Source organism: Thioalkalivibrio sp. ALE22, from assembly GCF_000381445.1.
In the GTDB taxonomy this organism is placed as follows: Bacteria; Pseudomonadota; Gammaproteobacteria; order Ectothiorhodospirales; family Ectothiorhodospiraceae; genus Thioalkalivibrio.
In genome coordinates this window covers 110,126-165,704 of record NZ_KB906502.1, presented here as the reverse complement: position 1 = coordinate 165,704, position 55,579 = coordinate 110,126, and the positions used below count along the sequence as shown (strand labels likewise).

The following is a 55,579-nucleotide window of genomic DNA, read 5'->3' as shown; positions in this document are numbered from 1 at the left end:
GGCATGCTCCAGCACGCGCCGGATCAGGGAGTAGCCATTGGAATGGGGGCCGCTGGCCTCCAGGCCGAGGACGACATCCCCGGCGGCGACCCGGCTGCCGTCGATCAGGGCGTCCTTCTCGGCGATGCCGACTGCGAAGCCGGCCACGTCGTAGTCCTCGCCCTGGTACATCCCGGGCATCTCGGCAGTCTCGCCACCGATCAGGGCGCAGCCCGCCTGTTCGCAGCCCTCGGCGATGCCGGTCACCACGTCCGCCGCGATGTCCACATCCAGGTGGCCGGTGGCGTAGTAATCAAGGAAGAACAGCGGTTCGGCCCCCTGGACGACGATGTCGTTGACGCACATCGCGACCAGGTCGATGCCGATGCGGTCATGCCGGCCGGTCTCCTGCGCCAGGCGCAGCTTGGTACCGACGCCGTCCGTGCCGGATACCAGGACCGGCTGCCGGTAGCGATCCATAGGCAGTTCGAACAGGGCCCCGAAGCCACCCAGGCCGGCCATCACGCCGGGGCGTCGGGTGCGCGCCGCATGCGGCTTGATACGTTCGACCAGCTCGGCGCCGGCCTCGATGTCGACACCGGCCTCTCGGTAGGTCAGGCCTGAACGGGATTCGGACATGGGTTCCCCGATGTTGAATGAGCGCGGGTGGAGGCCGCGCGCTGCGGCGGTCTCGCAGAACCCGGCATGGTAGCGAGCCGGGTGCGGGGGTGCAAAGCCGGGAAGCGTTTCGCGGCGAAGAAGGCGGGTGCGAACGGGCGGCGCTGGCGAGCCTTCTCCGGCGATGCCGGGGCGCATGCCTGTGGTATTTTGTGGCGCCTGTCGAACAACCGATCATGACCATGCCCCTGCATCCTCGAGCGCATTCCCGCCTGGCCTTCCTGCTGGGCCTCCTTTTCCTGGTGCTGACCCCGGCCGGGGCCGCCGATGACGCGCTGGTGGTGACGGTCACCGCCGAGGACGAGGCCCGGGCCCTGGAGCAGGGGCTGGAACAGGCGCTGGTAAGGCTGGCGGGGCTGCGTTCGGGCCCGGTGCTGGATCTGGCGGGTGAACTGCTCGAAGGCCGCGACGACGAGGGCTGGATCGCGGCGCTGGAGCGGCGGCAACAGCTCGAAGAGGACCGCTACCGCCTGGAGTTCGACCCGTTTCGTCTGCGCACCGCGTTGCGAGACGCGGGTGTGCCGGCCTTGCTGGGCGAGCGTCCGGCGCTGCTGGTATGGGCCGTACATGATGCCGGCGGGCAGCGTGACCTGCTCGGGGATGCGGTGGACGGCCCGGGGATCCTCGCGGCGCTGGACGAGCTGGCCGAGGCCCGGGACATGCCGTTGCTGTTCCCGCTCGGCGATCTGGAGGATCGCCGGTCCGCCCAGCCCTCCGATATCGTGGGCGGTGTGAGCGAGCCGCTGGTTGCGGCCGCGCGCCGATACGAGGCCGACGGGGTTCTGCTGCTGCACGTGCGCGAGACCGCGAGCGGGGCCGAGGCGCGGGTGGTCGCGGTGCACGACACCCGTGAATACCGCAGTTCCGCCAGTGGGGACAGCCCCGCAGTGGCGGCCCGCGAGGCGGTGGCGCGGGCGCTGGACCGGGTGGCCGAGCCCCTGGCACGGGTCGCGGCCGAGCCGGAATGGCTGCGCCTGGGGTTTGCCGGGATCCAGGGCTTTGCGGCCTTCGAGCGCCTGCGCGCGGAATTGGCGCGGCTGCAGGCGGTGGAGGCGGCGCGTCTGGATGCGCTGGCCGGCGACAGCGTGGTGCTGCAGGTGCGCACCGGCCTTGATCGCGATGACCTGGTCGACCTGCTGCGCGGCTCCGGCTTTGCCCGGGCCGAGGCGCCGGATGCGGCACCCGAGGCCGATGCCTGGCTTGATCGGCGCTGATTGCTGTCACGGCGAACCGGATGCTGCCCCGCCACCAGATCCCCAATGCCGTCACGATCGGCCGGATCCTGCTGATCCCGCCGATTGTCGTGCTGCTGGCGCTGGAGCACTACCTGGTGGCGGTGGTGCTGCTGGCAATCGCCGGACTGAGTGACGCCCTGGACGGCTGGCTGGTCCGGCGTTACGGCTGGCATACGCCGCTGGGTGCCTGGCTGGATCCGGCGGCGGACAAGCTGCTGATGCTGGGGATCTATGTGGCCGTGACCCTGTCCGGACTGCTGCCCCTCTGGCTGCTGTTGCTGGTGGTGGGGCGGGATGTCTGGCTGACCCTTGGCTCCGCGTTGTACCGGGTGTTTGTCGGGCCCCTGGCCATTCGGCCGTTGCTGATCAGCAAGGTGAACACCTTCCTGCAGATCGCGCTGGTGCTGGTGGCCATCGTGAAGGTCGGTCTGCTGGCACTGGACCCGATCTGGGTGCAGCTGCTGATTATTGTCGTGGCCTTCACGACCCTGGCCAGCGGTCTGGCCTATACCGTGCAGTGGGGCCTGTATGCGTGGCGTTACCTGCGCGGCCAGGGCGGGTCGGACGCGGCGAACGGGAGGGCGTCATGAGCACGGGGATCGAGTTGCGCGAGCGCGTCGGCCCGGTCTCGGCCGCGACCCTGGCCGCCCTGGTCGGATTGCTGGTACTGGGCGGGGCGCTGTACCTGCTCGCGCCAATCCTTACCCCCTTCGTCGTGGCGCTGCTGATCGGTTATCTGTTCAATCCGCTGGTGACACGTCTGGCGGTGCGCACCGGGCGTTCGCGCACCCTGGCCACGGTGGTCATCTTCCTGCTGGTGATGCTCGGGCTGGCCGCGCTGATCCTGATCCTGATCCCGCTGGCGATCGCCCAGTTCGAACGACTCACGCTGGCGCTGCCGCAGATCCTCGGCTGGTTCGATGCGCAGGTGCGGCCGTGGCTGGAGGAACTGGCCGGGGACGGCCTGCCGCCGCTGGACGCCGGTGCGCTGCAGGGGCTGGTCACCGAGCACTGGCGCGAGGCCGGCGGGCTGGCCGGGGGTGTACTGCAGTGGATCGGCAGCTCCACCGGCGCGCTGGTGCTGGGGGTATTGAACCTGGTGCTCATCCCGGTGGTGAGTTTCTATCTGCTGCGCGACTGGCCGCGCCTGCTGGACGGATTGCGCGACCTGCTGCCGCGGGCCTGGCGTTCGGCGGTGATGACCTTCGCCGCGGAGTCGGACGAAACGCTGGGGGCCTTTCTGCGCGGACAGATGCTGGTGATGCTGGCGCTGGGCCTGTTCTATGCGGTCACCCTGACCGTGGCCGGGGTCGAGATGGGGCTGGCGATTGGCCTGATCGCCGGGCTGGTCAGCTTTATCCCCTATGTTGGCGTGATCGTCGGGGTGCTGCTCGCCAGCGCCGCCGCGCTGGTGCAGGGCGACGGCTGGACCCTGCTGCTGATCGTGCTGGTGATCTTCGCCGTGGCCCAGGTGCTGGAGTCCATGGTGCTGACGCCCTGGCTGGTGGGCGACCGCACCGGGCTGCATCCGGTCGCGGTGATCTTTGCCGTGCTGGCCGGCGGACAGCTGTTCGGCTTTTTCGGCGTGCTGCTGGCGCTGCCGGTGGCGGCGGTGCTGGCTGTCGGCGTGCGCCACCTGCTGGTGCACTACCGGCGCCTGAATGCCGGGGAAGCGCCCTCGGAGCCGGGAGGTCCCGGGGAATGAGTGCCGGCCAGGGTCGCGAGGCTGCCCCGCAGCGCCAGCTGCCGCTGGACCTGCGCCTGCGGGATACGTCGCGCTTTGCCGGCTTCTATCCCGGCGGCAATCCGCTCGCCCGGGATGCCGTCGAGGCGCTGGCCGTCGGGGTCGGCATGAGCGAGCCACAGATCCTGCTGCACGGGCCGTCCGGCGTCGGCAAGACCCACCTGCTGCAGGCGGCCTGTCATCAGGGCCATGAACGTGGCGAGCCGGTGGCCTACCTGCCGCTGGGCGAGGTCGCATCCGCCCCGCCGCTGGCGGTGCTGGACGGCCTGGAGCGCGCCCGCCTGGTGGCGCTGGACGATCTCGACGAGGTGGTCGGGCAGGGCGACTGGGACGAAGCCCTGTTCGGGCTGCTCAACCGCCTGCGCGACAGTGGCTGCCGGGTGCTGCTGGCGGCGACCCATGCGCCGGACGGGCTGGGCAGCCGCCTGCCGGACCTGACCTCGCGCCTGGCGTGGGGGCCGGTGTTCCGGATGCAGGCACCGGAGGAAGACGACCTCAAGCGCATCCTCGCCCAGCGCGCCGCACTGCGCGGGCTGGAGCTGCCGGAGGCGGTGGCCGACTACCTGCTGCGCCACTACCGCCGTGATCTGGTGGCCCTGCTGGCCCTGCTGGACCGCCTGGACCTGGCCGCCCTGGCCGAACAGCGGCGTCTGACCATCCCCTTCGTCCGCGACCAGCTCGCGCGTTCCTGATCTTCACCACGAAGCACACGAAGGCACGAAGAAGGGCCAGGTCAAGGGCGTTTAACAGGAAGACGGGAAGGACGGAAGATTCTGGATGGGGCGTACCGGGAGGCGGTCCTCGGCCCGGGGATGCTGGCTGGGCGCCTCGCTCCGGCCGAAGCGTGGGTACATTGCGCACCGGAAAGGACTTTCCCGCAACCTCCTGTAAACAAAATGCCCTCTTCCAGCCTTCCCGTCTTCCTGTGAACGGGTTTTGACCTTCTTCGTGTCTTCGTGCGCTTCGTGGTGAATATCAGGAAGTAAGCTTGCGAGCGCGGCGGGCGTCGAGTTTGACGTAGAGCAGGCAGCCGGCGAACCAGGCGAGGCTGGCGGCGGTCATCAGCAGCCCGTACAGGCGCGCATCGGCCGCCGCGGCCAGCGTGATCCCCAAGGTCACGTAGGCCAGCGCCAGCAGGCTGGACCAGGCGTGGGTGTAGCGGCGCCCGTGCAGCATCCCGCGCAGCGGGAACAGCAGCGGCAGGACCAGGATCACCAGCGCCAAAGAGACCGGCACGATCTCCGGCCGGTCGATCCAGGTGGTCCAGACCAGGATCAGGCCGATCAGGGCCAGATAGGCGACCAGCGCCAGCGCGCGCGCCGCGAGGATCATGCCGATTCCCCGTTTTGCAGGCGGCGCGTGATCCGCCCGACCCGCTCGCCCAGGGCCGTGGCGATGCGCTGCTCCTCGCGGGTCACCGGGTGCTCGCCCTGGCCACCGGCGACATGGCTGGCGCCGTAGGGCGAGCCCCCGGAGGTCGTGGTGCTCAGTTCCGGCACGGTGTAGGGCACGCCGACCCAGAGCATCCCCTGGTGGATCAGGGGCAGGGCCATGGTCAGCAGGGTGGTTTCCTGCCCGCCGTGCTGGGTGGCGGTGCTGGTGAACAGCCCGAACGGGCGATCGACCAGGCCGCCGCTGGCCCACAGGCCGCTGGTGCCGTCGAGGAAGTGCTTCAGCGGCGCGGCCATGTTGCCGAAGCGCGTGGGCGAGCCCATGACCAGCCCGGCGCATTCCTCCAGGTCGCGGGTCTCCGCGTAGGGCGGGCCGTCGGCGGGAACCGCCGGCGCCTCGCCGGTGATGTTGGTGCTCACCGGCGGCACGGTGCGCACGCGGGCGACGGCGCCGGCCCGCTCCACGCCGCTGGCGACGTGACGGGCCAGCTCGGCGGTCGCGCCGTAGCGGCTGTAGTACAGCACCAGGACCTCGGGGGCCGCGCTCATGACAGGATCTCCAGCACCTGCTCGGGCGGACGCCCGATGCGGGCGCGGTCACCCATGACCAGGATCGGGCGTTCGATCAGTTTCGGGTGCTGCACCATGGTCTGGATCAGCGCCTCGTCGTCCAGCTCGGCATCCTTCAGGCCCAGTTCGCGGTACTCCGCCTCGCCGGTGCGCAGGAGATCGCGCGGGGCGATGCCCAGCCGGTCGACGATGGCGCGCAGGGTGGCGGCATCCGGCGGCGTCTTCAGATATTCGACAATCTGCGGCTCCACGCCCTGCTCGCGCAGCAGTGCCAGGGTCGCGCGCGACTTGCTGCAGCGCGGGTTGTGGTACAGCGTAGGGGCATCGGACATGAATCCACTCCGGAGGACGAAAAATGACGGAGGCCAATGATAACCATGCCCGCCGCTGGCGTGTCAGCGGTCAGGTGCAGGGGGTGTTCTTCCGCGCCTCTACCCGCGACGAGGCTCGGCGGCTCGGGTTGACCGGTTATGCCCGTAATGAGCCGGACGGCAGCGTCGAGGTGCTGGCCGTGGGCCCGCGCAGGGCGCTGGACACGCTGGAGGAGTGGCTGGCCGACGGGCCGCGCATGGCGCGGGTGGATGCGGTGGAGGCCGAGGAGCTGGAACCCCCGGAGCCGGCGCCGCGCGAGTTCTCCACGGGCTGACTCGGCGGTGCCTCAGTAGCGCCGCAGCGGGCGACCCGGTGGCGGAATGATCTGGACGAAGGCACGCACGTCGCGCAGCCGGTGCGGACCTTCCGACCGGATGCGGGTCTCGGCCCCCTGCATCCAGGCGCCGTCCCAGGCGAGGCGGGCCGCCCCGGTGCGCGAATGGCGCGGCAGGTCGATCAGCAAGAGGCCATCTTCATAGGCGACCTCGAGCTCACTGCGGTAGCGCTCGGCGTGTACCTCGATGCTGCGGCTCTCGCCACTGGCGAGGGTAAAGGCCGTTGGCTCCAGCGCGCGTTCGCGACCGCCGATCCGCAGCGTGCCGCCGCTGAGACTGACGCGGATCAGGTCTCCGGGCAGGCCGGCCTGGCCACTGCGGATGGCCGCGACCCGCTCGGCGCGTTCGGCTGCCCGTGCCGCCTCCTGCTCGGCTTCGGCCTGCAGCCGGGCCTCGCGGGCCTTCTGCACCGATTCCCAGGCGCGGATGGCCTCGACCCGTTCGGCCTCGCCCATGGCGTCCCATTGTTCCTCGCTTACCCCGTAGATCCGCGGGCTGCAGGCGGCCAGCAGCAGCGCCAGGGCTGCCAGGACCGGGTACAGACGAAGCGTTGCGGGCATGCGCGATTTCCGTGTGGGTTTGTAGCCGAGTCTGTCCGAGTAGCCTGTACCGGCCCTGAACGGGGCTCAGTGTTTCCCTCAGAAGAGCAGGTTGATGACGAGCAGCGAGACGACCATGAACAGCAGTGTCACACCGGCGCCGGCGCGCAGGTAGTCGGCCACGCGGTACCCGCCGGGATCCATGATCAGGGCATTGACCTGGTGGGTGGGCAGGATGAAGGAGTTGGATGCGGCGATCGCGACGATCAGCGCGAACACCCGCGGGTCGGCGTCGATCCCCATGCCCTGGGCGACGCTCGCGAAGCTGACCGCCAGCGGGACCAGCAGAACCGTTGCCCCGACGTTGGACATCACCAGCGTGAAGAAGGTGGTCAGCAGGAACACCGCGACCTGCAGCACCCAGACCGGCATCCCTTCCAGTTGCTGCATGCCGTTGGTCGCGATCCACTCACCGGCGCCGGAGTTCTCCACCGCCAGCCCCAGCGGGATCAGCGAGGCGAGCAGGAAGACGGTCTTCCAGCTGATGCCGCGATAGGCCTCGTCCATCGTGATCACGCCGGTGAAGATCATCCCCAGGGCCCCGCCCAGCAGGGCCAGTGCCAGCGGCAGGTCAGTGAACAGCACCAGTCCCAGCCCCAGCGCCAGGGAGCCGAGCGCGGCCAGTGGCCGGTGGGTCTTTGAGGCCTCCTGCTTGCGTCGTGGATAGCGGCTGGTGACCACGACGAAGTCGCGGTCGTCCTCCAGCGCCTGCAGGTTCTCCCAGGGCGTGTGCACGACCAGGGTGTCGCCGGCCTTCAGCGGGGTATCCGGGACCTCGTCGACGATCAGGTCATCGCCGCGCTGGATGCGCAGCACCGAGATGCCGTAGCTGCGGCGCATGCCCTTGTCGCGCACGGTCTGTCCGATCAGCTCGGAGCCGGGCGGGATGATCACCTCCGCGATCCCTCCGTGGCGGGCGGACATGGCGCGGGCGAACACGTCCAGTTCGTCCTTCAGCACGGTGCCGGTGTGGTCGCAGGTCGTCTCGATGGTGGTGACCGGTCCGAGGATGGCGAGGTGTGCTCCGCGCTCCAGCTCCACGTCCCGGTTGGGTTCGATGCGGGTCTCGTCGCCCGTGGTGACGCCCACGACGTGTACCCCGAAGGCCGCCTCGAAGTCGCCCACGCGCATTCCGGCCAGGGAGCTGTCCTCGTCCAGGCGTGCCTCGCGCACCCCGAAATCCATGCCGTAGACATCGCGGAACCAGGCCGAGGTCGTCTGCACCCGGCTCTCGTCCGGGTCCTCGGTCTGGGGATCGCGGGCCGGCAGGACCCAGCGTCCGAACAGCGCGAAGTAGAGGATGAGCGTACCCAGCAGGGCGAGTCCGATCGGGGTCACGTCGAACAGCCCGAAGCCCTCGACCTCGCCGGGCAACAGGTCGTTGAGCAGGATCAGCGGGCTGGAGGCCACCAGCGTCAGGGTGCCGCCGACGATCGCGGCAAAGCCCATCGGCATCAGCAGGCGCGAGCGGGGGATACGTGCGGCCGCGCCGATGCGGTTGATCACCGGCATGAACAACGCGGCGGCCCCGATGTTCTGCATGAAGCTGGTGATGATGCCCACGGCCCCCGAGGTGGTGGCCATCACGCGGCGCTCGGTCTGCCCGCCAAAGCGCAGGATCAGGTCCGCGAGGCGGTTCATGACCCCGGAGCGGTCCAGCCCCTTGCCGATGATCATCACCGCGATGATCGCGATCACCGCGTTCGAGGCAAAGCCGGAAAACAGTGCCTCGCCCTCGACGATCGGCGCCACCCCCGGCACCAGCGCGACCATGCCGAGCAGGAACAGCACGCTCAGCGCCGCCAGGTCGATCCGGATCACCTCCGTCACGAACAGCAGGATCGTCAGCCCTAGTAGGCCGAACACGATCCCCATCTCCAGGGTAAAGGCGACCGACCCCATCAGAAGCGGCCCTGTTTGCGGGGATCGGTTGCGGCGGGGCAGTCGATGAGGGGGCCGCGTGAATCAGGCAACGCGCGGATGTACTTCTTGTTCAAGCCGAGGCCCCAGGGACTGGCGGGCCTGCTCGAGCTCGAAGTGATCCTGGAGGTTCATCCAGAACTCGGGCGAGGTGCGGAAATAACGGCCCAGGCGAAGCGCCGTATCCGCCGTGATCGCGCGCTTGCCCTGCACGATCTCGTTGATTCGGCGGGGGGGCACGCTGATGTCGTGCGCCAGGCGGTACTGGCTGATGCCTGCCTCCTCGATGAATTCGGCCAGGTGCTGGCCCGGATGGATCGGGGCCTCGATATCCTGTGCTGTCATCGTTGCCTCCCTGGTGGTCGTCGGATCAGTGGTAATCCACGATCTCGACGTTGTAGGCGTGACCGTCTCGCCATTCGAAACAGATGCGCCACTGGTCGTTGATCCTGATGCTGTATTGACCCGCGCGGTCGCCTTTCAGTGCCTCCAGTCGATGCGAGGGAGGCTGGCGCAGATCCTCGAGGCGGGTGGCAGCGTGGATGCGCGCCAGACGCATTCGTGCCCGGCGCGTTACCTCGTCGGGCAGGCGGCGTGCCCTCTCGCCCCGGGCCAGCCGCGCGGCTTCCTTGCCGCGGTAGCTCTGGATCATGGATAAATGTTAACGCGCTGCGTTATTAGCGCGCAAACGGTTGTCGAACCGGACTCTCCCGGGAAATACCGGTCCCGAATACGCCCGTCACTTCGGCGCTGTTTTCTGCGGGCGAGGCACGGTGACCGCCGAGCCCTTATTGCAGGCGTTGGCGCAGGGCGTCGAGCAGGCCATCCATCGGGAGGTGTTCGGCCTCGGTGGCCGTGCGTGCCTGGTATTCGAGTTCGCCGGCGTCGAGGCCGCGCTCGCCGATGACCAGGCGGTGCGGGATTCCGATCAGCTCCATGTCGGCGAACATCACGCCGGGGCGCTGTTCGCGGTCATCCAGCAGGACCTGGAAGCCGGCGGCCTCCAGCTCGTCGTGCAGCTTCTCGGCCGCCTCGCGCACGCGCTGGGACTTCTTGGCGCCGATCGGGCACAGGGCGATGTCGAAGGGGGCGATGGCGGTGGGCCAGCAGATGCCGCGCTCGTCGGAGTTCTGCTCGATCGCGGCGGCGACCACGCGCGAGACGCCGATGCCGTAGCAGCCCATGGTCACCACCTGTTCGCGGCCGTCCTCGTCCAGTACGCGGGCGCCCAGGGCCTGGCTGTACTTGTCTCCCAGCTGGAAGATATGGCCGACCTCGATGCCGCGGCGGATCTCGATCGCCCCGGAACCGTCCGGGGCCGGCTCGCCCTCGAGGATGTTGCGCAGGTCGGCGGTCTCCGGCTGCGGCAGGTCGCGGCCCCAGTTCACGCCGGTCAGGTGGTAGCCGTCCTCGTTGGCGCCGACCACGAAGTCCGCCATGCCCAGCATGGCCTGATCGGCGAGAACCGGAATCGGGCTGTCCACCGGCCCCAGCGAGCCGGGGTCGGCGCCGAATGCGGCCCGGATCTCGGCGGCTTCGGCCATGCGCAGCGGCTCGGCGACCCAGGGGTGCTTCTCGGCCTTCACCGCGTTCAGTTCGTGGTCGCCGCGCAGCACGATGGCGACCAGGTCGGCGTCGATCGCGTCGGAGGCGGCCACCACCAGGGTCTTCACCGTCCGCTCGGTCGGGATGTCCAGGAATTTCGCGAGATCGTCGATGGTGTGCACGTCGGGCGTGGCGATCTTCTCCAGCGCCGCGCCGGGGGCCGGGGCCGGCGCGGGCACCGGGCAGGGGGCCAGTTCGACGTTGGCGGCGAACCCGGCCGGGGAGAACGCGATGGCGTCCTCGCCGGAGCTGGCCAGCACGTGGAACTCGTGCGAGGTGTTGCCGCCGATGGCGCCGGTGTCGGCCTCCACCGCGCGGAAGTCCAGACCGCAGCGTTCGAAGATGCGGGTGTAGGCCGCGTGCATCTGCTGGTAGGTGTCGCCCAGGGAGTCGGCGTCGATATGGAAGGAGTAGGCGTCCTTCATCAGGAATTCGCGGGCGCGCATCACGCCGAAGCGCGGGCGGCGCTCGTCGCGGAATTTGGTCTGGATCTGGTAGTAGTTGACCGGCAGCTGGCGGTAGCTGCGGACTTCGCGGCGTACCAGGTCGGTGATCACCTCCTCGTGCGTCGGGCCGAAGCAGAAGTCGCGGTCATGGCGATCCTTGATGCGCAGCAGTTCGGCGCCGTAGAAGTCCCAGCGCCCGGACTCCTGCCACAGCTCGGCCGGCTGCACCGCCGGCATCAGCACCTCCAGGGCGCCGGCGCGGTTCATCTCCTCGCGTACGATGTTTTCCACCCGGCGCAGCACCCGCAGGCCCAGTGGCAGCCAGGTGTACAGCCCGGAGGCCAGCCGGCGGATGTAGCCGGCGCGTAGCATCAGCTGGTGGGAGATGATCTCGGCGTCGGCCGGGGTTTCCTTCAGGGTGTTCAGCGGGAATTGCGAGACGCGCATCGGGGGCAGTCCGTGGTTGATGGCTGGAAAGGGTTCAGAACGTGGTGCCGTTGGTGCCCCAGAAGTGGCGCGGGGCGTCGGCGAATTCGATGTAGACGCGGGCCGGCTCGATGCCCAGTTCCGCCTGCAGGCTGTCGCACAGCTTGCGCGACAGCTCGCGGGTCAGGCCCTCGGGCAGGCCGATGCTCTTCAGCTCGCAGTACGCGAGCGGATCGGTGCGCCCGCCAAAGCACATGGCCGGGTTGTGGCGGCAGGCGACCATCACGTAGCCCTCGGGCTTGCCCAGCCAGTCGGCGACCGCGGCGGACAGGCGCTGGCACAACGTGGCGGTGTCGTCGGGCAGGGCGGCATTGGTCTCGACTTGCAGCAGCGGCATGGCATCCTCCGGGGCGTTGCGGCGAAAGGTCGCCATGATACGGGGAGCGCGGGGTCGGTGCAGCGCTCGCGTCTCCCTAGCGGGTGAAACCCTTGTCAGGGTGGCTATACTCGCTGCGAGGGAGACGAACGCGGCGGGGCCGGACGGCCGGATTGCGTTCAACATCAGGAAATAATAAATTAGAAAAATCTAATATATGGTTCCGGGCCCGGTGCGCGCCTGCGCACCCCCGACGACCTCTTCGAGCAAGGACAGACGCCTCATGACACGAAACCGGATGCGCCACACCCTGTGGGCCCTGCTGCTGTTGCCGTTTGCGGCCCAGGCGGAGTTGCCGTTCGAGACGGCCACCGCCGAACGCCAGACGATCACCCAGGAACGGATCCTGGATGGCCGCGTCGAGGCAGTGCAGCGGTCCACGATCTCGGCGCAGACCTCCGGGCGGATCCGCGAGATCTACGTGGATGTCGACGACTTCGTCGAGGCCGATGAATTGCTGGTCCGGGTCAGCGACACCGAGCAGCAGGCCCGTGTAAGCCAGGCCGAGGGCGATCTGGCCGAGGCCCGCGCCCGCTTCAACGAGGCCCGTTCGGAGTTCGAGCGCATTCGCGATGTGTTCGATCGCGGGGTGGTGTCGCGCTCCGAGTTCGATCGCGCCGAGGCCGCGCTGGAGTCGGCGCGTGCCCGCCTGCGCTCGGCCGAGGGTCGGGTCGAGGAGGCCCGTGAACAACTGGGCTACACCGAGGTGTACGCGCCCTATTCGGGGATCGTGACCGAGCGCCATGTAGAGGTCGGCGAGTCGGTCAGCCCGGGGTCGCCGCTGCTGTCCGGGATCAGCCTGGACCAGTTGCGGGTGGCGGTGGATGTGCCGCAGCGTCTGATTCACAGCGTGCGTGAGCGGCGCAGTGCCGAGGTCCTGCTGAACGGAGACCGGGTGGCGGCCGAAAGCCTGACCATCTTCCCCTACGCCGATCCCGCCAGCTCGACCTTCCGCATCCGCGTGAACCTGCCGGAGCAGCAGGATCTGGGCTTGTTCCCCGGCATGTTCGTGAAGACCGCCTTCGTCGTGGACGCGGTGGAGCGCCTGGTGGTGCCGACCGAGGCCGTGGTCTATCGCAGCGAGGTCATCGCCGTCTATGTGGTGGATGCGGACGACCGGGTGGCGTTCCGCCAGGTACGGGTCGGGCGTCAGCATGACGGCCTGATCGAGATCCACGGCGGTCTGGAGGCCGGCGAGCGCGTGGCGCTGGATCCGGTCCACGCGCAGATCTGGCTGAAGGAACATCAGCAGGTGAACCCATGAGCGATGCCACCACGGAGGGGGCGTCCGAGCGGATGGGGATCTCCGGGCGCATCGCGCAGGCCTTCCTGACCACCCAGATCACCCCGTTGCTGGCCCTGCTGGGGCTGCTGCTGGGGCTGTTCGCGATTCTGGTGACCCCGCGCGAGGAAGAGCCGCAGATCAACGTGACCATGGCCGACGTGTTCATCCCGTTCCCCGGGGCGAGCGCGCAGGAGGTGGCGCAACTGGTCACCACGCCGGCCGAGCAGGTGCTCTCGGAGATCGAGGGCATCGATGACATCTATTCCGTCTCGCGCCCGAACATGGCGCAGATCACCATTCAGTTCGAGGTCGGCGAGGACCGCACCGCGGCGCTGGTGCGCCTGTACAACCAGGTGTTCTCCAACCAGGACTGGCTGCCGCCGGGGCTGGGGGTCGGCGAGCCGATCATCAAGCCGATGGGCATCGACGACGTGCCGATCGTCAACGTGACCCTGTGGACCGAGGACCCCGAGCGCGGCGGGCACGATCTGCTGCGCGTGGCGCACGGGATCGAGGCCGAGCTCAAGCGGGTCCCGGGTACCCGTGATATCTACACGGTCGGCGGCCCGGACCACGTGGTGCACGTGCGCTTCAAGCCGGAGACGCTCGCTGCCTACAACCTGTCGGTGGATGACCTGCGCACCAGCCTGCAGGCCTCCAACTTCTCGCGCGACGCCGGTCAGCTCTATCAGGACGATGAAGAGATCCTCGTCCAGGCTGGCGACTTCATTACCGAACCCGAGGCTTTCGCCAGTCTGGTGGTCGGCATGCACGACGGCCGTCCGATCTACCTCGAGGACGTTGCCGAGGTGGTGCAGGGCCCGGCCTATGCCACCGAGCACGTGCGCTTTGCCCATGGCGCGGCCGCCGGCGATCGAGCGCGCGCGGGCGAGAGCCACCCGGCGGTCACCGTGGCGATTGCCAAGCAACCGGGGACCAACGCCCCGGATATCGCCGACGCCCTGGTCGAGCGCCTGGAACAGCTGCGCGGGACCTATATCCCTGACGGTATCGAGACGACTATCACCCGGAATTACGGCGAGACTGCGGACGACAAGGCCAATACCCTGATCCAGAAGCTGATCCTGGCAACCGCGTCGGTGGTGATCCTGGTCTGGATCGCACTGGGCTGGCGCGAGGCCTTCATCGTCGGTGTGGCCGTGGTGATCACGCTCGCGATCACCCTGTTCGCCTCCTGGGCCTATGGCTTCACCCTCAACCGCGTGTCGCTGTTCGCGCTGATCTTCTCCATCGGGATCCTGGTGGATGATGCCATCGTGGTGGTGGAGAACATCCACCGGCACATGGCCAAGGGCGGCAGGAAATTCCTCGAGGCTATCCCGCTCGCGGTGGACGAGGTCGGCGGACCGACCATCCTCGCGACCTTCACCGTGATCGCGGCCCTGCTGCCGATGGCCTTCGTGACCGGGCTGATGGGGCCCTACATGAGCCCGATCCCGATCAACGCCTCGATGGGGATGATCATCTCGCTGGCGGTGGCCTACGTGGTCACGCCCTGGCTGACGTACAAGGTGCTGCGACGCCAGGCCGAGCAGCACGCGCATGCCGCACCGGCCGGCGGCGGGCACGGCGCGGAAGGCGAGAGCGCCTCCGCTGGGCTGATGAAGATCTTCAACCGCCTGCTGCTGCCGTTTCTCGGGACCTCCGGGCGCAAGAAGACCAACCGCCTGGTGCTGTGGGTCGGGACCCTGGTGCTGATCCTCGGCTCGGTGTCGCTGGCCTACTTCCAGCTGGTGGTCATGAAGATGCTGCCGTTCGACGACAAGTCGGAGTTCCAGGTGGTGCTGGATATGCCGGAGGGCACCAGCCTGGAGCGTACCTCCCGCGTGCTGGCGGAGATGGGCGACTATCTGAAGACCGTGCCCGAGGTGCACAACGTGCAGACCTACGCGGGTACCGCGGCGCCGATCAACTTTAACGGCCTGGTGCGGCAGTACTACCTGCGTGAGGGCTCGCACGTCGGCGACATCCAGGTGAATCTGGTGGATGCCTCCGAGCGCTCGCGCCAGAGCCATGCGGTGGCGCTCGGTGTGCGCGAGGCAATCAACGAGATCGCCGATCGTCACGGTGCCGCGGTGAAGGTGGTCGAGGTGCCGCCGGGGCCGCCGGTGATGTCGCCGATCGTGGCCGAGATCTACGGGCCGGACTACGACGGTCAGATCGAGATCGCCCGCCAGGTGCGCGAGCGCTTCGAGAACACCGACGGCATTACCGATATCGACGACTCGGTGGAATACCCGGGGCAGAAGAAGATCCTGCAGGTCGACCGCGAGCGGGCCGCGCGCCTGGGCGTGTCGCAGCAGGCGGTGGTGCAGGCGATCGAGACCGCGCTGTCCGGCGAGGACGTGACCTACCTCTACGGCTCCAACGTGAAGTACGCGGTGCCCGTGCGGCTCGAGTTCGAACAGGCCGAGAAGGGCAGCCTGGACCCGGTGCTGGGGCTCAAGGTGCGCTCGCGCGACGGCACGCTGGTGCCGCTGTCCGAGGTGGTCAATGTGGTGGACTCGACCCTGGAGCATTCGATCCATCACAAGAACCTGCTGCCGGTCGTCTACGTGATGGGCGACCTGGCCGGTGGTCTGGACAGCCCGCTATACGGCATGTTCGACATGTTCTTCGGCCTGCGCGATCAGCCCATGGCCTATGGCGAGCCGCTGGAGCAGCTGTTCATCAGCCAGCCGGACAACCCGTACAACTTCTCCCTGAAGTGGGACGGCGAGTGGCAGGTGACCTACGAGACCTTCCGCGACATGGGCATTGCCTACTCGGTGGGGCTGATCCTGATCTACCTGCTGGTGGTCGCGCAGTTCCGCTCGTACATGGTGCCGCTGATCATCATGGCGCCGATCCCGCTGACCGTGATCGGGGTGATGCCGGGGCATGCCTTCATGGATGCCTTCTTCATGGACGCCAAGTTCACCGCGACCTCGATGATCGGGATGATCGCGCTGGCCGGGATTATCGTGCGCAACTCGATCCTGCTGGTGGACTTCATCAACGAGGAGATCCGCCGTGGCGTGGAGGTGATCGAGGCAGTGGTGCACGCGGGTGCGGTGCGCGCCAAGCCGATCATCCTGACCGGGCTGGCGGCGATGGTCGGCGCCGGGTTTATTCTGGATGACCCGATCTTCTCCGGCCTGGCGATCTCGCTGATCTTCGGCGTGTTTGTCTCCACGCTGCTGACGCTGGTGATCATCCCGGTGCTGTACTACCTGTACGTGCGCAACCGGGTCGAGCTGATCCGCGCCCAGGCGGCGTAACGCCACGACCCTGTCCTAGGGAAACACTGATCAAGGTACACACTCGCGTTGGTACCCCAGGTTTTTCGAGACAAGGCGCGTCGCGCAGCGGGTAGTGGTCCTACCCGCAAGCGACGCAACGCTGGATCGGGGAACCTGGGGCACCAACCCCACGGGGCTCGGCCGCTTTTGCGCGCGCACGGCGTTGCGGCTCCCTTGTGCAGAATGAATGCACGGCAGTCACCGCGCCTTGTTCGCACGCAAAAGCGACTCGAGCGCGAGCGTGTACATTGATCAGTGTTTCCCTAGCGAAGCCCTGCAAGGGGTCGTGGCACGAGCGCCGTGCCGGGCACCGTCATTGCGAGGAGCCGAAGGCGACGCGGCAACCTCCTGAAGCTGGCAGAGTGCCAGTGTCAGCGATCCGGTGGTTCCGGGCGGGGATTGCTTCGTCGCTGCGCTCCTCGCAATGACGTTGTGGGGGGCGGGCGCTGCCTCGCTCCAACACGTGGGGCCTGGCAATGACAGGATCCCGTTCCGGTGTTTTCGCCGTGTGCCGGCATGCGGCTACAATCGGTGCCACTTAACCGAACCGGAGACGCTCGATGGATGTCGAGATGGGAGAAGAGGGCCTGAACGTCCTCGGAATCAGCCGCGAACAGTGCGCCACCCTGGTCGAGACGCTGAAGGCCAGCGAGGACCAGCGCTTCATGGATGACCCCGAACTGCGCAAGCTGTTCAAGCTGCTGGCCGTGCTGCAGAGCGATCTGTGGGACGACATGACCGCCGGGCAGTTCGACTTCGCCCCCTACAAGAAGCAATAGCCCTGCCCGGTGCCGTCCCTGGCACCCGTACCGGAGTGCTCCATGCCCGACAATGATTCCCGCCGGCCGTCCAATTTCGTGATCGGCAACATCTTCCTTGGCGCCGCCGCCATCATGCTGTTCTTCTTCGTGACGCTCTGGGAGATCCTCGGGGTGTTTGCACTGCTGATGTGGATGGGCCTGGCGGCGATCGGGGTCTACTTCATCGTCAAGGACAAGGACATCAATCCGGGCGGCCCGCCGAACTGATTCGGTGCATCCGTCACGTACGCCTCTCGTGACACCAGCCCCGGCATCGCCGGGGCTAGCGCGCCTGCGGGGCGAATTCCTCGAGTCACTGGGGCAGCGGGTCGCGGATCTGGAGGCCCTGTCCGGTCAGCTCGACGGCACGTTTGCGGATGGCGAACGCCTGATCACCCTGTACCGCGAGGCCCAGGCGCTGGCGCAGTCGGGGCAGGTCTTCGATGTCGGCTTGATCCGCGGCGCGGCGGAATCCCTGCGGGCCGCCGTGGCCGGCGTACGCCGGGCCCCGCCCGGACCGGATCGTGACCTGATTGTCGCGGGGGTGCGCCGCCTGGCCACGGCCGTGGAGGCCTATCGGCAGCGGGCGCGGCCGGCGGCGCAGGCGCGCATGCAGCCTGTGGGGGGGCGTCCGGCGGAGTCACGAGTCCGCCTGATCGACGACGGCGGCGCGGTCGGCGAGGCGGTGGCCCGCATGCTGGCCGACCAGGGTTTTCGTGTAACCCGGGGCGAGGTTGCCGTGGCCGACGACGAGCCGCTTTCCGCAGTGGTGCTGTGTGCCGACGTGGTCGCGGCGGACGGGGGCGGCTTGCCGGGGCTGGCGTCTGCGCTGGCCAGCGGGCTTCCGGTGCTGGCCGTCGCTCAGGCCTGGAGTCCCGGCGCCCGCCTCGAATGCGTGCGCCAGGGGGTGACGCGCTGCCTCGATCACCCCCTGGTAACCGACACCCTGGTCGAGCAGCTGATGCAGATCGGCGGCGTAATCGTGGAGTCGGATTATCGCGTGCTGCTGGTCGCCGGGGAGGCGGACAGCGAACTCGCTCATCATCTGGCCGCTTCCGGGCTGGAGGTATCGACGGTGTCCGACCCGGAGGATGCGCGCCTCCGGCTGGGCGAGATCGGCGCCGATGTGGTGGTCCTCGATCTGCAGGGGCTGGACGAACCGGCGGAATCGTTTGTCGCGCTGCTGCGTATTCGGGACAACGGGGGGGCGGTTCCGCTGCTGTTCCTGACCGAGGACCCCGGACGGATCAACGCCCTGATGACGGTGCACCCCGGTGTGGCGGGGGTGTTTCTGAAGCCCGTGGAGCCAGCCCGTATCCAGGCCGCGATTGCCGCGCGGGCGCGCCAGATGCGCCAGATCGACGGGGTCAGCCAGTCCTATCGCGATGCCCTGTACGAGCGCGAACGCGAGCATGTGGCCGTCAACGAACATGCCCTGGTCAGTATCGCGGACGTGGCCGGCAACATCGTCTACGCCAACGAGCGCTTTTCCCGGGTCAGCGGCTATGCGGTGTCCGAGCTGATGGGCCGCAATCACCGCATCCTGAAGTCCGGCCAGCATCCACCGGAATTCTATGCCGAGCTCTGGTCCACCATCGCGTCCGGGCGCGTCTGGCAGGGCGAAATGTGCAATCGTGCGCGCGACGGCTCGCTGTACTGGGTGGAGACCACCATCGTCCCGTATCTCGGGAGCAACGGGCGCCCCTACCAGTACGTGTCGATCCGCACCGAGATCACCCACGTGAAGCATCAGGAGCACCGCCTGCGCTCCAGCCAGATCTTCGCCAACATGGGGACCTGGGAATGGGCGCCGAACCGCGAGGCGCTGGGCTGGTCGGAGCGCATCCCGCCGCTTCTGGGCTATCCCGAGGGCGGGCTGGAACCCACGGTCGCCAATTTCGTGCAGGCGGTGCACCCCGACGATCGCATCCGGGTGCGCAATGCGATCGCCAGCAGTCTGCGTCGCGGGTCCTATCTTGAACTGGAGCATCGCGTCATCTGGCCCGACGGCTCGGAGCACTGGCTGCTCGAGCGCGGCGACGTGGTCCGGGATCAGGACGGCGAGGTTCTGTACATGCTGGGTGTGATGCAGGACATCACCAAGCGCAAGACCTCGGAACTGGCATTGTCCCAGCTGTCTACCCGGCTGCTGGAATCGCAGCGCCTGGCGCGCATCGGCAACTGGGAGATGGACCCGCAAAGCGGGGCGATCACATGGTCGCGGGTCATCCACGAGATCTTCGAGGCGGATGCGGGGGATGCGTCCTTCGGGCGCGACACATACCTGGCGCTGGTGCACCCGGAGGATCGCGAGCCGGTGACGGCCTTTCTGCAGGGCCTGAACGCGGCCGGACACCACGAACTCGGTCACCGGGTGCAATTCCGGGACGGGCGGACCCGCTTTGTCCACGTCATCGCCAGTGTCAGCCTGGATGCAGAGGGCCGACCCGCGCACATCGCCGGGAGCCTGCAGGACATCACCGAACTGCACGAGGCCCAGGAACATCTGGCCCTGTTCCAGCGCATCTTCGAGTCCTCCGGGCAGGGCATCGCGGTAGTGGACCGTGCGGGCCGCTTCGTCTACGTGAATGCCGCCGCGCGCGAGATGGTGGGCTACGAGTCGAGCGAGATGCTGGGCCGGAGCTTCCGCGAGATGGATATCATCCCCGAGGACTCCGAAGAGGAGGCGCGGGAGATCGACCGGGTGCTTTCCGAAGGCGGTTCCTGGGCCGGAAAGCTGCCCCACCGCTGCGCCAACGGGGCGGTGTTTATCACCGTCAGCAACATCGGGGTCGTCCTCGACGATCGCGGCGAACCGCAATACGGCTTCAATATCTTCAGCGACTTCACCGACGAGCTGCGTCGTCGCGCCGAGCTGCACCGTGCGCGCGAGGCGGCCGAGGCGGCCAACCGGGCCAAGTCGGATTTTCTGTCCAACATGAGCCACGAGCTGCGCACGCCGATGAACGCGGTTCTCGGGTTTGCACAGCTGCTGGAGCGCGATCCGGCTCTGGATGAACACCAGCGCGGCCATCTCGATGAAATCATGCGCGCCGGGCGCCATCTGCTGGACCTGATCAACGAGATCCTGGACCTGGCGCGGATCGAGGCGGGGCGCATGCAGGTGGAGCCGGAACCAGTCGCCGTGGACCCGCTACTGGATGAATGCCTGTCCCTGCTGGAGCCCCTGGCGCGCGAGCATCGCGTGGTGCTCGCAGCGGAGCCCCTGCCGACGGTGATGGTGCAGGCCGACCCCCGGCGTTTGAGGCAGGTACTCCTGAACCTGTTGTCCAACGCGGTCAAGTACAACCGGCCGGACGGGCGCGTGCGCGTGACCTGCGAACACGAGGGCTCCGGCGTGCGGATCGCGGTGCAAGACGACGGGCCGGGGCTGACGCCGGAGCAGTGCCAGCGGCTGTTCCAGCCCTTCGAGCGCCTGGTGGCCGAGGAGCAGGGAATCGAGGGGAGCGGGGTGGGCCTTGCGGTGACCCGCAACCTGGTGGAGCTGATGGACGGCGAGATCGGCGTCGACAGCATACCGGGTACGGGCAGCACCTTCTGGTTCCGTTTGCCCGCGGCGCAGGAGCACCTCCCGCCCGCGGCCGGAGAGGACGTGGGCGCAGCCTCGGAAGTTGCGATCCGGGAGGGTTGCCGGGTGCTCTGCATCGAGGATCATGCCGCCAATCAGCGTCTGCTGCGCGAGATGCTGAGGCAGCAGGGGGTGAGCGACTGCCGGGTGGCGGACTCCGCCGTGGCGGGCCTGGACATGGCCCTGCGGGACCCGCCGGGGCTTGTCCTGCTCGATCTGAATCTGCCGGTGATGGACGGCTTTCAGGTGCTGCGCGCGCTGCGCGCCGAGGCGGCGCTGGCGGCGATCCCGGTGATCGCGGTGACGGCCGATGCCACCGAGGCCACGCGCGAGCGGGTGGCGGCGGCCGGCTTTGATGCTCTGCTGACCAAGCCGATCGGGGCGAGCGATCTGCTGGGCGCGCTGCAGCGCTGTGCCGCGGGTCGCGCGAGCGGCTGAGCCGCCGCGCGCGTCGGCGATTCTCAAAGAAAGAGGAATGCGACGATCGCGATCGCCGCGGCCACGGCGACGGCGTCCGCGGTCAGCGCGGCCGCCAGAGTGTGGCGCACGCGCTTGATGCCGATTGCGCCGAAGTACACCGCGAGCACGTAGAAGGTGGTCTCGGTCGAGCCCTGCAGGGTGGAGACCAGGATGCCGACGTGGGTGTCCGGCCCGGTGGCCGGGTCCTGCATGATGCCGGCCATGATGCCATAGGCGCCGGAGCCGGACAGCGGGCGCAGCAGGGCCATCGGCAGGGCCTCGGCCGGCAGGCCAAAGGGCGTGGTCAGCGGCCCGACCAGCCCGACGAACATGCCTAAAGCACCGCTCTCGCGCAGCATCCCCACCGCGACCAGGATCGCCACCAGGTAGGGGATGATGCGCAGGGCCACGTTGAAGCCCTCCTTGGCCCCCTCGACGAAGACCTCGTAGACCGGCACGCCGCGGATCACCCCGTAGGACAGGAAGCCGACTACCAGCCCCGGGATGATCCAGGGGGCGATCGCCTGGCCGTAGAGGATGGTCAGCGGGATGATCGCGAGCACCCCGGCCAGTACCGTCAGCGAGACCCAGGCCGGGTAGCCCTCGGTGGGCACCTCGATGTTCATCGGTTGCTGCTCCGGGGCGGGTTCTTCGGTCGCGCCCGCTTCGGCGTCGGACGGGGCGCTTCGGGACTCGGTCGCGCGAACCGTGTCGTCCAGGTCCGTGGCGCCGTCGCGATCGGCGGCGTCCGGGTCGATCGATCGGGTCGGCGCCGGGCTGCGGAAATAGCGCTGCAGGATCAGGGCGCTGGTGATGCCGGCGATGGTCGCGAACAGCGTGGCGAACAGCGTGGTCGGCAGGATCGCCGCCGGGGCTTCGGAGCCGAGCGAGGCGCGCAGCGCGATCACCCCGGTGGGCAGCAATGTGATGCTGGAGGTGTTGATCGCCAGGAACAGGGCCATCGCATTGGTGGCGGTGCCCGGGTGCGGGTTCAGCTTCTCCAGTTCCTGCATCGCGCGGATGCCGAACGGCGTCGCGGCATTGCCCAACCCCAGGATGTTGGCGGAGAAGTTCAGGATCATCGCGCCCATCGCCGGGTGCTCCGGCGGGACCGACGGGAACAGGCGGGTCATCAGCGGGCGCAGCAGGCGGGCCAGTACGGTCAGCAGGCCGCCAGCCTCGGCGATCTTCATCAGGCCCAGGAACAGCGCCATTACCCCGACCAGACCCAGCGCCAGTTCCACCGCGGAGCCGGCCGCGTCGATTGCGCCCTCGGACAGCGCCTGCATCGGCTGCTCGTCCGGGTCGGTGGAGCGGATCTCGCGGATCGCGGCCGTTGCCACGGCGATCACGATCAGGGCGAGAAAGATCAGGTTCATGCGGCGCAGTTTGCCACGGTCAGCGGTTCTCTCCGCGTGATACACCGCGCAGCACAGCATCCATCGCCCGCGCCGGCAGCAGCCACTTGAGGAAGGCGAACAACCGGGTGGGGAAGGTCACGTGATAACGCACCCGCGGCCGGCGAGCCTCCAGGGCGTGCACCACGCAGCGTGCGACCGCCTCGGGCCCCAGTGTGAACGGCGCATCGGATTCGGCGTCGGCCATGCGGGCCTCGGCGGCCCGGTAGGTCTCCTCCCACGGGCTGTGCTCGCGCTGGATGTGGTAGCGGAAGGCCTTCAGGGCGTTGGCGCGGAAGTCGCTACGGATCGGGCCCGGCTCGATCAGCGAGACATGGATACCCGTGCCGTGCAGTTCCTGGCGCAGGGTGTCGCTCATGCCCTCGATCGCGAACTTGGAGGTCACGTAGGCCCCGCGCAGGCGCAGGGCGACCAGGCCCAGGACCGAGCTGTTCTGGATGATGCGGCCCTCGCCGGCGCGGCGCATGGCGGGCAGCACGGCATTCGTCAGCTCCAGCCAGCCAAGCACGTTGGTCTCCAGCTGTGCGCGCAGGGTGGCGCGATTGAGGTCCTCCACCGCGCCGGGCTGACCATAGGCGCCGTTGTTGAACAGGCCGTAGAGGTGGCCGTCGGTGCGGTGCAGGATCTCGGTGACTGCGCTGTGGATGCTGGCGGAGTCATCCAGGTCCAGCTGCAATGCCTCGAAGCCGTCCTTCTTCAGCCGCGCGACATCCTCGCTGCGCCGGGCGGTGGCGAAGACCCGGTAGCCGCGTTCGCGCAGCATGCCCGCGGTGCAGGCCCCGATGCCGCTGGAGCAGCCGGTGATCAGGACCGCGCGCTGGGAGGGTTCGCTCATGGCGGCCGGATCAGTAGGTGAGGGTGGCGACGCCGTCCTCGACGACCTCGCCGATGAAGGCGCCGCCGCCGCGCATCCCGTCCAGTTCCGGGACCGCGTTGTCCAGGGTCAGCCCGTTCTCGTCCATTGCACCGGCGCAGGCGTAGAAGGCGCAGCCGGCCTCGTGGGCATCCTGCATGAAGCTGTAGACCGACTTCTCCTTCGCCTCGCCGGGGTAGATCTGGTCCGCCACGCCCGCGCGCAGCAGGCGGGTGGTGCCGGCGGCGAAGTAGATCTCGACCTCGAGATCCATCGCAGCGGCGACGGTGGCCTGGAAGAACGGCGCGCCCAGGGTGCCGGGGCGGTCGAGGTCCAGATTGAGCAGCATGATCACGATCTTTTCGGCCATGGCAGGTCCTTGCGGGCAGTGCATTCGGGTATGGGGCGAATCATCCGCGCTGCGGCCGCGCGGCGCAAACACCGCCTGTCGGTGCGGAAGGCCTTTTATTCCCGGCGAACGGCCGCATAATACGCCTCAACCCGTGTTTTCGCGGATGTGTTCCGAGGATTCCAGCCATGCCCATCTATGAATACCAGTGCAAGGATTGCGGCGAGATCTCCGAGATCCTGCAGAAGATCTCCGATCCGCCCGCCACCACCTGCCCCGAGTGCGGTGCCGATGCCCTGACCAAGCAGGTCTCCGCCGCCGGTTTCCGCCTGGCCGGGGGCGGCTGGTACGAGACCGATTTCAAGAAGGACGGCAAGCGCAACCTGAAGGATTCGGGCGGTGGCGCCGGCAAGTCCGATACCTCCACGAGCAAGGCCGCGGCCAGCACCTGACCCATGCTGGTCTCCCTGCGCCGCTACCTGATTGCAGGGCTGCTGGTCTGGCTGCCGCTGATCGTCACCGGCTTCATTATCAAGCTGCTGGTCGACCTGCTGGACTTCACCATCCTCCTCCTGCCGCCGGGCTGGCGGCCGGAGGCGCTGCTGGGCTTTTCCATCCCGGGCGTGGGGATCGTGGTCGCGATCGTCGTGGTGTTCGTCACCGGGGTGATCGTGGCCAACATCGTCGGGCGCAAGCTGGTCGCGCTGGGCGAGTCCATCGTGCACCGCATCCCGCTGGTTAACTCGATCTACGGGGCGGTGAAGAAGGTGACCGAGACGGTACTGGCGGATGGCGGCCAGGCCTTCCGCAAGGTGATGCTGATCGAATACCCACGCCGCGGCCTGTGGTCGGTCGGGTTCATGACCGGCGTCGGCACCGGCGAGGTGCAGGAGCGTACCGAGCACGAGGTAATCACCGTATTCGTCCCGACGACCCCCAACCCGACCTCGGGCTTCGTGCTGATGGTCCCGCGCGAAGAGGCGATTGAACTCGACATGACGGTGGAGGACGGCCTCAAGTTCGTGATGTCCATGGGGGTCGTCACGCCCCTGAAAGGACCTGAAGAGGCCCCGCCTCCGGTTGCGCAAGGGCAGGGCAAATCGTAAGATTTCCGGCCTTTTCGCGGGTGCGGACGTCGCGTGCGCCCCGTTTTCCCGACTAACCGTGCAGGCCTCTCAGGAACCACCGATCCCTGGCGGGCGTGCCCTTCGGCTGGAACAGCGCAATGCGAACTCATCTGTGTGGACGTGTCACCGAGAACGAACTCGACTCGGAGGTGACCCTTTGCGGCTGGGTGAATCGCCGGCGTGACCACGGGGGCGTGATCTTCGTCGATCTGCGCGACCACACGGGTCGGGTGCAGGTCGTGTTCGACCCCGACCGCGAGGACGTCTTCGCCCGCGCCGAGCAGCTGCGCAGCGAGTACGTGATCCGCATGACCGGTCGTGTGCGCCGCCGTCCCGAGGGGACCGAAAACCCGGACCTGTCCACCGGTGCGGTGGAGATCCTGGGTCTGGAACTGGAGGTCCTGAACGCCGCGAAGACCCCGCCGTTCCCGCTGGACGACGAGGACGTCGGCGAGGACACCCGCCTGCGCTATCGCTACGTGGACCTGCGCCGCCCGGTGATGCAGGAGCGCCTGCGTCTGCGCGCAAAGGTCTCCGCGGCCATGCGCCGCTTCCTCGAGGAACGCGATTTCCTCGACCTCGAGACCCCGATGCTGACCAAGGCCACGCCGGAGGGTGCACGCGACTACCTGGTGCCCAGCCGTACGCATCCGGGCAGCTTCTTTGCCCTGCCGCAGTCGCCGCAGCTGTTCAAGCAGCTGCTGATGATGTCCGGCATGGACCGCTACTACCAGATCACCCGCTGCTTCCGCGACGAGGACCTGCGCGCCGATCGCCAGCCGGAGTTCACCCAGCTGGACATGGAGATGGCCTTCGTCGACGAGGCCGACGTGATGGGCGTGACCGAGGGCCTGATCCGGCACCTGTTCCGCGAGGTGCAGGGTGTCGAGTTGCCCGATCCGTTCCCGCGCATGGCCTACGCCGAGGCGATGGCCCGCTTCGGGTCGGACAAGCCCGATCTGCGCATCCCGCTGGAGTTCACCGAACTGACCGAGGTGATGCAGGCGGTGGAGTTCAAGGTCTTCAACGGCCCGGCGAACGACCCCGAGGGCCGCGTGGCCGCGCTGCGCGTGCCGGGCGGAGCCAAGCTCACGCGCAAGGAGATCGACGTCTACACCGAGTACGTCGGCCGCTACGGCGCGAAGGGCCTGGCCTACATCAAGGTCAACGACCCGGCGGATATCGAGGGCGGGCTGCAGTCGCCGATCCTGAAATTCCTGCCGGAGGACGTGACCCGGCAGATCCTGGAAAAGACCGCGGCCGCCGCCGGCGACCTGATCTTCTTCGGTGCGGACAAGGCCTCGGTGGTCAACGAGGCGATCGGCGCGCTGCGGGTGAAGCTCGGCCACGACCTCGACCTGGTCGAGGCGGGCTGGCAGCCGCTGTGGGTCGTCGACTTCCCGATGTTCGAGTACGACGACCAGGACAAGCGCCTGTACGCCCTGCATCACCCGTTCACTGCCCCGGCGGTGGACAGCCCGGACGCGCTGCGCAATAACCCGCGCGAGGCCCTGTCCCGTGCCTACGACATGGTGCTCAACGGCACCGAAGTGGGCGGTGGCTCCATCCGTATCCACAACCCCGAGATGCAGCAGGCTGCGTTCGAGGCCCTGGGTATCGGCGAGGACGAGGCCCGCGAGAAATTCGGCTTCCTGCTGGATGCGCTGGAGTTCGGTGCCCCGCCGCACGGCGGCCTGGCCTTCGGCCTGGACCGCCTGGTGATGCTGATGAGCGGCGCCCACTCCATTCGCGACGTAATGGCCTTCCCCAAGACCCAGACGGCCGCCTGCCTGCTGACCGACGCCCCGGCGCCGGTCGGCGAGAAGCAGCTGCGCGAGCTGGGCATCCGCCTGCGCGCCAGCGCTACGCAACAGGCCGGGTAGGCAACGGGCCGGTCGTTCACCATGGCCGGCATGCGTACCAGTGTGGTTACGGTCCATGGCTGGCATATGTCCGGCCTGGAGATGGCCCTGCTCGCCCGGCGCCTGCGCGCGGCCGGTCACGCGGTTCACCCCTTCCGCTACGCCTCGCGGCGCCAGACGCCGGAGCAGGCGGGGCGCGCGCTGGCGGCCTTTCTCGACGACGTCCCCGGCGACCTCGTGCACCTGGTCGCCCACAGCCTGGGCGGCGTGGTGGTGCGCCACCTGTTCGAGGTCGCGCCCGTGCAGCGTCCCGGCCGCATCGTGATGCTGGGTTCGCCCCTGGCCGGCAGCCGCGTGGCGGCCCGGCTGGCGCGCAACCGGGCCGGGCGCTGGTGGCTGGGCGCGCCCCTGGAACGCGGCCTGCTCGGTGGGAGCCCGATCCTGCGCGGGCGCGACATCGGCATGCTGGCCGGCAGCCGGCCGTTCGGGCCGGGCCCGCTGATTGCGCGCCTGCCGCATCCCCATGACGGCCTGGTCGCGGTGGACGAGACGCGGGGCCCCGACGTCTCGCGTCACCTGACCCTGCCGGTGACGCATATGGGCATGCTGTTCGACACCGTCGTGGCGCGCGAGACCCTGCACTTCCTGGAGGCGGGCGAGTTTCTGCCCTGACGCCGGACGGGCCCGTCAAGCCCGACCACCGCGGTCATCGCGAGGCGCGGAGCGCCGTGGCGATCTCCGTGGATGGCCCCGGCGCTGGCCCGGGCGGGCGTCGGGGGTTCGGTCCGGAGGTTACTCGCTGCGCGCGCCCTTCGAGCCGGCCTGCGGCCGTTCACCGCCCCTGCGGGGCCTCGCAATGACGAAGGGGCTACGGCAGGGGCATGCCGCCCGCATTCGTGATTAGCGCGGCCCCAGCGATTAGACTGTGCGCATTCCGGTGCCCGGCGGCATGCCGGGTCGGCATAACCGAACCCAACTCAAGGAGTCGTGACCGAATGGCAGGCCACAGCAAGTGGGCGAATATCCAGCATCGCAAGAACGCCCAGGACGCCAAGCGCGGCAAACTCTTCACCAAGCTGATCCGCGAGATCACCGTGGCCGCCCGCCAGGGCGGCTCGGACCCGGAGACCAACCCGCGCCTGCGCCTGGCGATCGACAAGGCGCTGGGTTCCAACATGACCCGCGACACCATCGAGCGGGCCGCCAAGCGTGGCGCCGGCGAGACCGATGGCGACAACGTCGAGGAGATCCGCTACGAGGGCTATGGGCCTGGCGGTGCGGCCATCCTGGTCGACTGCATGACTGACAACCGCAACCGCACGGTTGCCGAGGTGCGGCATGCTTTCTCCAAGATGGGCGGCAACCTCGGCACCGACGGCTCGGTCGCCTACCTGTTCCAGAACAAGGGCGTGATCCGTTTCGCCCCGGGCCTGGATGACGAGGTGGTGATGGAGGCCGCGCTGGAGGGCGGGGCCGAGGACGTCCAGGTCGAGGACGACGGCGCCATCGAGGTGATCACCGAGCCGGAGACCTATCAGGACGTGCGCGCCGCGCTGACCGAGCGCGGCCTGGAGCCGGAAAACGCCGAGGTCACCTGGCGGCCGGAGACCCTTGCGCCGCTGGATGCGGAGACCGCCGAGTCGGTCCTGAAGTTGCTGGACATGCTCGATGATCTGGACGACGTGCAGAACGTCTACACCAACGCCGACTTCCCCGAAGAAGTCAGCGGTGACTGATCCGGCCGCGGCGTGAGCGGCGTGCGCATCCTCGGGATCGACCCCGGCTCCCGCGTGACCGGCTTTGCGGTCATCGAGTTTGATCGCAGTCGTGGCCGTTCCTGCGGCCACGGCGTGATCCGGCCGAAGGCGAAGGCCTTCCCCGAGCGCCTGGGCGAGATCTTCGCCGGCGTAGTCGAGGTGATCGACGAGCTGAAGCCCGACGTACTGGCCATCGAGTCGGTGTTCGTCGCCCGCAATGCCCAGTCCGCGATCAAGCTGGGGCACGCCCGTGGCGCGGCCATCTGCGCCGCCACCCAGGCCGGTCTGCCGGTACACGAATACGCCCCGCGCGCGATCAAGCTGGCCGTGGTCGGTGTCGGTGGCGCGGACAAGGAGCAGGTCCAGCACATGATGCAGCAACTTTTACGCCTGGCCGAACCGGCCAGCAGCGATGCCGCTGATGCCCTGGCCGTCGCGCTCTGCCACGCCCACACCCGGCAGAACGAGGCGCGCCTGCAGGGCTCGGCCGCCGCGATGATCGGGGGGCGCCCATGATCGCCCGACTGGAGGGGCGGCTGATCAGTCGCGAGGTGAACGGCGTGGTGATCGACGCCGGCGGGGTTGGTTACGAGGTGGATGTCCCGCTGTCCACGCTGGCGGCCCTGCCGGAACCCGGCGAGACGGTCGTGCTGGCGACCCACCTGGTGGTGCGCGAGGATGCCCACCAGCTCTTCGGATTCCTGAACAAGCGCGACCGCGACCTCTTCCGCCGTCTGATCCGCGTCAACGGTATCGGTGCCAAACTGGCGCTGGCCATGCTCTCGACCTACGCCGGCGACGAGCTGGCGGGCCTGATCAGTGGTGGCGACGTGACGGGCCTGGCCAAGGTGCCGGGCATTGGCAAGCGCACCGCCGAACGGGTGGTGCTCGAGCTGGGCGAGCGCCTGGCCGAGATGGGCTTTGCCGCCGCGCCCGCCGGGGCGGCGGCGGGCAGCGAGCCCACGCCGGCGGCCGCGATGGAGGGCGAGGCCCTGGCCGCGCTGGAGTCCCTTGGCTATCCGCGGGCCAGTGCCGAGAAGATGGTTGCGGCGGTCCGCGACCAGGCCGACTCGGTGGAGACGCTGGTGCGTCTCGCGCTGCGCTCTACCGTCAAACGCTAGCGCACACCCGCAGCGATCCTGGCTTGGCCAGCGTCGTCGCCCGCGGTTATGTGCTTTCGGTCCGCCGCTTGCGCTGTATTGGTGGCTGGCCCTGGTTCGTCGTTTGGTGTTTACGGTGCCTCCGGTCCGGCCCCTGCCTCGTGGTGGCTGGTCCTGGTTCGACATCCGGTGTTTACGTGCTTTCGGTCCGCATACTGCCTGGCGCTGACTCGCCAGCGCGCCCCGAGGCACTTTCTTGCTTGCCCAAGAAAGTGCCCAAAGAAGGGCACCCGGATTCCGCCCGGGAACCTTGCTCCAGGGCCCTCGGGCCGGCGGCGCTGAACTCGCTACGCCTTCGGCTTCGCTCAGACATCCAGCGCCTTCTCCCGGCCCGAGAACCCTTCCGCAAGGGGCTCCATACGGGGGAGTAAGGTCAAGACAGGAGGTATTCCGACCCCGCGACACAACAACGGCCCTGCCGCCTGAAAGCCCCCGGCGCCCGCACCGCGGGCGCGGCACGCAACGGCCAAAGGCCGAGCGTGCCCAAGATGTGCGAAGACCTAGCCTTCATCCACTGGCAAGACCGTCGGGACAGCCGTTGTCTTGACCTTGAGGCCCCCGTTGTCGTCGCGCCGAGCGGAGAGGGTTTTCGCGGGGAAAAAGGCGCTGGATGTCTGAGCGGAGCCGAAGGCGCAGCGAGTTCAGCGCCGCCCGCGAAAACCCTCGGAGCGAGGGGAACCCCGGCCCGCGTAGCGGGCCGGGGTCGCGGCAGTCGGGCGTGTTTCTTGGGTACTTCTTTGCACGAGCAAAGAAGTACCTCGCGGCGCGCTGGCGAGTCAGCGCCAGGCAGTATGTGGACCGGAGGCACCGTAAAAACCGAACGATGAACCAGGACCAGCCACAACCAGGCAGGCGGCGGACCGAAGGCAGGTGAAACACCAGGCGACGAACGGGGGCCAGCCACCAACGGCATAGAATGAACGATCGCCAGGCTGGAGCGGAGAGGCGGATGACGCCGCAAGCCGGCATCTCGTTGGACGCCGCGCGCGGCGCTCGCGTACACTTGAAGACGTATCCGTACCCGTCCCGCGAGCACCGAACCGTTGCCCAGAACAGGGCCCTGTCCCTGTTGAAACGGTGCGGGCGAGGCCGGGTCAAAGACCCGAATCGATCGCAGTACCGCCGCCGGCGAACCGCCTGGCGGCCCCGACCCAGACCATCCGGAGGTCCCCTGTGTCCGCGCCCGCTCTGCTCGTCCTGGAAGATGGCACTGTGTTTCATGGTCAGGCGATTGGCGCCCAGGGCCAGACGGTCGGCGAGGTGGTGTTCAACACCGCGATGACCGGTTATCAGGAGATCCTGACGGATCCCTCCTACCACCGGCAGATGGTCACGCTGACCTATCCGCATATCGGCAACACCGGCACCAACCCGGAGGACGACGAATCCGCCCGCGCCCATGCGGCCGGGCTGATCATCCGCGACCTGCCGCCGCTGGTGTCCAACTGGCGCTCGCGCGAATCCTTGCCGGATTACCTGCTGCGTCACGGCATCGTGGCGATCAGCGGGATCGATACCCGCAAGCTGACCCGCATTCTGCGCGAGAAGGGCGCGCTGAACGGCTGCATCCAGGCCGGTGAGGTGGACGAGCAAGCGGCCCTGGCCGCCGCGCGCGAGTTTCCCGGCATCAAGGGCATGGACCTGGCGCGAGAAGTCACCACGCGCAGCCGCTACGAATGGCTGGAGGGCACCTGGCAGCTCGGCGAGGAGCCGGCCCGGGTGGACCCGGAGCAGGCCGAATTTCATGTGGTGGCCTACGACTTCGGCATGAAGCAGAACATCCTGCGCAAGCTGGCGGACCGGGGCTGCCGCGTGACCGTGGTGCCGGCCGAGACCCCGGCGGACGAGGTGATGGAGCTGAAGCCGGACGGGGTGTTCCTGTCCAACGGCCCAGGCGACCCCGAGCCCTGCACCTACGCGATCGATGCGATCCGCGACATCTGCGAGCGCAAGCTGCCGCTGTTCGGTATCTGCCTCGGGCACCAACTGCTGGGCATTGCCAGCGGCGGCAAGAGCGTGAAGATGAAGTTCGGCCATCACGGGGCGAACCACCCGATCCGCCACGAGGAAAGCGGGCGGGTGATGATCTCGTCGCAGAATCACGGCTTTGCGATCGACGAGGACAACCTGCCCGATACGCTGACGCCGACCTACCGGTCGCTGTTCGACGGCACGCTGCAGGGGATCGCCCGCACCGACTGCCCGGCCTTCAGCCTGCAGGGACACCCCGAAGCCAGCCCGGGCCCCCACGACGTGTCCCCGGCGTTCGACGACTTCGTCGAGATGATGCGCGCCGCGCGTCGCTAAAGCTCCTCCTCCCGAATTTCCGATATCGACAGCCTGCGAGAGCCGTCACATGCCCAAGCGTACCGACATCCAGAGCATCCTGATCCTCGGGGCCGGCCCGATCGTGATCGGTCAGGCCTGCGAGTTCGACTACTCCGGCGCCCAGGCCTGCAAGGCCCTGCGCGAGGAGGGTTACCGGGTGATCCTGGTGAACTCCAATCCGGCGACCATCATGACCGATCCGGAGATGGCGGATGCCACCTACATCGAGCCGGTGGAGTGGGAGACGGTCGCCAAGATCATCGAGAAGGAGCGCCCGGATGCGGTGCTGCCGACCATGGGCGGTCAGACCGCGCTGAACTGCGCGCTGGACCTGTCGAAGGAAGGCGTGCTCGAGAAGTTCGGGGTGGAGATGATCGGCGCCAACGAGGCGGCGATCGACATGGCCGAGGACCGCGATCACTTCAAGGCGGCGATGGCCGATATCGGTCTGGACACCCCGACCGCGATGCTCGCGCACTCCTGGGAGGAGGCGCAGGAGATCCAGCCGAAGATCGGCTTCCCGGTAATCATCCGCCCGTCGTTCACCCTCGGCGGCTCGGGGGGCGGTATCGCCTACAACCGCGAGGAGTTCGAGTACATCGTCAAGAACGGGCTCGACCTCTCGCCGGTAAACCAGGTGTTGCTGGAGGAATCGGCGCTTGGCTGGAAGGAGTTCGAGATGGAGGTGGTCCGCGACAAGGCGGACAACTGCATCATCATCTGCTCCATCGAGAACCTGGACCCGATGGGTATCCACACCGGGGACTCGATCACTGTGGCCCCGGCGCAGACCCTGACCGACAAGGAATACCAGATCATGCGCGACGCCTCGCTGGCGGTGCTGCGCAAGATCGGCGTGGAAACCGGTGGCTCCAACGTGCAGTTCGCGATCAACCCCGAGAACGGGCGCATGATCGTGATCGAGATGAACCCGCGGGTGTCGCGTTCCTCCGCGCTGGCCTCCAAGGCGACCGGCTTCCCGATCGCCAAGGTCGCGGCCAAGCTGGCGGTGGGCTACACCCTCGACGAGCTGAAAAACGAGATCACCGGCGGGCTGACCCCGGCCTCGTTCGAGCCGTCCATCGACTACGTGGTCACCAAGATCCCGCGCTTCACCTTCGAGAAATTCCCGCAGGCCGAGGCGCGGCTGACCACGCAGATGAAGGCGGTGGGCGAGGCGATGGCCATCGGCCGCACCTTCCAGGAGTCGTTCCAGAAGGCGCTGCGTTCGATGGAGACCGGCATGGACGGTCTCGACGAGCGCATTGACCTGGATGCCGACGACGTGGTCGATCAGCTGCGCACCCGGCTCGCCAACCCCAGCCCGGAGCAGGTGCTGTACGTGGCCGACGCCTTCCGCGCCGGCTTCTCGATCCAGGACATCTTCGACCTGACCGCGATCGACCCCTGGTTCCTGGCCCAGATCCAGGAACTGGTGGACGTCGAGAAGGGCCTGCGCGACCGCATCCTGGGCGACATCAAGGCCGAGGAGATGTACCGCCTGAAGCAGCGCGGCTTCTCCGACCTGCGCCTGGCGACGATCCTCAACGAGACGGAAAAGGCCGTGCGCAAGCACCGCCACGGCCTGGGCGTGCGCCCGGTGTACAAGCGGGTGGATACCTGCGCGGCCGAGTTCGCGACCACCACCGCGTACATGTACTCCTCCTATGAAGAGGAGAACGAGGCGGAACCGACCGACAAACAGAAGATCATGGTCCTGGGCGGCGGGCCGAACCGTATTGGCCAGGGCATCGAGTTCGACTACTGCTGTGTGCACGCGGCGCTGGCGATGCGCGAGGATGGCTACGAGACCATCATGGTCAACTGCAACCCGGAGACCGTCTCCACCGACTATGACACCTCGGATCGGCTGTACTTCGAGCCGCTGACCCTGGAGGACGTGCTGGAGGTCGTGGCGACCGAGAACCCGGCCGGCGTGATCGTGCAGTACGGCGGGCAGACCCCGCTGAAGCTGGCGCGGGATCTCGAGGCGGCCGGGGTGCCGATTATCGGCACCAGCCCGGACTCGATCGACCTGGCCGAGGACCGCGAACGCTTCCAGGCCCTGCTGAACAAGCTGGGACTCAAGCAGCCGCCGAACCGCACCGCGCGCAGCGAGGAAGAGGCGGAGAAGCTGGCCGACGAGATCGGCTACCCACTGGTGGTGCGCCCGTCCTACGTGCTCGGTGGCCGCGCGATGGAGATCGTGCGCGACCGCGAGGACCTGCGCAGCTACATGCAGAACGCGGTGTCCGTCTCCAACGATGCCCCGGTGCTGCTGGATCGTTTCCTGGATGACGCGATCGAGGTCGATGTCGATGCCATCTCGGATGGCGAGAACGTGATCATCGGCGGGATCATGGAACACATTGAGCAGGCCGGCGTGCACTCGGGCGACTCCGCCTGTTCGCTGCCGCCGTTCTCGCTGTCGATGGCGCTACAGGACGAGATGGTCGAGCAGGTGCGCAAGATGGCGCTGGGGCTCAAGGTCGTCGGCCTGATGAACACCCAGTTCGCGATCAAGGGCGACGATATCTACGTGCTGGAGGTCAATCCGCGCGCCTCGCGCACCGTGCCGTATGTCTCCAAGAGCGTCGGCCGGCCGCTGGCCAAGATTGCCGCCCGCTGCATGGCCGGGCAGACCCTGCCCGAGCAGGGCGTGGGCGATGCGGTCTACCCCGATTACTACTCGGTAAAGGAATCGGTGTTCCCGTTCGCCAAGTTCCAGGGCGTGGACCCGATCCTGGGGCCGGAGATGAAGTCCACCGGCGAGGTGATGGGGGTCGGTCGCAGCTTCGCCGAGGCCTTCGCCAAGAGCCAGCTGGGGGCGGGCGTGCTGCTGCCGTCCACCGGCAAGGCCTTCGTGTCCGTGCGCGAGATCGACAAGCCGCTGGTGGGTGAAGTCGCGCGCCGCCTGGTCGAGCTGGGTTTCGAGGTTCTGGCCACCCGGGGCACGGCGAACGTGCTGGAGGAGGCCGGGATCGCGGTGACCCGCGTGAACAAGGTCACCGAGGGTCGTCCGCATATCGTGGACATGATCAAGAACGACGAGATCAGCTTCATCATCAACACCGTGGAGGGCAAGCAGTCGACCTCCGACTCCTACACCATCCGCCGCGAGGCGCTGATGCACAAGGTGGGCTATACCACCACCATTGCCGGGGCCAAGGCCACCGTGCAGGCCCTGGATCATCTGGGGGCGAACGACGTCTTCCGGCTGCAGGACCTCCACCAGGAAAATCTCGGAGGGAAAAGCGCATGAACAAGACGCCCTTGACCGTGACTGGCGCGGAAAAGATGAAGGAAGAGCTGAAGAAGCTGAAGGGCGAGGACCGCCCGCGCGTGGTCAACGCGATCTCCGAGGCGCGCGAGCATGGTGACCTCAAGGAGAACGCCGAGTATCACGCCGCGCGCGAGCAGCAGAGCTTCATCGAGGGCCGCATCCGCGAGCTGGAGGCGAAGCTCTCCAATGCCCAGATCATCGACGTCACGGCCCTGCCGCAGACCGGCAAGGTCGTGTTCGGGACCACGGTGGTGCTGGAGGCGACCGAGGACGGGCGCCAGGTGACCTACAAGATCGTGGGCGAGGACGAGGCCGACATCAAGAACAACATGATCTCGGTGTCTTCCCCGATCGCGCGGGCGCTGATCGGCAAGGAAGAGGGCGATGTGGTCACCGTGCAGGCCCCGGGCGGGGAGACGGAGTACGAGATCCTGGAGGTCCGCTACGTCAACTGACGCCGCCGTATCCGGCTGTCAGGCCGGGTCCAGCGAGACCTTCGGGTCCTCCGGGTTGCGCCGGAACAGGGTGGCGACATGACCGATGCGCTGAATCCGCTCGGCGCCGGTGCGCTCGCACAGTTCCTCGACGGCCCCGTTGCGGGCCTCGCGGTCCCCGATATTCACCTTGATCTTGACCAGTTCGTGGTGGGTGAGCGCCAGTTCCAGTTCCGCCAGCACCGCGTCGGTCAGCCCGTTGCGGCCAATGGTCACGACGGGTTTGCGGGGATGGGCGAGGCTGCGCAGGTGGCGGCGTTGCGCGTCGGTCAGATTCACGGGAGGCCGTTTTTCGGTGTTGGAAAGCCAAAATTGTAGCACGCCGAGTGCCGGCGCAAGGATCGGGCATGCCCAAGCGTAGCCGCTCCAGCCAGCGCTGGCTGAAGGAACATTTCGATGACCCCTACGTCCAGCGGGCCCAGCAGGAGGGCTACCGCGGGCGCGCGGTCTACAAGCTGCAGGAGCTCGACGAGCGCGACCGGCTGCTGAAGCCCGGGATGCGCGTGGTGGACCTGGGTGCGGCGCCGGGCGGCTGGACCCAGTACGCCGCGCAGAAGATCGGCCGCAAAGGGGTCCTGGTCGCGACCGATATCCTGCCCATGGATCCCGTGCCGGGTGCGGAGATCGTGACCGGCGACTTCCGCGAGGACGCCGTGCTGGATGCGATCCTGAGCGCGCTCGGGGACGAGCCGGCCGACCTTGTGCTTTCCGATATGGCCCCCAACCTGACCGGTACGGATGCCGTGGATCAGCCGCGTTCCATCCATCTGTGTGAACTGGCGCTGGAGTTGGCCACCCAGATTCTGAACCCCCGGGGGGCTTTTCTGGTCAAGCTGTTTCAGGGCGAAGGTTCCGATGCCTACCTGGCCGAGGTGCGCCGCCGGTTTCGCTCGGTCAAGGTGCGCAAACCGAAGGCCTCGCGGCCTCGGTCACGGGAAGTGTATGTATTGGCACGCGAGCCCCGGGATGTGTAAAGCTGCCTGCAACTGACGATTGATGTTTTTCGAGGTGTCGTTTTGAACGGTCTGGCCAAGAACCTGATCATCTGGGCGGTGATTGCCGTCGTCCTGATGTCTGTCTTCAACAACTTCGGCCCACAGCAGCAGACGCAGGATGTGCGGAGCATTACCTACTCCGAGTTCATCCGCGATGTGCAGGGCGGTCGCGTGGATAACGTGACCATCAAGGGCGAGAAGATCGAGGGCACCACGCTGGAAGGCCAGCGATTCACCACGGTGAATCCGAACGACCCGGGCCTGATCGGCGACCTGCTGCAGAACAATGTGGAGGTCAATGCCCACGAGGAGGCCGAGCGTTCCCTGCTGATGAGCATCCTGATCAGCTGGTTCCCGATCCTGCTGCTGATCGCCGTGTGGATCTACTTCATGCGCCAGATGCAGGGCGGTGGCGCCGGCGGCAAGGGCGCGATGTCCTTCGGCAAGTCCAAGGCCAAGCTGATGTCGGAGGACCAGGTCAAGGTCGGCTTCGGTGACGTGGCCGGCTGCGACGAGGCCAAGGAAGAGGTCACCGAACTGGTGGACTTCCTGCGCGACCCGTCCAAGTTCCAGAAACTCGGCGGCCAGATCCCGCGCGGGGTGCTGATGGTGGGCTCTCCGGGTACCGGCAAGACGCTGCTGGCCAAGGCCATCGCCGGCGAGGCCAAGGTGCCGTTCTTCAGCATCTCCGGTTCCGACTTCGTCGAGATGTTCGTCGGCGTGGGTGCCTCGCGCGTGCGCGACATGTTCTCCGAGGCCAAGAAGCACGCTCCCTGCATTATCTTCATCGACGAGATCGATGCGGTCGGCCGCCAGCGCGGCGCCGGCATGGGCGGTGGCCACGACGAGCGCGAGCAGACGCTGAACCAGCTGCTGGTCGAGATGGACGGCTTCGAGGGCACCGAGGGGGTCATCGTGATCGCCGCGACCAACCGCCCGGACGTGCTGGACCCGGCGCTGCTGCGCCCGGGCCGCTTCGACCGCCAGGTGGTGGTGCCGCCGCCGGACGTGCGCGGCCGCGAGCAGATCCTCAAGGTCCACATGAAGAAGACCCCGATCGCGGAGGATGTGCGCCCGGACCTGATTGCCCGCGGTACGCCGGGCTTCTCCGGGGCGGATCTGGCCAACCTGGTCAACGAGGCGGCGTTGTTCGCGGCCCGGGCCAACAAGCGCCTGGTGGATATGTCCGACTTCGAGCGCGCCAAGGACAAGATCATGATGGGTGCCGAGCGCAAGTCCATGGTGATGTCCGAGGACGAGAAGAAGCTGACCGCCTATCACGAGGCCGGGCATGCGATCGTCGGCCTGACGGTGCCGGAGCATGACCCGGTGTACAAGGTCAGCATCATCCCGCGCGGGCGCGCCCTCGGGGTGACCATGTTCCTGCCGGAGGAAGACCGCTACAGCCACTCGAAGACGCGTCTGGAAAGCCAGCTGGCGAGCCTGTTCGGCGGGCGGCTGGCGGAAGAGATCATCTTCGGCAACGACAAGGTGACCACCGGGGCCTCCAACGACATCGAGCGTGCCACCCAGATCGCGCGCAATATGGTCACCAAGTGGGGCCTGTCGGACAAGCTGGGCCCGCTGGACTACGGCGAGGAAGAGGGGCATCCCTTCCTGGGCGGGCAGATGGGCAAGTCCAAGCCGATGTCCGACGAGACCGCGCGCGAGATCGACGCCGAGGTGCGCCAGATCATCGACACGAATTACCAGCACGCGAAGCAGATCCTGGTGGATAACATCGACAAGCTGCATGCGATGGCCCAGGCACTGGTGAAGTACGAGACCATCGACGACAAGCAGATCGAGGACATCATGGCCGGGCGCGAACCCCGCGAACCCGCCGACTGGGACAGCGGCGGCGGCCCCGGCGGTACCGCGCAGGCCGGCGAGGAGTCCGACGCCAGTGGCTCGGGTGACGGCTCCGAAGGTCGTGATGACGACGACAACAAGGGTGTTGTAGGCGGGCCCGCGCCGCAGTCCTGAGCGGGCCCCCCCGCCGACGCGTCGAACCCAGGCCGCCAGGCCCTTTCCTGGCGGCCTTTTTCGTTGGTAGCAAAGGAGAATGATCGTGCCGACCGATGCACCCGTGCTGCAATGCGGAGCGCGCCGCCTGGACCTGGGGCGGCCACGCATCATGGGTATCCTCAATGTGACCCCGGACTCGTTCTCCGATGGCGGGCAATATGCCCGGGTCGAAGAGGCCCTGGCGCGCGCCCGCGCCATGGTCGCGGAGGGGGCGGATCTCCTCGATGTGGGGGGTGAGTCCACGCGTCCCGGCGCGGAGCCGGTACCACTGGAGGAGGAGCGCCGCCGGGTGCTGCCGGTGATCGAGGCGCTGCACGCGGAAATCGGTGTGCCGCTGTCCGTGGATACGATGAAGCCGGCGTTGATGCGCGAGGCGGTCGCGGCCGGCGCCGGGTTGCTCAACGACGTCAACGGCTTCCGAGCCGAGGGGGCCCTGGAGGCGGCGGTCGAGGCGGCGCGCGAGGATGGCGTGGCGCTTTGCGCGATGCATATGCAGGGCGAGCCGCAGTCGATGCAGCGTGCGCCGCATTACGACGACGTGGTGACCGAGATCGCGGCCTTTTTGGACCAGCGGGTGCGCGAATTGCGGGCCGCCGGCGTGCCGCGAGGCCAGATCCTGCTAGACCCGGGGTTCGGCTTTGGCAAGACCCTGGCGCACAACGTCGCCCTGTTTCGTGGCCTGCCTCATCTGGCCGGGGCCGGCCTGCCGTTGCTGGTCGGCGTTTCGCGCAAATCGATGATCGGCCAGTTGCTGGGGGATCGCCCGGTCGCCGAGCGGGACCCGGGGAGTGCCGTGGCGGCGATGCTGGCGGCGCAGGCCGGGGCGCGTGTCCTGCGTGTGCACAACGTCTCGGCGACCCGCGACGCGCTGGCGCTATACTCGGAGTTGCGGCCGGATGGCGGCGAAGAGCAGGACAATCGAGGGAACTGATGGGCAAGTATTTCGGGACGGACGGGATTCGCGGGCGCACCGGCGAGTGGCCCATGACGCCGGAGTTTGCGCTGCGGTTGGGGTATGCCGTGGGCGAGGTGCTGGGCGAGAACGGCCAGCGCCAGGGCCCGGTGCTGGTGGGCAAGGACACGCGGGTGTCCGGCTACATGTTCGAGTCGGCGCTGGAGGCCGGGCTGTCGGCCGCCGGGCTGGATGTCGCGCTGCTGGGGCCGATGCCCACGCCCGCGATCGCCTACCTGACCCATACCTTCCGTGCGACCGCGGGCATCGTGATCAGTGCCTCGCACAACCCGTTCCACGACAACGGGTTCAAGTTCTTCACGCCCGAGGGCGACAAGCTGCCGGATGCGACCGAGGCCGCGATCGAGGCGCGCCTGGATCAGCCGGCGCAGCCGATCGACGCGGCGCGACTGGGCAAGGCCGTGCGCATCAGCGATGCGGCCGGGCGCTATGTGGAGTTCTGCAAGAGCGCCATCCCGGCGCGCTCCGAGTTGCGCGGCATGAAGGTGGTGATCGACTGCGCCCATGGGGCCACCTACAACGTCTCCCCGCATGTATTCGAGGAGCTGGGCGCCCGTGTCGAGATCCTTGGCGCGAGTCCTGACGGCTACAACATCAACGAGGGCGTGGGCGCCCTGTACCCCGAGAAGGTGGCGGCGCAGGTGCGCGCCAGCGGGGCGGACCTCGGGATTGCCCTGGACGGCGATGGTGACCGCGTGATCCTGGCCGATGCCGATGGCACGGTCGTGGACGGCGATCAGATCCTCGGCATCCTGGCGCTGGCGCGGCAGCAGAGCGGGGGCTTCGATGGTGGGGTGGTCGGGACGCTGATGACCAACCTCGGCCTGGAGCAGGCCCTGAATGGCGCCGGCATCCCGTTCGTGCGCGCGAAGGTCGGGGATCGCTACGTGCTGGAGGAGCTCCGGCGTCGCGACTGGACCCTGGGTGGCGAGGGGTCGGGCCACATCGTCTGCCTCGAGCACACCACGACCGGTGATGGCACAGTCGCGGCGCTGCAGGTCGCCCACCTGATGCATCGCACCGGCCAGCCGCTGTCGGCGCTGGCCGGTGCGATCCCCAAGCTCCCGCAGTGCCTGATCAATGTGCCCGTCAGCGGTGCCGCTTCGGGCTGCCTGGAGGCCGAGCCGGTACGCGCGGAGGTTGCCGCGGTCGAGGGCCAGCTGGGCCAGCGCGGCCGAGTGCTGCTGCGTCCCTCGGGTACCGAACCGCTGGTGCGGGTGATGGTCGAGGGCGAGGACGCGAACGAGACCCGCTCGGCCGCTGAGCGCATCGCCGACAGTATCCGCGCGGCGATCTGACGCCCTCGGCGCCCGCGGGCGGCTCTCCCTGCGTCACCCCGCGCCGGGCGCCGCCGGCGTGGCGCGTGCCGGCTTGGTTGATTTGCTCCCGGTGCGCCGGTAACATCCCGCCGCTCTAATCATCATGATCGGACCCCGTCTATCCATGGGGTGCGTCCGACCGCAGGAGGAAGATCCGCATGCGCACGCCGCTGGTCGCCGGAAACTGGAAGATGAACGGTTCGCGGGACGCGAACCGCGCGCTCCTGAGCGCCCTGAAGGGCAGCCTGGGCGATATCCGGGGCGTGGACGTGGCGGTGTGTCCGCCCGCGGTCTACCTCGCCGAAATCGCCGACGACCTCTCGGGCGGCCCCATTGCGGTGGGTGCCCAGGATTGCTCGGACCAAGAGAAGGGCGCCTACACCGGCGAACTGGCCGGCGCCATGCTGGCCGAGGTCGGCTGCCGTTACGTGATCGTCGGGCACTCCGAGCGCCGTGAGCGGCAGAACGAGGACAGTGCCTGGGTGGCCGCGAAATTCGTTGCGGCCCAGGCGGCCGGCCTGATTCCGATCCTGTGTGTCGGCGAGCAGAAGGACGACCGCGAGGGTGGCCGTACCGAGAGCGTCGTGGCCGAGCAGCTGGATGCGGTGCTGGGCGCGGCCGGGGTCGAGGCCTTCGCCAGTGCCGTGGTGGCCTACGAGCCGGTCTGGGCGATCGGCACCGGGCTGACCGCCACGCCGGAACAGGCCCAGGAGGTGCATGCCTTCATCCGTAATCGCGTCGCCGGCCGCGACCCGCGCATCGCCGCGGAGCTGCGCATTCTCTACGGCGGCAGCATGAAGGCCGACAATGCATCCGGGCTGCTGGCGCTGGAGGATATCGACGGCGGTCTCATCGGCGGCGCCTCGCTGGATGCCGACGGGTTCACCGCCATCGTCCGTGCCGCGGGCGAGCGAGTCGCAGCATGATTTACGGCCTGCTCCTGGTTGTCCAGGTCGCGGTCTCGATCGGCCTGATCGCGCTGATCCTGATGCAGCACGGCAAAGGGGCCGATGCCGGCGCCGCCTTCGGCAGCGGGGCTTCGGCAACGGTGTTCGGGGCGGCCGGTTCGGCCAACTTTCTGAGCCGTTCGACCGCGTTTCTGGCGGTGGTGTTCTTCCTGAACAGCCTGACACTGGCCTATCTGGCCGCCTCCAGCCCGGAGGCCGAGAGCCTGCTGGACCAGATGGAGGCCATGGAAGAGGAAGGTGACGGTCCGCCGGATCTTCCGCGCGAGGTGGTCCCGGGGCAGGAGCCCGCGGGCGATACCCCGCAATCCGGCCGGCCGGCCGACGTGCCCGACTGATCCCGGGTACCTGTACCAAACGGCAGATGTGGTGGAATTGGTAGACACGCTATCTTGAGGGGGTAGTGGCGCAAGCCGTGTGGGTTCGAGTCCCACCATCTGCACCAAATTCTGGATGGCCCGGGTTGCTCTCTGTTCCTGAGTGCCCGGGCCAAATAACAATAAAATCAGCGTCTTATAAAATTACGAATACTTGACACCGTTTTTGGGCATCACCTAGACTCCGTGCCCGGTGTGCGGTCCTGTCTCGTCTCCACGAGGGCGGTCCGTACCCGCGCTTTCAACCAGCAACGCTGAACGGCTCGCCGGCGCGCCCGATCCACGCGACGCCTCGCGAACCTGCCCGCCAGAGGCGGCGTACGGGAGAGAGAAATGCTGGAAGGTTATCTACCCATCCTGCTGTTCATCGCAGTGGGCATCGTGATCGGGATCGTACCGCTGATCGTCGGTATGGCGGTGGGTCCGCGCAAGCCGGACGCCGCCAAGAACTCGCCCTACGAGTGCGGCTTCGAGGCCTTCGAGGACTCGCGGCTCAAGTTTGATGTGCGCTTCTACCTGGTGGCGATCCTGTTCATCATCTTCGATCTGGAGATCGCCTTCCTGTTCCCGTGGGCAGTGTCGCTAGACACCATTGGCCTGTTCGGGCTTCTTGCGATGGCGCTGTTTCTCGTCATTCTGGTGGTCGGTTTCATTTACGAGTGGAAGAAGGGGGCGCTGGAATGGGAATAGAAGGCGTTCTTGAAAAGGGCTTCGTCACGACCTCGGCGGACAAGCTCATCAACTGGGCCCGTACCGGCTCCCTGTGGCCGATGACCTTCGGCCTGGCGTGCTGCGCGGTGGAGATGATGCACGCCGGCGCGGCGCGCTATGACCTCGACCGCTTCGGGATTATCTTCCGGCCCAGTCCGCGCCAGTCGGACGTGATGATCGTCGCCGGCACCCTGGTCAACAAGATGGCCCCGGCCCTGCGCAAGGTCTACGACCAGATGCCCGAGCCACGCTGGGTGATCTCCATGGGCTCCTGTGCCAACGGGGGCGGGTACTACCACTACTCCTACGCCGTCGTGCGCGGCTGCGACCGCATCGTGCCGGTGGATGTCTACGTGCCGGGTTGCCCGCCGACGGCCGAGGCGCTGCTCTACGGCATCATCCAGCTGCAGAACAAGATCCGGCGCACGAACACCATCGCGCGCTGACGCACCCGGGGTTTCCGATGGCTGAACAAGACAACTGGATCGACGCCCTGCGGGCGGAACTGGGCGATGCCCTGGAAAGCCTGCACGAGGCGAACGACGAGATCACCGTCGATATCACGCCCGGGTCCTGGCGCGAGGCGGGCGAGAAGCTTCGTGATGCGCTGGGTTTCGAGATCCTGATCGACCTGTGCGGGGTGGATTACCTCGAATACGGCCAGGACGAGTGGGGTACCGATTCCGCCACCAATACGGGCTTCTCCCGGGGAGTCGAGGCTGCGACCTCGGGGCGCTTCACCTTCGATGACGCGCCGGAAGATTCCAACTGGGACGGGCCGCGCTTCACCGTGGTGGCCCACCTCCTGTCGGTGGCGCACAACCGCCGCGTCCGCATGCGGGCCTGGCTGGACGATGAGGAATTTCCCGAGATCGAGTCGCTGGTGGAGGTCTGGGCCTCGGCCAACTGGTTCGAGCGCGAGGCCTTCGATCTGTTCGGCATCCTGTTCTCCGGGCACCCGGACCTGCGCCGCATCCTCACCGACTACGGCTTTGTCGGCCACCCGTTCCGCAAGGACTTCCCGCTGATCGGCCACGTCGAGATGCGTTACGACGCCGAACAGGCGCGCGTGGTGTACCAGCCAGTGACCATCGAGCCCCGCGTGCTGGTGCCCAAGGTGATCCGCGACGACCATCGCTACAGCGAGGGCGAGAAGCCGGGCGAAGGAGCCGAGAATGCCTGAGATTCGCAACTTCACCCTGAACTTCGGGCCGCAGCATCCGTCCGCCCACGGCGTGCTGCGTCTGGTGCTGGAGATGGACGGCGAGGTCGTGCAGCGCGCCGACCCGCATATCGGCCTGCTGCACCGCGGCACCGAGAAGCTCGCCGAGAGCAAGCCCTACAACCAGTCCATCGGCTACATGGACCGTCTCGACTACGTGTCGATGATGGCCAACGAGCACGGCTACGTGCTGGCGATGGAGAGGCTGCTGGGCATCGAGGCCCCGCTGCGGGCGCAGTACATCCGGGTAATGTTCGACGAGATCACCCGCATCCTGAATCACCTGATGTGGCTGGGTGCGCATGCGCTGGATATCGGCGCGATGGCGGTGTTCCTGTATGCCTTCCGCGAGCGCGAGGACCTGATGGACTGCTACGAGGCGGTCTCGGGTGCGCGCATGCACGCGACCTATTACCGTCCGGGCGGCGTGGCGCGCGACCTGCCGGGCACGATGCCCAAGTATCAGCCGTCCTCCTGGAAATCCCAGGAAGTGGTGGATGACCTGAATAAAATCCGCCAGGGCTCGCTGCTGGACTTCATCGAGGCCTTCACCGAGCGCTTCCCCGGCTGCGTGGACGAATACGAGACCCTGCTGACTGACAACCGGATCTGGAAGCAGCGCACCGTGGGCATCGGCGTGGTCGATCCCGACCGCGCCAAGCAGCTGGGCTTCACCGGCCCGATGCTGCGCGGCTCCGGCATCGAGTGGGACCTGCGCAAGAAGCAGCCCTACGAGGTCTATGACCGCCTCGATTTCGATATCCCGGTGGGCGTCAACGGCGACTGCTACGACCGCTATCTGGTGCGCATCGAGGAGATGCGCCAGTCCAACCGCATCATCCGTCAGTGCGTGGACTGGCTGCGCCAGAACCCGGGCCCGGTGCTGCTGGAGGATCACAAGATCACCCCGCCGAAGCGCGAGGAGATGAAGGCCGACATGGAGGCCCTGATCCACCACTTCAAGCTGTTCACCGAGGGCATGTGCCTGCCGGAAGGCGAGGCCTACGCCGCGGTGGAGCATCCGAAGGGCGAGTTCGGGGTGTATCTGGTCTCGGATGGTTCCAACAAGCCCTATCGCCTGAAGGTCCGTCCGCCGGGCTTTGTGCACCTGTCCGCGCTGGACGAGATGGCGCGCGGCCACATGCTGGCCGATGTGGTCGCCATTATCGGGACCCAGGACATCGTATTCGGGGAGATCGACCGCTGATGGCTGCCGAACAGAAAACCGTCGCCTTCCACAAGCCCGCCGGCAAGAAGGTGGAGCTCAGCGACCACGAGCGCGAAGAGATCGACGCCTGGCTGGCGCGCTATCCCGAAGACCAGAAGCGCTCTGCGGTGCTGGGCGCCCTGCGCGCGGTGCAGCACGAGGATGGCTATCTCTCCACCGCCAAAATGGACGCCGTCGCCGAGTACCTCGGCCTGCCGGCGATCGCGGTCTACGAGGTGGGCTCGTTCTATTCGATGTACGAGCTGGAGCCGGTCGGCAAGCACACGATCATGGTGTGCAACAACATCTCCTGCATGCTGCGCGGCTCGGAGCAGATCATCGAGCACCTGGAGAACCGTCTCGGCATCAAGCTCGGCGAGAGCACCCCGGACGGCAAGTTCTACCTGAAGATGGAAGAGGAGTGCCTGGCGGCCTGCTGTGGCGCCCCGATGATGCAGGTGGATCACGTCTACTACGAGAATCTCACGCCCGAGAAGGTCGACGAGATCCTCGACGGTCTGGAGAAGTAGCATGGCCAACCAGATCTGCTTTGCGACCCGCTACCTGGACGATCCGGCCTCGCTCGAGACCTACAAGAGCGTCGGCGGCTACCAGGCGCTGGAGAAGGTCTACAAGGGCAAGATGGCCCCCGAGGACGTGATCGAGGAGGTCAAGACCTCCAACCTGCGCGGCCGCGGCGGTGCCGGGTTCCCGACCGGGCTCAAGTGGTCGTTCATGCCGCGCAATACCCCCGGGCAGAAGTACATCGTGTGCAACTCGGACGAATCCGAGCCGGGCACCTGCAAGGATCGCGAGATCCTGATGTACAACCCGCATGCCCTGATCGAGGGGATGGCCATCGCGGGCTACGCGATCGGCGCGACCGTGGGCTACAACTACATGCGCGGCGAGTTCATGGACGAGGTGAACACGCGCTTCACCGCGGCGCTGAAAGAGGCCTACGAGGCCGGCTATCTGGGCAAGGATATCTTCGGGTCCGGGGTCGACTTCGATCTCCACCCGTCGCTGGGCGCGGGCGCCTACATCTGTGGCGAGGAGACGGCCCTGCTGGAGTCGCTGGAGGGCAAGAAGGGCCAGCCGCGCTTCAAGCCGCCGTTCCCGGCCAACTTCGGTCTGTACGGCAAGCCGACCACGATCAACAACACCGAGTCGCTGGCGTCCATCCCGTCCATCATTCGGAATGGTGGCCAGTGGTTCGCGGATCTCGGCGTGCCCAAGTCGGGTGGCGAGAAGCTGTTCTCCGTCTCCGGGCATGTGAACAAGCCGGGCAACTACGAGATCCCGCTGGGCACGCCGTTCAAGGATCTCCTCGAGATGGCCGGCGGGGTGCTGAACGGCCGCAAGCTGAAGGCGGTGATCCCGGGCGGCTCCTCGGTGCCGGTGGTCCCGGGCGACGCGATGCTGCAGGCGAACATGGACTTCGACTCCATCGCCCATGCCGGCTCCATGCTGGGTTCCGGCGCGGTGATCGTGATGGACGAGACCGCCGACATGGTCAAGGCCCTGCAGCGCATCTCGCGTTTCTACTTCTCCGAGTCCTGCGGCCAGTGCACGCCCTGCCGCGAGGGGACCGGCTGGCTCTACCGCATGCTGACCCGCATCGTGGAAGGCCAGGGTCGCCCCGAGGACCTGGAACGCCTGGACGACGTGGCGAGCAAGATCGAGGGGCACACCATCTGCGCCCTGGGCGACGCCGCGGCCATGCCCGTGCGCAGCTTCGTCAAGCACTTCCGCCACGAATTCGAATACTACATCCAGCACGGCCGGAGCCCGGTGGCAGACGCCGCCTGACGCTCTACCGCGCCATCGCATCAGGAATCGAGCATGAGTCAGGATCAGAAACAGGATCTGGTCAGCATCGAGATTGACGGCCGTACGGTGGAGGCGCCCAAGGGCGCCATGCTCATCGACGTCGCCGATGATGCCGATATCCGCATCCCGCGCTTCTGCTATCACAAGAAGCTGTCGGTGGCGGCCAACTGCCGCATGTGCCTGGTGGAGGTGGAGAAGGCGCCGAAGCCGCTGCCGGCCTGTGCGACGCCCGTGATGGACGGGATGAAGGTGTACACCCAGTCCCCGCTGGCGCTGCGCGCGCAGAAGGGGACCATGGAGTTCCTGCTGATCAACCACCCGCTGGACTGCCCGATCTGCGATCAGGGCGGCGAGTGCGAGCTGCAGGACGTGGCCATGGGCTACGGCGAGAGCGTGTCCACCTACACCGAAGCCAAGCGCGTGGTGAAGGACAAGGACATCGGTCCGCTGATCGAGACCGAGATGACCCGCTGCATCCACTGCACCCGTTGTGTGCGCTTCGGCGAGGAGATCGCCGGGGTGCGCGAGCTGGGGGCGACCGGGCGCGGCGAGCACATGCGCATCGGCACCTATGTCGAGAAGACCGTCGCCCACGAGCTGTCGGGCAACGTGATCGACCTGTGCCCGGTGGGCGCGCTGACCGCCAAGCCGTCGCGCTATGGCGCGCGTGCCTGGGAATATGCCCAGGCCGCCACCATTGCCCCGCACGATGCCGTCGGCTCCAACCTGTTTTTGCATACCGATGACGGCCGCGCGATGCGCGTGGTCCCGCGCGAGAACGAGGCCGTCAACGAGACCTGGATCTCCGACCGCGACCGTTTCAGCTACACGGGCCTGTACGCCGAGGATCGCCTGACCCGTCCGCGCATCAAGGTCGATGGCCAGTGGCAGGAGGTCTCCTGGGAGACTGCGCTGAGCTATGCGGTCGAGGGCCTCAAAGAGGTCGCTCCGGAGCGCATCGGCGCCCTGTTGTCGCCATCGCTCTCGCTGGAGGAGCACTATCTCGCGCAGAAGGTGCTGCGCGGCATGGGTGTGACCGATATCGATCACCGCGTGAATCAGCGCGATTTCCGCGACGAGGCCGCAGCGCCGCTGTTCCCCTATCTGGGTGCCGCGATCGGCGATCTGGAAAACGCCGATGGCGTCCTGCTGGTCGGCAGCAACCCGCGTCGCGAGCAGCCGCTGATTGCGCACCGCCTGCGCAAGGCCGCCTCGCGCGGTGCCCAGGTCAGCCTGATCAACGACATGCTGCTGGATCTGACCTATCCGGTGCAGGCCCAGCTGGTCGGTGACGCCCACGACCAGGTGCTGGCGCTGGCCGGGGTCGCCGGACAGATCGCCGCGGCCGGCAAGGCGCTGCCGAAGAAGCTGGAAAAGGTCGTCAAGGCGGCCGAGACCGACGACCCCGCCACGCGCGAGGCCTTCGAACGCGCCGCGCGGGCCCTGCTGGACGCGAAGCAGGGTCACGTCCTGCTCGGGGCTGCCGCGATGCAGGGGCCGGCCTTCTCCACGTTGCGGGCCCTGGCCGGCTGGATCACGAAGCATACCGGGGCGAGCCTGGGCTACCTCCCGCAGGGCGCCAATGCCGGGGGCGCGTGGCTCGCGGGTGTACTGCCGCATCGCGGTCCGGCCGGCCGCGAGCTGGTGACTGCCGGCGCCGATGCCGCCGCGATGCTGGAACAGGGCCGCGACGCCTTCGTGATCGCCGGGCTCGAGCCGGGGCGTGACGGCGCCGACCCGGTCGCCTTCCGCGCGGCCCTGCAACAGGCCGGGCTGGTCGTCGCACTCACCAGTTTCGCGAACGAGGACCTCGAGGCGGTCGCCGATGTTCTGCTGCCGATCGCCACCAGCTTCGAGCACTCCGGAACCTTCGTGAACGCCGAGGGTCGCTGGCAGAGCTTCCGCGCCGCCGCGCGCACGCCGGATGACGCGCGCCCCGGGTGGAAGGTGTGGCGTGTGCTGGGCAACCTGCTGGAGCAGGCCGGCTTCGATTATCTCGACTCGCCTGCGGTGCGGGACGAGCTGAAGGGGCAGCTGGCCGATGCCAGCTTCGACACGGGCGTCAACCTGAACAAGGTGCATGTGGAACTGCCCGAGGCCGGCAGCGGCGAGGGCCTTCTGCGCGTGCAGGCGGCCGCTCTCTACAGCGGCGATCCGCTGCTTCGCCGCGCCGAGCCGTTGCAGACCAGCCCCGAGGGGCAACTGGCGGAGAGCGTGCTGGTGCACCCCGACTCCGCCGGCGGGCATGCCCACGGCAGTCGCGTGCGGCTGCGTCAGGGCAAGGCCGAGACGGAACTGACCCTGCTGCTGGACGATTCGGTACCGCCGGGCCTGGCCGTGACCTTCGCGGGCTCCGCGGCGATGGGGGCCCTCGGCCTGCCGAACACCACGGTCGCGCTGGCGCGGGCCTGAGGGACTTAAGACATGTTCGACTGGATGATGAACCTCTTCTACAGCCTGCCGACCGTGATGCAGATCCTGATCGGCATTCAGCTGATCGTGATCCCGCTGATGCTGGCCGTGGCCTACACCACCTTTGCCGAGCGCAAGGTGATTGGCTACGCCCACGTGCGGGTGGGCCCGAACCGGGTCGGCCCGCGGGGCTGGCTGCAGCCGATCGCGGATGCGCTGAAGCTGCTGACCAAGGAGGTCATCCTCCCGACCAACGCCAACCGCTTTCTGTTCCTGAGCGCGCCGGTACTGACGATCGCCCCGGCCCTGGCCGCCTGGGCGGTGGTGCCGTTCTTCGAGGGCGGGGCGCTGGCGGATGTGAATGCCGGACTCCTGTACCTGCTGGCGCTGACCTCGCTGGGTGTGTACGGCATCATCATCGCCGGCTGGGCCTCGAACTCGAAATACGCGCTGCTGGGTTCGCTGCGTTCGGCCGCGCAGCTGGTGTCCTACGAGATCGCGATGGGCTTTGCCCTGGTCGGGGTGCTGATGGCCGCCGGCACCCTGAACGTGGGCGGGATTATCGAGGCGCAGTCGGGGAGCATGTACCACTGGTTCCTGCTCCCGCTGCTGCCGATGTTCTTCGTGTATTTCATCTCCGGGATCGCGGAGACCAACCGCGCCCCGTTCGACGTCGCGGAAGGCGAGTCCGAGATCGTCGCGGGTTTCCATGTGGAATACTCGGGCATGGCGTTCGCGGTGTTCTTCCTCGCGGAATATGCCAACATGATCCTGATCTCGGCGCTGACCGCGATCCTGTTCCTCGGCGGCTGGCTGTCGCCGTTCCAGGGGATCCTGCCGGCGGCCGCCTTCGATCTGCCGGTGATCGGTTCGTTGCTGGATCACGGGATCCACTGGTTCCTGTTCAAGACCGCGATCTTCCTGTTCGCCTTCCTGTGGTTCCGCGCCACCTTCCCGCGCTATCGCTATGACCAGATCATGCGCCTGGGCTGGAAGGTCCTGATCCCGGTGACCATCGTCTGGTTGTTCGTCGAGGGCGTGCTGGTCGCCTTCAACGTCGGCCCGTGGTTCGCGTGAGGAGTTCGAGATGAAAGCCGTGCGCCGTTTCTTCAAGAGTTTCCTGTTCTTCGAGCTGCTGCTGGGGCTGCGCCTGACCGGGCGCTACCTGCTGAGTCGCAAGTTCACCGTGCAGTACCCGGACGAGAAGACTCCGATGTCGCCGCGATTCCGGGGCCTGCATGCCCTGCGCCGCTACCCCAATGGGGAAGAGCGCTGCATCGCCTGCAAGCTGTGCGAGGCGGTCTGCCCGGCGCTGGCGATCACCATCGACTCCGAGGAGCGCGCCGACGGCACGCGCCGCACCACGCGCTATGACATCGACCTGTTCAAGTGCATCTTCTGCGGCTTCTGCGAGGAGGCCTGCCCGGTGGATTCCATCGTCGAGACGCACATCTTCGAGTACCACTTCGAGAACCGGGGCGAGCAGATCATGACCAAGGACAAGCTCCTGGCCATTGGTGATCGCTTCGAAAAAGAGATCGCGCAGGCGCGCGCGGTCGATGCCCCCTACCGGTAACGCAGGGAACGCCTCATGACCTTCGAGCTCGTCCTTTTCTATCTGTTCGGCGCGATCCTGCTGGGCGGCGCGCTGGCCATGATCAGTGTGCGCAACCCGGTACATGCCGCGCTGTTCCTGGTGCTGTGTTTCGTGGCGGCCGCTGCGCTGTGGTTGCTGGCGGAGGCCGAGTTCCTCGGTATCGTGCTGGTGCTGGTGTACGTCGGCGCGGTGATGGTGCTGTTCCTGTTCGTGGTGATGATGCTGGACATCAACCTGGCCAAGCTGCGCGAGGGCTTCACCGAGTACCTGCCGGTGGGCATCGTGGTCGCGCTGGCCATGGCCACCGTGCTGGTGCTGGTGATTACCCGCTACATCACCATGGACGTCCCGGAACGCGCCGGGCCCGAGTACGCCAATACCGAGGCCCTGGGCGCGATCCTGTACACCGAATACGTGTATCCGTTCGAGATTGCCGCGGTGATCCTGCTGGTCGCGATCATCGCCGCGATCTCGCTGACCATGCGCAAGCGCCCGGACAACAAGTCCATCGATCCGGGCAAGCAGATGGCCGTCTCCCGCGAGGGTCGCGTGCGCATGGTCACCATGGCGTCGGAGAAGAAGAAGGCCCCGCGCCGGGGTGGGCAGGGGTCCGGGGCCGACGCGCCGGGCGGCAAGGACGAATCCAAGTAGGCAAACCGAGTGCAATCCCAATCGGGGATCCCGGCCGCGCGCGGCGGGACCCGGACACCGGGGGCGGACGCCGCCCCCGAAAGAACTCAGGGCTAGAACATGATTACGCTAGAGCACTACCTGGTGCTGGCCGCGCTTTTGTTTTCCATCAGCGTGGCCGGGATCTTCCTGAATCGGAAAAACGTGATCGTGCTGTTGATGTGCATCGAGCTGATGATGCTCGCGGTCAACATCAACTTCATTGCCTTCTCGTTCTTCCTGCAGGACCTCGCGGGCCAGGTGTTCGTGTTCTTCATCCTGACCGTCGCCGCGGCCGAGGCGGCCATCGGCCTCGCCATCCTGGTGTTGCTGTTCCGTAACCGCGGAACCATCAACGTCCAGGACATGGACGCAATGAAGGGATAACGGGCCATGGATACGATCTATCTGCTTATCGTTCTGGCGCCGCTGTTCGGCGCGATCGCCGCCGGACTTTTCGGCCGCCAGATCGGGCGTACCGGCGCGCACAGCGTCACCATCCTGGGGGTGGCGATCTCGTTCATCCTGTCCGTGGTGGTGTTCTGGGCCCACGTGTTCGGGGATGCCGGGGTCTACAACGAGACCGTCTACACCTGGATGGTCTCCGACGGCATCCAGTTCGAGGTCGGGTTCCTGGTCGACAACCTGACCGCGATGATGATGCTGGTGGTCACCTTCGTGTCGCTGATGGTGCACATCTACACCATCGGCTACATGCAGGACGATCCGGGTTACCAGCGCTTCTTCGCCTACATCTCGCTGTTCACCTTCTCCATGCTGATGCTGGTGATGGCGAACAACTTCATGCAGCTGTTCTTCGGCTGGGAGGCCGTGGGTCTGGTCTCCTACCTGCTGATCGGCTTCTGGTACAAGCGTCCGACCGCGATCTACGCCAACATGAAGGCGTTCATCGTGAACCGGGTGGGGGACTTCGGGTTCCTGATCGGGATCGCCGCGCTGGTGTTCTACGCCGGCAGCCTGAACTACACCGAGGTGTTTGCCGAAGCCGAGTCGATGCGGGATGCGACCATCACCATCTGGCCGGGCTGGACCTTCGGCCTGCTGGATCTGGCGCTGATCTTCCTGTTCATCGGTGCGATGGGCAAATCCGCCCAGGTGCCGCTGCACGTCTGGCTACCGGACTCCATGGAGGGTCCGACCCCGATCTCCGCGCTGATCCACGCGGCGACCATGGTGACCGCGGGCATCTTCATGGTGGCGCGCATGTCGCCGCTGTACGAGTTCTCCGTCCCGGCGCTGTCGTTCATCCTGATCATCGGGGCGATCACCGCGTTCTTCATGGGCCTGATCGGGCTTGTCCAGAACGACATCAAGCGGGTGGTGGCGTATTCGACGCTGTCGCAGCTGGGCTACATGACCGTGGCGCTGGGCGCCTCGGCCTACGCCGCCGGGTTGTTCCACCTGATGACGCACGCCTTCTTCAAGGCGCTGCTGTTCCTGGCCGCGGGCTCGGTGATCATCGCGATGCACCACCTGCAGGACATGCGCGCGATGGGCGGCCTGCGCCGCCACATGCCGATCACCTATGTGACCGCCCTGATCGGCTCGCTGGCGCTGATCGGGTTCCCGTTCTTCTCCGGGTTCTTCTCCAAGGACGCGATCATCGAGGCGGTCGGCTACTCGCAGATCCCGGGGGCGACGTTTGCCTACTGGCTGGTGCTGGCCGGGGTGTTCGTGACCGCGCTGTACACCTTCCGCATGTTCTTCATGGTGTTCCATGGCGAAGAGCGCTATGACCAGGCGCACAAGTACATGCCTGACCATGGCGATGACCACGACGACGAGCATGCCGACGATCATCACCACGGCCCGCTGCAGCCGAAGGAATCGCCGTGGGTAGTGACTGTTCCGCTGGTGCTGCTGGCGATCCCGTCGGTGGTGGCCGGCTACTTCATCGGCCCGATGCTGTTCGGCGACTTCTTCGCCGACAGCCTGTTCGTGCTGCCGGAGCAGGACGTGCTGGCGACCAAGGGCGAGACCTACACCGGGGTGATCGGCTTCGTCCTGCACGGCCTGATGCTGCCCGCGTTCTGGCTGGCCATGGCCGGCCTGGGTACGGCCTGGTACCTGTACATGAAGCGGCCCGAACTGCCGGGCGTGATCGCCGAACGGCTGAAGCTGGGCGTGCGCATCCTCGAGGACAAGTATGGCTTCGACCGCTTCAACGACTGGTTCTTCGCCGGCGGGACGGTGCGACTGGGCCGTGCGCTGTGGCGCTACGGTGACGCGCTGATCATCGACGGGCTGCTGGTCAACGGGACTGCGCGCTCGGTCGGCTGGATCGCCGCGCGCATTCGCCACATGCAGTCCGGCTTCCTCTACCACTATGCGTTCGTGATGATCATCGGCCTGCTGGTCCTGATGTTCGCCTACGTGATCTGAGCGGCTTCGACACCCATGCGCTCGAAGTCCATCGCTGTTTCAAGGAACGACCATGTTTGCTGACTGGCCTATCTTGAGTCTGTTGATCTGGCTGCCGATTCTCGGCGGCTTCCTGGTGCTTGCCGCCGGGCGCGACGCGCCCCATGTCGCGCGGCGGCTCGGGCTCGCGGTGGCCGTGGCGACCTTTGTGGCCAGTCTGCCGCTGTGGTTCGCGTTCGAGCGTGGCACCGCGGAGATGCAGTTCCAGGAGCTGGCCTCGTGGATTCCCGCGTTCAACGTGAACTACCACCTGGGCGTGGACGGGATCTCCATGCCGCTGATCCTGCTGACCACGCTGATCACCGTGGTGGTCGTGGTGGCGGCCTGGGAATCGGTGAAGGACCGCATCGCCTACTACATGGCCGCGATGCTGGTGATGGAAGGCCTGATGATCGGCATGTTCGCGGCGATGGACGCGGTGCTGTTCTACGTGTTCTTCGAGGCGATGCTGATCCCGATGTTCCTGGTGATCGGGATCTGGGGCGGGCCGCGGCGCGTCTATGCGACGCTGAAGTTCTTCCTCTACACCTTCCTCGGCTCGGTGTTCATGCTGGTCGCGCTGATCTGGATGTACATCCAGTCCGGCAGCTTCCTGATCCAGGACTTCCATGCCCTGCAGATTGGCATGACCGCGCAGATCCTGATCTTCCTCGCGTTCTTCATGGCGTTCGCGGTGAAGATCCCGATGTTCCCGGTACATACCTGGCTGCCGGATGCGCACGTGGAGGCGCCCACCGGCGGCTCGGTGATCCTGGCCGCGATCATGCTGAAGATCGGGGGCTACGGCTTCCTGCGCTTCTCGCTGCCGATTACCCCGGATGCCAGCGCGGTGCTGGATACGCTGATGATCGTGCTGTCGCTGATCGCGATCGTGTACATCGGCGTGGTGGCGCTGATCCAGAGCGACATGAAGAAGCTGATCGCCTATTCGTCGATCGCGCACATGGGTTTTGTGACCCTGGGCTTCTTCCTCGCCTTCTACATCTACTCCAACACCGGTGACTGGGAGGGGGCCTCGCTGGGTATT

At 67.3% G+C, this 55,579-nt stretch carries 53 protein-coding genes, 1 tRNA gene and 1 pseudogene (2 of these 55 cut by a window edge); 40 read left to right on the top strand and 15 right to left on the bottom strand.

What is annotated here, in order from left to right; translation table 11 throughout:
• Window positions 1–618, bottom strand: the 5' portion of a protein-coding gene (purM, locus tag F793_RS0105590; protein ID WP_018877143.1) for a phosphoribosylformylglycinamidine cyclo-ligase. It extends 441 nt beyond the left edge of the window; the window shows 618 of its 1,059 coding nt (coding positions 1–618); it begins with the start codon at window positions 616–618; its stop codon lies off the left edge, out of view.
• Window positions 619–839: 221 nt separating this feature from the next.
• Between purM and F793_RS0105585 the strand changes: the two genes are divergently transcribed.
• From F793_RS0105585 to hda, 4 genes are read left to right on the top strand one after another with little or no spacing between them, the layout of a single operon-like run.
• Entirely contained in the window at window positions 840–1,871 is a 1,032-nt protein-coding gene (locus F793_RS0105585) for a DUF2066 domain-containing protein (protein ID WP_018881807.1), read from the top strand.
• 20 nt (window positions 1,872–1,891) lie between these two features.
• On the top strand, window positions 1,892–2,482 hold the full coding sequence (locus F793_RS0105580; protein WP_018867462.1) for a CDP-alcohol phosphatidyltransferase family protein: 591 nt from the start codon (window positions 1,892–1,894) through the stop codon (window positions 2,480–2,482).
• Complete coding sequence (locus F793_RS0105575) at window positions 2,479–3,597, top strand: AI-2E family transporter (protein ID WP_018881337.1); 1,119 nt, start codon at window positions 2,479–2,481, stop codon at window positions 3,595–3,597. The genes F793_RS0105580 and F793_RS0105575 overlap by 4 nt, the downstream gene beginning before the upstream one ends.
• Window positions 3,594–4,328 carry a DnaA regulatory inactivator Hda gene (gene hda / locus F793_RS0105570; RefSeq protein WP_018881806.1) on the top strand — a complete coding sequence of 245 codons (735 nt, stop codon included), beginning with the start codon at window positions 3,594–3,596 and terminating at the stop codon, window positions 4,326–4,328. Before F793_RS0105575 ends, hda begins: the two co-directional genes overlap by 4 nt.
• A gap of 283 nt (window positions 4,329–4,611) precedes the next feature.
• Here the strand turns inward: hda and F793_RS0105565 are convergent, their stop codons facing one another.
• Genes F793_RS0105565 through arsC form a run of 3 tightly spaced genes read right to left on the bottom strand, consistent with a single transcriptional unit; the run spans window position 4,612 to window position 5,929 of the window.
• Entirely contained in the window at window positions 4,612–4,968 is a 357-nt protein-coding gene (locus tag F793_RS0105565; protein WP_018867459.1) for a DUF2069 domain-containing protein, read from the bottom strand.
• Entirely contained in the window at window positions 4,965–5,576 is a 612-nt protein-coding gene (gene wrbA / locus F793_RS0105560; RefSeq protein WP_018867458.1) for an NAD(P)H:quinone oxidoreductase, read from the bottom strand. The genes F793_RS0105565 and wrbA overlap by 4 nt, the downstream gene beginning before the upstream one ends.
• Window positions 5,573–5,929: an arsenate reductase (glutaredoxin) gene (gene arsC, locus F793_RS0105555; protein ID WP_018867457.1), complete on the bottom strand. Its 357-nt coding sequence runs from the start codon at window positions 5,927–5,929 to the stop codon at window positions 5,573–5,575. Before arsC ends, wrbA begins: the two co-directional genes overlap by 4 nt.
• Before the next feature lie 23 nt (window positions 5,930–5,952).
• Between arsC and yccX the strand changes: the two genes are divergently transcribed.
• Window positions 5,953–6,243, top strand: a complete 291-nt coding sequence (gene yccX, locus F793_RS0105550) for an acylphosphatase (RefSeq protein WP_018867456.1) — start codon at window positions 5,953–5,955, stop codon at window positions 6,241–6,243.
• Window positions 6,244–6,255: 12 nt separating this feature from the next.
• On the opposite strand, the gene F793_RS0105545 is transcribed toward yccX, so the two are convergent.
• The 6 genes from F793_RS0105545 to F793_RS0105520 all read right to left on the bottom strand — a co-directional run bounded on the left by F793_RS0105545 (window position 6,256) and on the right by F793_RS0105520 (window position 11,697).
• Complete coding sequence (locus F793_RS0105545) at window positions 6,256–6,864, bottom strand: Hsp20/alpha crystallin family protein (protein WP_018881805.1); 609 nt, start codon at window positions 6,862–6,864, stop codon at window positions 6,256–6,258.
• A gap of 78 nt (window positions 6,865–6,942) precedes the next feature.
• Window positions 6,943–8,805: an SLC13 family permease gene (locus F793_RS0105540; protein ID WP_018881804.1), complete on the bottom strand. Its 1,863-nt coding sequence runs from the start codon at window positions 8,803–8,805 to the stop codon at window positions 6,943–6,945.
• A 63-nt stretch (window positions 8,806–8,868) separates the two neighbouring features.
• The gene (locus F793_RS0105535) at window positions 8,869–9,168 is read right to left on the bottom strand and encodes a HigA family addiction module antitoxin (RefSeq protein WP_018867453.1); all 300 of its coding nucleotides are present in this window, start codon (window positions 9,166–9,168) and stop codon (window positions 8,869–8,871) included.
• A 25-nt stretch (window positions 9,169–9,193) separates the two neighbouring features.
• On the bottom strand, window positions 9,194–9,475 hold the full coding sequence (locus tag F793_RS0105530) for a type II toxin-antitoxin system RelE/ParE family toxin (RefSeq protein WP_018867452.1): 282 nt from the start codon (window positions 9,473–9,475) through the stop codon (window positions 9,194–9,196).
• 136 nt (window positions 9,476–9,611) lie between these two features.
• Window positions 9,612–11,321 carry a proline--tRNA ligase gene (locus tag F793_RS0105525; protein ID WP_018867451.1) on the bottom strand — a complete coding sequence of 570 codons (1,710 nt, stop codon included), beginning with the start codon at window positions 11,319–11,321 and terminating at the stop codon, window positions 9,612–9,614.
• Between the two features lie 34 nt (window positions 11,322–11,355).
• Window positions 11,356–11,697, bottom strand: a complete 342-nt coding sequence (locus F793_RS0105520; protein WP_026279294.1) for a phenylpyruvate tautomerase MIF-related protein — start codon at window positions 11,695–11,697, stop codon at window positions 11,356–11,358.
• Window positions 11,698–11,974: 277 nt separating this feature from the next.
• On the opposite strand from F793_RS0105520, the gene F793_RS0105515 reads away from it, so the two are divergent.
• The 5 genes from F793_RS0105515 to F793_RS0105495 all read left to right on the top strand — a co-directional run bounded on the left by F793_RS0105515 (window position 11,975) and on the right by F793_RS0105495 (window position 21,150).
• A complete protein-coding gene (locus F793_RS0105515; RefSeq protein ID WP_018867449.1) occupies window positions 11,975–13,000 on the top strand; it encodes an efflux RND transporter periplasmic adaptor subunit in 1,026 nt (341 codons plus the stop codon).
• Window positions 12,997–16,302 (top strand): efflux RND transporter permease subunit, encoded by a 3,306-nt coding sequence (locus F793_RS0105510; protein WP_018881803.1) that lies wholly within the window; start codon window positions 12,997–12,999, stop codon window positions 16,300–16,302. The genes F793_RS0105515 and F793_RS0105510 overlap by 4 nt, the downstream gene beginning before the upstream one ends.
• A gap of 581 nt (window positions 16,303–16,883) precedes the next feature.
• Window positions 16,884–17,102, top strand: coding sequence for a hypothetical protein (locus F793_RS0105505; RefSeq protein WP_018867447.1), 219 nt, complete (start codon window positions 16,884–16,886; stop codon window positions 17,100–17,102).
• Window positions 17,103–17,144: 42 nt separating this feature from the next.
• Window positions 17,145–17,351, top strand: a complete 207-nt coding sequence (locus F793_RS0105500; protein WP_017941374.1) for a hypothetical protein — start codon at window positions 17,145–17,147, stop codon at window positions 17,349–17,351.
• Window positions 17,352–17,379: 28 nt separating this feature from the next.
• Window positions 17,380–21,150: a PAS domain-containing protein gene (locus tag F793_RS0105495; protein ID WP_018881802.1), complete on the top strand. Its 3,771-nt coding sequence runs from the start codon at window positions 17,380–17,382 to the stop codon at window positions 21,148–21,150.
• A 23-nt stretch (window positions 21,151–21,173) separates the two neighbouring features.
• On the opposite strand, the gene F793_RS0105490 is transcribed toward F793_RS0105495, so the two are convergent.
• Genes F793_RS0105490 through F793_RS0105480 form a run of 3 tightly spaced genes read right to left on the bottom strand, consistent with a single transcriptional unit; the run spans window position 21,174 to window position 23,812 of the window.
• The gene (locus F793_RS0105490; protein WP_018881332.1) at window positions 21,174–22,550 is read right to left on the bottom strand and encodes a nucleoside recognition domain-containing protein; all 1,377 of its coding nucleotides are present in this window, start codon (window positions 22,548–22,550) and stop codon (window positions 21,174–21,176) included.
• A gap of 19 nt (window positions 22,551–22,569) precedes the next feature.
• Window positions 22,570–23,424, bottom strand: coding sequence for an SDR family oxidoreductase (locus F793_RS0105485; RefSeq protein ID WP_018881801.1), 855 nt, complete (start codon window positions 23,422–23,424; stop codon window positions 22,570–22,572).
• A 10-nt stretch (window positions 23,425–23,434) separates the two neighbouring features.
• Window positions 23,435–23,812 carry a DsrE family protein gene (locus F793_RS0105480; protein ID WP_018867443.1) on the bottom strand — a complete coding sequence of 126 codons (378 nt, stop codon included), beginning with the start codon at window positions 23,810–23,812 and terminating at the stop codon, window positions 23,435–23,437.
• A gap of 167 nt (window positions 23,813–23,979) precedes the next feature.
• Here F793_RS0105480 and F793_RS0105475 point away from each other — a divergent pair, with 167 nt between their 5' ends.
• From F793_RS0105475 to ruvA, 7 genes are all read left to right on the top strand, one after another.
• Entirely contained in the window at window positions 23,980–24,243 is a 264-nt protein-coding gene (locus tag F793_RS0105475) for an FmdB family zinc ribbon protein (RefSeq protein WP_018881800.1), read from the top strand.
• A 3-nt stretch (window positions 24,244–24,246) separates the two neighbouring features.
• A complete protein-coding gene (locus F793_RS0105470) occupies window positions 24,247–24,897 on the top strand; it encodes a DUF502 domain-containing protein (RefSeq protein WP_018881799.1) in 651 nt (216 codons plus the stop codon).
• Between the two features lie 119 nt (window positions 24,898–25,016).
• A complete protein-coding gene (gene aspS, locus F793_RS0105465) occupies window positions 25,017–26,801 on the top strand; it encodes an aspartate--tRNA ligase (RefSeq protein WP_018881798.1) in 1,785 nt (594 codons plus the stop codon).
• 21 nt (window positions 26,802–26,822) lie between these two features.
• Window positions 26,823–27,452, top strand: coding sequence for a triacylglycerol lipase (locus tag F793_RS0105460; RefSeq protein ID WP_018867439.1), 630 nt, complete (start codon window positions 26,823–26,825; stop codon window positions 27,450–27,452).
• A 323-nt stretch (window positions 27,453–27,775) separates the two neighbouring features.
• On the top strand, window positions 27,776–28,516 hold the full coding sequence (locus F793_RS0105455; protein ID WP_018877156.1) for a YebC/PmpR family DNA-binding transcriptional regulator: 741 nt from the start codon (window positions 27,776–27,778) through the stop codon (window positions 28,514–28,516).
• A gap of 21 nt (window positions 28,517–28,537) precedes the next feature.
• Complete coding sequence (gene ruvC / locus F793_RS0105450) at window positions 28,538–29,053, top strand: crossover junction endodeoxyribonuclease RuvC (RefSeq protein ID WP_026279293.1); 516 nt, start codon at window positions 28,538–28,540, stop codon at window positions 29,051–29,053.
• Window positions 29,050–29,658, top strand: coding sequence for a Holliday junction branch migration protein RuvA (gene ruvA / locus F793_RS0105445; protein ID WP_018867436.1), 609 nt, complete (start codon window positions 29,050–29,052; stop codon window positions 29,656–29,658). The genes ruvC and ruvA overlap by 4 nt, the downstream gene beginning before the upstream one ends.
• Before the next feature lie 344 nt (window positions 29,659–30,002).
• On the opposite strand, the pseudogene F793_RS14250 reads toward ruvA, so the two are convergent.
• Window positions 30,003–30,208 (bottom strand): annotated as a pseudogene (locus F793_RS14250) (hypothetical protein).
• Window positions 30,209–30,870: 662 nt separating this feature from the next.
• Here F793_RS14250 and carA point away from each other — a divergent pair.
• The 3 genes from carA to greA are packed head-to-tail and all read left to right on the top strand — an operon-like array spanning window position 30,871 to window position 35,763.
• On the top strand, window positions 30,871–32,004 hold the full coding sequence (gene carA, locus F793_RS0105440; protein WP_018881797.1) for a glutamine-hydrolyzing carbamoyl-phosphate synthase small subunit: 1,134 nt from the start codon (window positions 30,871–30,873) through the stop codon (window positions 32,002–32,004).
• A gap of 49 nt (window positions 32,005–32,053) precedes the next feature.
• Window positions 32,054–35,287: a carbamoyl-phosphate synthase large subunit gene (carB, locus tag F793_RS0105435; RefSeq protein WP_018881796.1), complete on the top strand. Its 3,234-nt coding sequence runs from the start codon at window positions 32,054–32,056 to the stop codon at window positions 35,285–35,287.
• Window positions 35,284–35,763, top strand: coding sequence for a transcription elongation factor GreA (greA, locus tag F793_RS0105430; RefSeq protein WP_018867783.1), 480 nt, complete (start codon window positions 35,284–35,286; stop codon window positions 35,761–35,763). Before carB ends, greA begins: the two co-directional genes overlap by 4 nt.
• An 18-nt stretch (window positions 35,764–35,781) precedes the next feature.
• Here greA and yhbY read toward each other — a convergent pair whose 3' ends face one another.
• Window positions 35,782–36,081: a ribosome assembly RNA-binding protein YhbY gene (gene yhbY / locus F793_RS0105425; protein WP_018867784.1), complete on the bottom strand. Its 300-nt coding sequence runs from the start codon at window positions 36,079–36,081 to the stop codon at window positions 35,782–35,784.
• 68 nt (window positions 36,082–36,149) lie between these two features.
• Here yhbY and rlmE point away from each other — a divergent pair, with 68 nt between their 5' ends.
• From rlmE to F793_RS0105325, 20 genes are all read left to right on the top strand, one after another.
• Window positions 36,150–36,776, top strand: coding sequence for a 23S rRNA (uridine(2552)-2'-O)-methyltransferase RlmE (gene rlmE, locus F793_RS0105420; RefSeq protein ID WP_018867785.1), 627 nt, complete (start codon window positions 36,150–36,152; stop codon window positions 36,774–36,776).
• Between the two features lie 42 nt (window positions 36,777–36,818).
• Entirely contained in the window at window positions 36,819–38,783 is a 1,965-nt protein-coding gene (gene ftsH, locus F793_RS0105415) for an ATP-dependent zinc metalloprotease FtsH (RefSeq protein WP_018875886.1), read from the top strand.
• Between the two features lie 79 nt (window positions 38,784–38,862).
• Window positions 38,863–39,756: a dihydropteroate synthase gene (folP, locus tag F793_RS0105410; RefSeq protein WP_018867787.1), complete on the top strand. Its 894-nt coding sequence runs from the start codon at window positions 38,863–38,865 to the stop codon at window positions 39,754–39,756.
• Window positions 39,756–41,096: a phosphoglucosamine mutase gene (gene glmM / locus F793_RS0105405; RefSeq protein WP_018867788.1), complete on the top strand. Its 1,341-nt coding sequence runs from the start codon at window positions 39,756–39,758 to the stop codon at window positions 41,094–41,096. The genes folP and glmM overlap by 1 nt, the downstream gene beginning before the upstream one ends.
• Before the next feature lie 179 nt (window positions 41,097–41,275).
• Window positions 41,276–42,043: a triose-phosphate isomerase gene (tpiA, locus tag F793_RS0105400; RefSeq protein WP_018867789.1), complete on the top strand. Its 768-nt coding sequence runs from the start codon at window positions 41,276–41,278 to the stop codon at window positions 42,041–42,043.
• Window positions 42,040–42,420, top strand: coding sequence for a preprotein translocase subunit SecG (secG, locus tag F793_RS0105395; RefSeq protein WP_018867790.1), 381 nt, complete (start codon window positions 42,040–42,042; stop codon window positions 42,418–42,420). Before tpiA ends, secG begins: the two co-directional genes overlap by 4 nt.
• A gap of 22 nt (window positions 42,421–42,442) precedes the next feature.
• Window positions 42,443–42,527 (top strand) — tRNA-Leu (locus tag F793_RS0105390).
• A gap of 265 nt (window positions 42,528–42,792) precedes the next feature.
• Window positions 42,793–43,149 (top strand): NADH-quinone oxidoreductase subunit A, encoded by a 357-nt coding sequence (locus F793_RS0105385; protein ID WP_017941353.1) that lies wholly within the window; start codon window positions 42,793–42,795, stop codon window positions 43,147–43,149.
• Entirely contained in the window at window positions 43,140–43,616 is a 477-nt protein-coding gene (locus F793_RS0105380) for an NADH-quinone oxidoreductase subunit B family protein (RefSeq protein ID WP_012982122.1), read from the top strand. Before F793_RS0105385 ends, F793_RS0105380 begins: the two co-directional genes overlap by 10 nt.
• Before the next feature lie 17 nt (window positions 43,617–43,633).
• Entirely contained in the window at window positions 43,634–44,353 is a 720-nt protein-coding gene (locus tag F793_RS0105375) for an NADH-quinone oxidoreductase subunit C (protein WP_018867791.1), read from the top strand.
• Entirely contained in the window at window positions 44,346–45,599 is a 1,254-nt protein-coding gene (locus F793_RS0105370) for an NADH-quinone oxidoreductase subunit D (RefSeq protein WP_018881795.1), read from the top strand. Before F793_RS0105375 ends, F793_RS0105370 begins: the two co-directional genes overlap by 8 nt.
• On the top strand, window positions 45,599–46,129 hold the full coding sequence (gene nuoE / locus F793_RS0105365; RefSeq protein WP_012982125.1) for an NAD(P)H-dependent oxidoreductase subunit E: 531 nt from the start codon (window positions 45,599–45,601) through the stop codon (window positions 46,127–46,129). Before F793_RS0105370 ends, nuoE begins: the two co-directional genes overlap by 1 nt.
• Before the next feature lies 1 nt (window position 46,130).
• Window positions 46,131–47,411: an NADH-quinone oxidoreductase subunit NuoF gene (gene nuoF / locus F793_RS0105360; RefSeq protein WP_018875889.1), complete on the top strand. Its 1,281-nt coding sequence runs from the start codon at window positions 46,131–46,133 to the stop codon at window positions 47,409–47,411.
• A gap of 33 nt (window positions 47,412–47,444) precedes the next feature.
• The gene (gene nuoG, locus F793_RS0105355) at window positions 47,445–49,844 is read left to right on the top strand and encodes an NADH-quinone oxidoreductase subunit NuoG (RefSeq protein ID WP_018881794.1); all 2,400 of its coding nucleotides are present in this window, start codon (window positions 47,445–47,447) and stop codon (window positions 49,842–49,844) included.
• 12 nt (window positions 49,845–49,856) lie between these two features.
• Window positions 49,857–50,921: an NADH-quinone oxidoreductase subunit NuoH gene (nuoH, locus tag F793_RS0105350; RefSeq protein WP_018867795.1), complete on the top strand. Its 1,065-nt coding sequence runs from the start codon at window positions 49,857–49,859 to the stop codon at window positions 50,919–50,921.
• Window positions 50,922–50,931: 10 nt separating this feature from the next.
• Window positions 50,932–51,420 carry an NADH-quinone oxidoreductase subunit NuoI gene (gene nuoI / locus F793_RS0105345; protein ID WP_018141815.1) on the top strand — a complete coding sequence of 163 codons (489 nt, stop codon included), beginning with the start codon at window positions 50,932–50,934 and terminating at the stop codon, window positions 51,418–51,420.
• Between the two features lie 15 nt (window positions 51,421–51,435).
• Window positions 51,436–52,092 carry an NADH-quinone oxidoreductase subunit J gene (locus F793_RS0105340; RefSeq protein WP_018867796.1) on the top strand — a complete coding sequence of 219 codons (657 nt, stop codon included), beginning with the start codon at window positions 51,436–51,438 and terminating at the stop codon, window positions 52,090–52,092.
• Window positions 52,093–52,191: 99 nt separating this feature from the next.
• A complete protein-coding gene (gene nuoK, locus F793_RS0105335) occupies window positions 52,192–52,497 on the top strand; it encodes an NADH-quinone oxidoreductase subunit NuoK (RefSeq protein WP_018141813.1) in 306 nt (101 codons plus the stop codon).
• A gap of 6 nt (window positions 52,498–52,503) precedes the next feature.
• Window positions 52,504–54,513 (top strand): NADH-quinone oxidoreductase subunit L, encoded by a 2,010-nt coding sequence (gene nuoL / locus F793_RS0105330; protein ID WP_018881793.1) that lies wholly within the window; start codon window positions 52,504–52,506, stop codon window positions 54,511–54,513.
• Between the two features lie 52 nt (window positions 54,514–54,565).
• A protein-coding gene (locus F793_RS0105325) for an NADH-quinone oxidoreductase subunit M (protein ID WP_018867798.1) crosses the window boundary here: on the top strand, window positions 54,566–55,579 show its 5' portion. The gene runs 501 nt beyond the window's last position; 1,014 of the gene's 1,515 nt are visible here — the first part of the coding sequence; it begins with the start codon at window positions 54,566–54,568; its stop codon lies beyond the right edge, outside the window.

What these genes read in the sequence shown, in the direction of transcription:
- F793_RS0105485 (WP_018881801.1), bottom strand. Translation starts at nt 23,424, where the DNA reads ATGAGCGAACCCTCCCAGCGCGCGGTCCTGATCACCGGCTGCTCCAGC.
- F793_RS0105580 (WP_018867462.1), top strand. Translation starts at nt 1,892, where the DNA reads ATGCTGCCCCGCCACCAGATCCCCAATGCCGTCACGATCGGCCGGATC.
- F793_RS0105535 (WP_018867453.1), bottom strand. Translation starts at nt 9,168, where the DNA reads ATGACAGCACAGGATATCGAGGCCCCGATCCATCCGGGCCAGCACCTG.
- F793_RS0105380 (WP_012982122.1), top strand. Translation starts at nt 43,140, where the DNA reads ATGGGAATAGAAGGCGTTCTTGAAAAGGGCTTCGTCACGACCTCGGCG.
- hda (WP_018881806.1), top strand. Translation starts at nt 3,594, where the DNA reads ATGAGTGCCGGCCAGGGTCGCGAGGCTGCCCCGCAGCGCCAGCTGCCG.
- F793_RS0105480 (WP_018867443.1), bottom strand. Translation starts at nt 23,812, where the DNA reads ATGGCCGAAAAGATCGTGATCATGCTGCTCAATCTGGACCTCGACCGC.
- F793_RS0105385 (WP_017941353.1), top strand. Translation starts at nt 42,793, where the DNA reads ATGCTGGAAGGTTATCTACCCATCCTGCTGTTCATCGCAGTGGGCATC.
- F793_RS0105565 (WP_018867459.1), bottom strand. Translation starts at nt 4,968, where the DNA reads ATGATCCTCGCGGCGCGCGCGCTGGCGCTGGTCGCCTATCTGGCCCTG.
- rlmE (WP_018867785.1), top strand. Translation starts at nt 36,150, where the DNA reads ATGCCCAAGCGTAGCCGCTCCAGCCAGCGCTGGCTGAAGGAACATTTC.
- F793_RS0105530 (WP_018867452.1), bottom strand. Translation starts at nt 9,475, where the DNA reads ATGATCCAGAGCTACCGCGGCAAGGAAGCCGCGCGGCTGGCCCGGGGC.
- aspS (WP_018881798.1), top strand. Translation starts at nt 25,017, where the DNA reads ATGCGAACTCATCTGTGTGGACGTGTCACCGAGAACGAACTCGACTCG.
- carB (WP_018881796.1), top strand. Translation starts at nt 32,054, where the DNA reads ATGCCCAAGCGTACCGACATCCAGAGCATCCTGATCCTCGGGGCCGGC.
- secG (WP_018867790.1), top strand. Translation starts at nt 42,040, where the DNA reads ATGATTTACGGCCTGCTCCTGGTTGTCCAGGTCGCGGTCTCGATCGGC.
- F793_RS0105475 (WP_018881800.1), top strand. Translation starts at nt 23,980, where the DNA reads ATGCCCATCTATGAATACCAGTGCAAGGATTGCGGCGAGATCTCCGAG.
- F793_RS0105460 (WP_018867439.1), top strand. Translation starts at nt 26,823, where the DNA reads ATGGCCGGCATGCGTACCAGTGTGGTTACGGTCCATGGCTGGCATATG.
- F793_RS0105455 (WP_018877156.1), top strand. Translation starts at nt 27,776, where the DNA reads ATGGCAGGCCACAGCAAGTGGGCGAATATCCAGCATCGCAAGAACGCC.
- F793_RS0105500 (WP_017941374.1), top strand. Translation starts at nt 17,145, where the DNA reads ATGCCCGACAATGATTCCCGCCGGCCGTCCAATTTCGTGATCGGCAAC.
- glmM (WP_018867788.1), top strand. Translation starts at nt 39,756, where the DNA reads ATGGGCAAGTATTTCGGGACGGACGGGATTCGCGGGCGCACCGGCGAG.
- F793_RS0105340 (WP_018867796.1), top strand. Translation starts at nt 51,436, where the DNA reads ATGACCTTCGAGCTCGTCCTTTTCTATCTGTTCGGCGCGATCCTGCTG.
- F793_RS0105585 (WP_018881807.1), top strand. Translation starts at nt 840, where the DNA reads ATGCCCCTGCATCCTCGAGCGCATTCCCGCCTGGCCTTCCTGCTGGGC.
- nuoK (WP_018141813.1), top strand. Translation starts at nt 52,192, where the DNA reads ATGATTACGCTAGAGCACTACCTGGTGCTGGCCGCGCTTTTGTTTTCC.
- F793_RS0105375 (WP_018867791.1), top strand. Translation starts at nt 43,634, where the DNA reads ATGGCTGAACAAGACAACTGGATCGACGCCCTGCGGGCGGAACTGGGC.
- F793_RS0105470 (WP_018881799.1), top strand. Translation starts at nt 24,247, where the DNA reads ATGCTGGTCTCCCTGCGCCGCTACCTGATTGCAGGGCTGCTGGTCTGG.
- nuoG (WP_018881794.1), top strand. Translation starts at nt 47,445, where the DNA reads ATGAGTCAGGATCAGAAACAGGATCTGGTCAGCATCGAGATTGACGGC.
- F793_RS0105490 (WP_018881332.1), bottom strand. Translation starts at nt 22,550, where the DNA reads ATGAACCTGATCTTTCTCGCCCTGATCGTGATCGCCGTGGCAACGGCC.
- nuoF (WP_018875889.1), top strand. Translation starts at nt 46,131, where the DNA reads ATGGCCAACCAGATCTGCTTTGCGACCCGCTACCTGGACGATCCGGCC.
- yccX (WP_018867456.1), top strand. Translation starts at nt 5,953, where the DNA reads ATGACGGAGGCCAATGATAACCATGCCCGCCGCTGGCGTGTCAGCGGT.
- nuoL (WP_018881793.1), top strand. Translation starts at nt 52,504, where the DNA reads ATGGATACGATCTATCTGCTTATCGTTCTGGCGCCGCTGTTCGGCGCG.
- F793_RS0105525 (WP_018867451.1), bottom strand. Translation starts at nt 11,321, where the DNA reads ATGCGCGTCTCGCAATTCCCGCTGAACACCCTGAAGGAAACCCCGGCC.
- F793_RS0105520 (WP_026279294.1), bottom strand. Translation starts at nt 11,697, where the DNA reads ATGCCGCTGCTGCAAGTCGAGACCAATGCCGCCCTGCCCGACGACACC.
- wrbA (WP_018867458.1), bottom strand. Translation starts at nt 5,576, where the DNA reads ATGAGCGCGGCCCCCGAGGTCCTGGTGCTGTACTACAGCCGCTACGGC.
- F793_RS0105370 (WP_018881795.1), top strand. Translation starts at nt 44,346, where the DNA reads ATGCCTGAGATTCGCAACTTCACCCTGAACTTCGGGCCGCAGCATCCG.
- arsC (WP_018867457.1), bottom strand. Translation starts at nt 5,929, where the DNA reads ATGTCCGATGCCCCTACGCTGTACCACAACCCGCGCTGCAGCAAGTCG.
- nuoE (WP_012982125.1), top strand. Translation starts at nt 45,599, where the DNA reads ATGGCTGCCGAACAGAAAACCGTCGCCTTCCACAAGCCCGCCGGCAAG.
- F793_RS0105575 (WP_018881337.1), top strand. Translation starts at nt 2,479, where the DNA reads ATGAGCACGGGGATCGAGTTGCGCGAGCGCGTCGGCCCGGTCTCGGCC.
- nuoI (WP_018141815.1), top strand. Translation starts at nt 50,932, where the DNA reads ATGAAAGCCGTGCGCCGTTTCTTCAAGAGTTTCCTGTTCTTCGAGCTG.
- nuoH (WP_018867795.1), top strand. Translation starts at nt 49,857, where the DNA reads ATGTTCGACTGGATGATGAACCTCTTCTACAGCCTGCCGACCGTGATG.
- F793_RS0105545 (WP_018881805.1), bottom strand. Translation starts at nt 6,864, where the DNA reads ATGCCCGCAACGCTTCGTCTGTACCCGGTCCTGGCAGCCCTGGCGCTG.
- F793_RS0105510 (WP_018881803.1), top strand. Translation starts at nt 12,997, where the DNA reads ATGAGCGATGCCACCACGGAGGGGGCGTCCGAGCGGATGGGGATCTCC.
- folP (WP_018867787.1), top strand. Translation starts at nt 38,863, where the DNA reads ATGATCGTGCCGACCGATGCACCCGTGCTGCAATGCGGAGCGCGCCGC.
- ruvA (WP_018867436.1), top strand. Translation starts at nt 29,050, where the DNA reads ATGATCGCCCGACTGGAGGGGCGGCTGATCAGTCGCGAGGTGAACGGC.
- F793_RS0105505 (WP_018867447.1), top strand. Translation starts at nt 16,884, where the DNA reads ATGGATGTCGAGATGGGAGAAGAGGGCCTGAACGTCCTCGGAATCAGC.
- F793_RS0105540 (WP_018881804.1), bottom strand. Translation starts at nt 8,805, where the DNA reads ATGGGGTCGGTCGCCTTTACCCTGGAGATGGGGATCGTGTTCGGCCTA.
- tpiA (WP_018867789.1), top strand. Translation starts at nt 41,276, where the DNA reads ATGCGCACGCCGCTGGTCGCCGGAAACTGGAAGATGAACGGTTCGCGG.
- greA (WP_018867783.1), top strand. Translation starts at nt 35,284, where the DNA reads ATGAACAAGACGCCCTTGACCGTGACTGGCGCGGAAAAGATGAAGGAA.
- F793_RS0105515 (WP_018867449.1), top strand. Translation starts at nt 11,975, where the DNA reads ATGCGCCACACCCTGTGGGCCCTGCTGCTGTTGCCGTTTGCGGCCCAG.